Raw genomic sequence first — 50000 nt, 5'->3', positions numbered from 1 at the left:
CCTCATCATCGGCGAGGATGTGACTGTCGGCCACAAGGCGATGCTGCACGGCTGCACGATCGGCAACCGGGTGCTGGTCGGGATGGGCGCCATTTTACTTGATGGGGCCATAGTGGAGGACGATGTCATGATCGGGGCCGGCACCCTGGTGCCGCCAGGCAAACGGCTGCTCTCCGGCCACCTCTATATGGGCAACCCGATGCGTCAGGCGCGCCCGCTGAATGAAAATGAGATCGCTTTTCTCAAGCAGTCAGCCGATAACTATGTCCTGCTCAAGGATGAATACCTGGCCGAGCAGGCTACCCTCTGAATGGACAGAGCCCGGCAACGCCGGGCTCTCTTCATCTCTATATAAGGAGGAGTCGTGATGGTGACGAACCTTAGTGGGCCTGATCCCAGTTGTCACCCGTTCCCGCCTCGACCACCAGCGGAACATGCAGCTCAGCCGCTGCCGACATCATGCTCTTGATGGCCGGTACCAGCGCCGCCACCCGCTCTTCACGGATCTCGAATACCAGTTCATCGTGCACCTGCATCAACATGCGGATGTCATCCCCGCCCTCGGTCTGGATCCAATCGTCCACCGTTATCATGGCTCGCTTGATGATATCCGCCGCCGTCCCCTGCATAGGAGCGTTGATAGCAGCACGCTCGGCGGCCTTACGCAGGCCGGCGTTGCGAGATTTGATCTCCGGCAGATAGAGACGACGGCCAAACAGGGTTTCGACATAGCCCTGAGCCTCGGCCTGCTGGCGGGTGCGCTCCATATACTCGAGCACCCCAGGGTAGCGCTCGAAATAGAGATCCATGTACTTCTGCGCTTCGGCACGGCCGATACCAAGCTGCTTGGCCAGACCAAAGGCGCTCATGCCATAAATCAGGCCGAAGTTGATCGCCTTGGCGCTGCGGCGCATGTCGCTGGTCACAGCGGTCAGCTCAACCCCAAACACTTCGGCGGCCGTGGCGCGGTGGATATCCTTACCTTCGGCAAAGGCGGTCAGCAACCCCTTGTCGCCGGAGAGGTGCGCCATAATGCGCAGCTCAATCTGGGAGTAGTCGGCCGCCACCAGCTTGAAGCCGGGGCTGGGCACAAAGGCCTGACGAATGCGGCGCCCCTGCTCGTTGCGCACCGGGATGTTTTGCAGGTTGGGATCCGATGAAGAGAGGCGCCCGGTCGCCGCCACCGCCTGGTGATAGGAGGTGTGTACCCGGCCGGTCTGCGGCTTGATCATCAGCGGCAGCTTGTCGGTATAGGTCGACTTGAGCTTGGCCAACCCACGGTGCTCCATCAGCAGGCGCGGCAGTTCATAGGTTTCAGCCAGCTCGGCCAGCACCTCCTCGGCGGTGGAGGGGGCCCCCTTGGGCGTTTTCTTGATGACCGGCAGCCCCAGCTTGGTAAAGAGGATCTCACCCAACTGCTTGGGGGAGCCCAGATTGAACTCTTCACCAGCCAGTGCGTGTACCTCCTGCTCCAGTTCACGCAGACGCGTCTCAATCTCCTGGCTCTGCTGGTGCAGCAGCTTGGGCTCGATCGGGGTACCCAGTCGCTCCATCCTTGCAAGCACGCTAAGCAGCGGCATCTCGATGTCTCGGAACACGCCCGCCAGACGCTCCACCGCACTCAACTGTGTCCACAGGGCATGGTGCAGGCGCAGGGTGATGTCGGCATCTTCCGCTGCATAGGGGGCGGCCTGTTCCAACTCAATCTGGTTGAAGGTCAACTGCTTGACCCCTTTACCGGCGATCGACTCAAAAGTGATGGTCTCCACCCCCAGATACTTCTGGGCCAGGGTATCCATATCGTGGCGGCTGCCGGTGGAGTTGAGCACGTAGGATTCGAGCATGGTGTCATAGGCGATGCCACGCAGCTCGATGCCATGATTGAGCAGCACGTTGCGATCGTACTTGAGATTCTGCCCCACCTTGCGCAGAGTCGCGTCTTCCAATAGCGGCTTGAGTTTACCGAGCACCAGCTCTTCGCTCAGTTGAGCCGGCGCCCCTAAGTAGTCGTGGCCGAACGGCACATAGGCCGCTTTGCCCGGTTCGATGGCGAACGATACGCCGACGATGCGCGCCTCCATGTAGTCCAGGCTGGTCGTCTCGGTGTCGAAGGCAAACAGCTCGGCCCCCTTCAGGCGTTCAATCCAGCCATCCAGCTCGGCCTCGTCCAGTACACAGGCGTATTCGGTCTCAATGGCCGGCGCCGCCGGCTCGGCCTCTGCCTCCTCGGCATTGTCGCCCTCTTCCAGCTCCTTGATGAGATTACGGAACTCATATTCTCGATAAACATCGAGCAGACTCTCTTTATCCACCGGTGCCAGCTCGAGCTGCTCAATGGCCACCGCCAGCTCCACGTCGGTCTTGATGGTGGCTAGGGTATAGGAGAGGCGCACCATCGCTTCCTGCTCGCGGAACTTATCGGCAAAGGTCTTGGAGCCGCGAAAACCGAGCGCGGCTACCTTGTCCAGGTTGGCGGCGATCGCATCGATGCCACCGATCCCCTGCAACAGGGCCAGGGCGGTCTTCTCACCCACTCCGGGCATGCCCGGAATGTTGTCCACCTTGTCCCCCATCAGCGCCAGGTAGTCGATGATGAGTTCAGGCGGCACACCGAACTTTTCGACAACACCGTCACGGTCGGTCACCTGATCCTTCATGGTGTCGATCAGGGTCACATGATCCGACACCAGTTGGGCCATATCCTTATCCCCGGTGCTGATGAGTACCGGCAGTTGCTTCTCGGTAGCTTCCCGCGCCAGGGTGCCGATGACGTCGTCCGCCTCAACCCCCTCAATGATGAGCAGCGGCAACCCCATGGCGCGGATAATGCGATGAATCGGTTCAACCTGACTGCGCAGATCGTCCGGCATCGGCGGACGGTGGGCCTTGTAATCGGCATAGAGATCATTGCGGAAGGTCTTGCCCTTGGCATCAAACACCACGGCCACATGGCTCTCCGGATACTGCTTGAGCAGGCTGCGCAGCATGTTGGTCATCACCCGCACGGCGCCGCTAGGCATGCCGGAGGAGGTGCGCAGATCGGCCTGCTGGGAGGCAAAGAAGGCCCGATAGAGATAGGAAGAACCATCAACCAGAATGAGGGGGTGAGCCATGGGGGAGTCCTGAATTCACGAAAACAGCGGGTAGGATGCCACAGGGTGCGGGCATGACCAAGGTGGGGATCCGGCGAAAGGATCACCTAACCCTGTGGATAACTCTGTGGTCAAAAATGGCAATGCCACCACACATCGGTGGCAAAGCTGTGACAAACACACAAAACAAGATTAAAATCATACAGTTGCATAACAAGGATAGCTTGTGAACGCACATTCTATCCTGATGGAGAATGTGGACAAAATATCACAACTGAAACCGGGGGAGATCAAGCGAGTAACGATCCTAGCACAAGGATCCTTGCCCGCCAGACGACCGCCCGAGCCATGCAGGCGAAATTGCCACGATGGCAGCAACCTCACACTTTCGGCAAACAAGGAGTCTGAAATGAAAAAAGTGGCAGTGATTTTGAGTGGTTGCGGCGTGTTTGATGGCGCCGAGATCCACGAAGCCGTCATCAGCCTGCTGGCGCTCTCCCGCCTGGGTGCAGACTACCACTGCTTCGCCCCCGACATCCCCCAGCACCATGTCATCAACCACCTGACCGGGCAAGTCAGCGAAGGAGAGACACGCAACGTGCTGGTCGAGGCGGCCCGCATCAGCCGCGGCCAGATCCGCGACGTGAAGGAACTCGATGCCGCCGACTTTGACGCCCTGCTGCTGCCCGGTGGCTTTGGTGCCGCCAAAAACCTGTGTGACTTCGCCTTCACGGGAGCCAAGACCCATCTACAGCCGGATGTGCTGCGCGCCTGCCAGAGCTTCGCTGTGGCCGGCAAACCCGCGGCCTATCTGTGCATCGCGCCGGTCATGATCCCGCTGATCTATGGTGAAGGCACGCTGGTCACCATCGGGGATGATCAGGAGACGGCCACCACCATCGAGGCCATGGGCGGTGCCCACCTAGCCTGTCCGGTCAATGAATTTGTCGTCGATCAGGAGCGCAAGGTGATCTCCACCCCGGCCTACATGCTGGCCGGCTCTATCGCCGAGGCGGCCGAGGGGATCGAGAAAACGGTCAAGCAGCTACTCGCCATGTGCTGATCCTCACAAATACCTCACAAATACAAAGAGGCCGCATGATGCGGCCTCTTTCGATCGACTCAACAGCGTGTCTTAAACCGACTCACCCATCTGATCCATCTTACCGAGCAGGGCACGCAGACGCTCCTGCCAGGCTTGGTGCTCGTTACGCAGCTGGTGATTCTCTTCCTGCAGCTTGTCGTTCTGCTCTTTGAGCTCGTCCAGCTCCATCTTCAGCAAGGAGATGTTGTCAACGGCGGTCTGGACTTTGGATTCAAGTTGTTCAAGGACTTCAAGAGACATAGTCAATACCCTTCATGTTCAAGTGCGTAGCCCGACGCGGGCCATCCCAAGCGCGTAGGGGGAGCATACCCTGATGGCGCCGGGTCAAACAAGCCGAAGCCAGACAATTTGCGGCACGCCGCCGGCTAGTGCTCAAATCTGCGTCAAATCCCAACGTGCAACCAGGCGTACCCGGCAAGCAACAGGCAGCAGACCAGATAGAGCAGGGCCCCGTAACCGAGGTTCCAGCGCAGTAACTGGCCAGCACCAACTCCGTAACGAGCCGACAGGGCCAGGTTAGACCCCGACAGCGGGCTGGTGCCGGTCGCCAGCCCCCATCCCAGCAGGAACGTCATACCAAGCAGGTTAGGATCCGGGTTAAGCGGCCAGATGAGGGGGGCCAACCCCGAGATGCTGATGATGGGATGCACCCCAGGGATGGCCACCAGCAGCATCACCAGCAGCACCAAACTGGCCTCAATAGCGCCGAAGTGGTTGAAAAGTGGCAGATCCATCCCACCCAGGCTGAGCACCGACACCGCACTGTGAATCCCCGCAGCCAGTAACCCGGCCCCTAGGAACAACACCAGTTGGCCACCAATGGCCGGGAAACGCTCGCGCACCTGGCGTTTCAGTGCCGCTCCCCGCCCCTGCGGCGGCATAAAAAGCAGGGCCAGCAGCGGCGCCATCAGGGCGATGATGGCCAGGATAGAGAGCGAGGGCCAGAGCTGTTTGACCAGCAATACCGCGATGGCCAACGCCACCGGCAGAGCCAGAGAGCGGGCATGCAGGGGAAAACCGTTAAACCCCTCCAGACCGAGCCGCTCCACCTGCCACGCCGTGATCCCCATCGCCGCCAGCGCACCGAGAATACCGAAGGGCAAGATGGCGGAGAGAGTCAGCCCTGGGGCATAGGTGAGTGCCACCGCCATGGCAACGAAGAAGGGGGACCAGAAGGCGGCCACGTTGAAGATGCGGCTCAGCACCATGACCTGGCGCCGCTCCAGAGTTCCCCCCCGCTCCAAACGATCACCAATGATGAAGAGCACCGAGAGATTGATCACGGCGCCGAGCAGGTTGAGGCTGGCCATGGTGCTCCACAGCCCCTTGCGCCCCGACCAAGCCTCGCTACCGGCAGCCAGACCACCGCTCGCTAGGTTGAGCGTGCTGACGGCAGCAAACATGGTGAGCATGTTGATATTGGGCAGCAGCCACTGCGCCGCCTCAAAACTGGCTCCCTGGCTCCAGGCAAACAGACCCAGCAACAGGGCCGCACCATAAAGGGCCAGCGCCTGCCGGCGGGCGGCACCCACCAGATAGGGCCAGGTCAGCAGCGATGCCCCCCAGGCGGCCAGCGCCGCAGGCCACACCGAGGCACCAAGATAGAGGGCCAGCAAATTGAGCAGCCACATCGCCAGGATGAGATACCCTGACCAACGCTTGGCCATGCAGACTCCGAAGGGATCAGATACCCTGGTTCATGTCGAGAGAAGGCTTGTCACAGCCGGGATGGCCAACGATTTTGGCAGGAACACCCGCCACCGTGGTATGCGGTGGGACGGGCCCGATCACCACACTACCGGCGCCGATCTTGGCTCCCTGCCCCACCTCGATGTTGCCGAGCACCTTGGCCCCAGCACCGATCATCACCCCTTCACGGATCTTGGGATGACGGTCGCCCCCCTCCTTGCCAGTGCCTCCTAGCGTCACACTTTGCAGGATCGACACGTCATCCTCGATGACGGCGGTTTCCCCCACCACGATGCCGGTGGCATGGTCGAACATGATTCCCTTGCCGATACGGGCCGCCGGATGCACATCGACACCAAACACCACCGATATCTGGTTTTGCAGGTAGAGCGCCAACGGCTTACGCCCCTGGCGCCACAGCCAGTTGGCCACCCGGTAACCTTGCAGGGCATGGAACCCCTTGAGATAGAGCAGCGGCGTAGAGAACCATTCAACGGCTGGATCCCGCTCCTGCACCGCACAGATATCGGCAGAGACGATGGCAAGCAGCTCAGGCTCACTGGCGAAGGCCTGCTCGATGATCTCGCGCAGGCTGATGGCCGGCATGGTGGCGCTGTCGAGCTTGTTGGCAAGCTGGAAGCTCAGGGCACTGCCCAGGTTACGGTGATTGAGAATGGTGGAGTGAAAAAAACTGGCCAGCATGGGCTCGGCGGCCGCCATCTGGGCGGCCTCCTGCCGGATCTTGTGCCAGGTTTGGGCAACGAGGTCGTCCATGTTCCTGCCTATGATGGTTGTGGACCCGATGAAGCAGCTTCTTTGCTCACGACCGACATGGGGTCCATATGAATAATGACATCGGTGCGCTCGAAGCTGCGAAGTAGTGCTGCCTCCGCCTCGTCTGCGATACGGTGCGCCTCCACCAAGGGCAGGCGGTCATCGAGTTCCAAGTGCAACTGGATGAAGCGGGTCGGGCCGGATTGGCGGGTTCGCAGATCATGCACCCCGTGCACACCCTCGACCTGGCAGCAAAGCTCCATTATTCGCTGTTGCACCTCGACAGGCAACTGGCGATCCAGCAATGCCTGCACCGACTCCCAGCCAATGTGCACCGCTCCCCACAACAGCATCAATCCGATGGCGATGGCAAAGGCGCCGTCGGCCCAGTACCAGCCCTGTCCTGCCAGCACCAGCGCCAGCAACACCCCGCCATTGAGCAACAGATCCGAGCGATAGTGCAGCATGTCGGCCTTGACCGCCACACTGCCGGTGCGGTGGATGACGAAGCTCTGGAAGGTGACCAGCAGCAGGGTCAACACCATGGAGCCGCCACTGACCCAGAGACCGGCCTCAAGGCGAGGCAGTGGGCCCGGTTGCAGCAGGGAGGAGATCCCGTGCATCACCAGCAGGAAGGCGGAGCCAGAGATAAACGCCGCCTGGATGAGCCCAGCCAACGACTCGGCCTTACCATGGCCGAAGCGGTGCTCATCATCTGCGGGTGCAAGGGCATAGCGGATCGCCAGTAGATTGATGACCGACGCGCTGACATCCATGAAAGAATCGGTCAGGGAGGCCAGCAGGCTGGCCGAGTCGGTCATCAGCCAGGCGATCAGCTTACCGATGATGAGCAGGGTCGCGGTCGTGATGGCCGCCACACCGGCCAGGGTCACCAGCCGGGAATAGTTGTCATGGCTCAAAGCCGCTTTCCTCCTGAAAGTAAATGCATATTATACCCGCATGGAAGGCCACTTTAAGCGGCCAAATTGCTCTGGACGCTCTCATGAACAAGATCCTGCTGGTCGATGACGATAGCGACCTTACTACGCTGCTCAACGAAATCCTGACTCTGGAAGGATTTCAGGTGACGGTCGCCTGTGATGGCATCAGCGGCTTGCAGCGGCTTACCGAGTCTCGCTTCGATCTGATCCTGCTCGATGTGATGATGCCAAACATGAACGGCTTCGACATGCTGGCCACCCTGCGCCGGGAGTGGGACACCCCCGTGTTGATGTTGACCGCCAGGGGCGACAGCCAGGACCGGGTGCAGGGGCTCGAGAGTGGCGCCGATGACTACCTGGCCAAGCCGTTTGACGACAGGGAGCTGCTGGCCCGCATCCGCGCCATTTTACGCCGCACCCAGAGCCAGCAGCGCCACGCGACTGGCGAAGAGCTGCGCTTCATGGATCTGCGCCTGCAACCGGGCAGCCAGCTCGCCACCTGCCATGGCCAGCCGCTTGAGCTGACCGCCACCGAATTCGGCCTGCTCGAGTGTCTGCTGCGCCACCCTGGCCAGCTGGTCAGCAAGAACCAGCTCTCGGAACAGGTGCTCGGCAAACCGCTGGAGCCGTTCGATCGGGCCATCGATATGCACCTGAGCAACCTGCGCAAGAAGCTGCCGGAGCGCAGTGACGGCCACCCCCGTTTCAAGACGGTGCGGGGCAAGGGCTACATCTGGTTGGAGGGGGAGTGAGCGGTCTGCACCTGCACAGCCTGACCACCCGGCTGTTTCTCTGGTTCTGGGGCATGCTGCTGCTGATGCTGGCGGCAGTCACCATATTGCCGACCCTGGACCCGCGCAATCTGGCCCCGCTGCCGGAGGCCGAGCAACAGCAGCAGCAGTTCATCATCGACACCCTCAGCCGGCTGGCCGGCCGCAGCCAGGAGCTCGATCTGGCCACCATGTTGCAGCAGTCGGGCCAGCTCAATATCCGTGACATCTATATCCGCCACGGGAATGACGTGGTGCAGAGCACCCGCCATCCAGACAAAAACATCATGCGCTTCATGCTCGATTCGGATGAGCCGGGCAAACCCATGATGCGCCGCCACGAGTCACGCCTGCTGGCTGGCCCCTTTCCACTGCATCACAAGGATCAGACCTACCTGGTCTATCTGAGCCGAGCACTCGAGAGCCAGTCACTGCTGCTCTCCATCCTCGATCACCCGGTGCGGGTACTGACCACCGCCATGCTGGTGAGCACCCCCTTCTGTCTGCTAATGGCCTGGCGCCTGACCCGTCCCACCCTGGCCTTACAAAAAGCGGTCTCGCGCATTGCGGCCGGCGAGCTTAACACCCGTATCCCTCATCTGCGCCGGCGCGATGAAATCGGGGTTCTGGCCGACAGCATAGAGCACATGGTGGAAAACCTAAGGAGCATGATCGAAGAGCAAAAACGGCTGCTCTCCGATATCTCCCACGAGCTGCGCAGCCCACTGACCCGGATGCTGCTGGCCCAGTCGCTGGCGCGGCGCAAGCAGGGAGAGAGCCCGGAGCTAGAGCGCATCGCCAGCGAGATCCACAAACTCGACGCCCTGATAGGCGATCTGCTAACCCTGTCGCGACTGCAACAGCACAGCGAGCCACCGCGCCTGATGCCGCTGGCAGAAGTACTTGAACCCATGCTGGAAGATGCCGGCTTCGAGGCGGGCGAGCGCGGCATCCTGTTGCACTACCCTTCGCTGCCCGACTTGACGCTGAACATCTGGCCCGAGCTGCTGGCACGGGCAATCGAGAACCCGCTGCGCAATGCGCTGCGCTACGCCGAGCGGCAAGTCACGCTGGAGTGGTGGCAGGAGGAGCGGGAGTGGGTACTCGAGATCGTCGATGACGGGCCGGGCGCCCCGCCAGAGCTGCTGGAGCGGCTCTTTCTGCCCTTCTTCCGGGTCGATGGGGCCCGCAACGCCAGCAGCGGAGGCACCGGCCTTGGGTTAGCCATTGCGGCCGAGGCCATCGCCCACCACGGCGGCCGTATCCATGCCGGCAATCACCCTCCCAAGGGATTGCGCATCGAGATCCGTCTACCGCTGGGCGGGCGCTTCTCAAGCCCGGCCTGAGCCGGTATGCTGGCCGCCCCCTGCCCATAGCTGGAGCCAACCATGCTGGACGTCATCCTCTACCAGCCGGAAATTCCCCCCAATACCGGCAATATCATCCGCCTGTGCGCCAATACCGGCTATCGGCTGCACCTGATAGAGCCGCTGGGCTTTGCCTGGGATGACAAGCGCGTCAAGCGGGCGGGGCTGGATTACCACGAGTTTGCCGATGTGAAGCGCTGGCCGGATCTGGCCAGCTGCCTGGCAGCAGTGGCCCCGCAGCGGCTGTTTGCCTGCACCACCAAGGGGCGCGCCTGCCACTCCGACGCCCACTTCGCACTGGGCGATGCCCTGCTGTTTGGCCCGGAGAGCCGAGGTCTTCCGCTGGAGGTCATCGAGAGCCTGCCACTCGAGCAGCGCCTGCGCATCCCGATGCGGCCGGACAGCCGCAGCATCAACCTCTCCAATGCCGTCGCCATCTTCGTCTATGAGAGCTGGCGCCAGCTGGGCTATCCCGGCGCGCTCGACGTGCGCTAGTCGACCAGGGCCCGGCTGTGCCACAGGCGATGCAGCCACCAGCCCAGCCCTAATGCCCGACCGACCATGAGGGCGGCGAGCGCCGCCCACAACGCCAAGTTGCCTGAGTCACGCAGCAGCCACCAAACCGGGAAATAACCGCACAGCACCGCCAGCAGCATGCTGTCGCGCATCTCGCGGGCCCGGGTTGCGCCGATGAAGATGCCATCGAGCAGATAACACCAAACCGCCAGCAGCGGCATGGCGATCAGCCAGGGCAGGTTGCGCTGCGCCTCGGCAATGACGTCAGTCATGGAGGTCATGGCCGCTACCAGCGAAGAGCCAGCCAGGGCAAACAGCAGCGAGGTGAGCAGAGCGACGCCAAACGACCAGCCGACACTCAGCCTGATGGCCTGCGCCAGCTGAGGGCGATGACGGGCACCCACGGCCCTGCCGACCAGCGCCTCGGCCGCGTAGGCAAAACCATCCAGGCCGTAGGAGATCAACATCAGGAAGTTGAGCAGCACCGCATTGGCCGCCACGACCACATCTCCCAGCCGCGCCCCTTGAAAGGTCATGAAGGCAAAACAGAGCTGCAAGCAGAGCGCCCGGATGAAGATGTCGCGGTTGAGCGCCAGCAACCGGCGGTAAGGGGCAAGAGCAAACAACTTGCCACGCCAGCTGCGCCACAACTCGGCAAGAGGGATATGCCGGCCGATCAAGACGATACCCAGCGCCAGCGCAGCATAATCCGCCAGCATGGATGCCAGCGCGACCCCTTCGACGCGCCATCCCAGCCCCCATACCAACGCGAGATCCAGCACTATGTTGAGCAGGTTACTGGCGATGAGCAGCCACATGGGGCTGCGAGCATCATGCCGGCCCAGCAACCAGCCCAGGATCACCAGATTGCACAGCGCCGCTGGCGCCCCCCACAGCCGGATCGTCAAATAGGAGAATGCATATTCCTGCACCTCGCGTGAAGCATCACTCCAACTGAGGGCCAACTCACCGAGCGGATGACGCAGCAGCAGCACCGGCAATGACAACAACACCGCTAGCAGCAGGCCACGCCCCAATAGCAGCGTGAGCGCCTCCTGATCGTTGCCGCCCAGCGCCTGGGCCGTCAGCCCCGTGGTCGACATGCGCAGAAAACCCAGCACCCAGTAAAGCAGGTTAACCAGGGTCGCCCCGACCGCCACCCCGCCGAGCAGAGCCGTCTCCCCCAGATGACCAATCACCCAGGTATCGACCAGACCAAGCAGGGGTACTGTGATGTTCGAAAGCAGCATGGGCAGCGCCAGGGCTAACAACTGCCGCTGCGCCGCCCATGCGGGGGGGAGTGGCCTCATGAGGCCGAATGGTAGAGTGCGACGATGCGCGAGAAGTCAGCCGCCATCTTCTGCATCGAAACCTCAGGAGGCTGCGAGCGACGAGGCTCCGGACGGAATACGGCCTGGATATCACCATCCGGATTGATGAGCACGATAGAAGCCGAGTGATCGATCAGGTAATCCTTACGCTCCGCGTCTTCATCGACGATCGAGTAAACCAAACCGAGGTTGCGCACGAACGAATAGAGCTCCACCTGGGTTCCGGTTACCGCTTTGAACTCCGGACTGAAGAAACGGGTATAGCCACTCAGACGCTGCAGATCATCCCGCTTCGGATCCACCGAGACGAAGACCACTTGACTGCTCGGGTCCGTCTCCTTGAGCGTGGGGTAGATGGCACGAAGATCGGCCAGTGTGGTCGGACAGATATCGGGACAGAAGGTGTACCCAATGAAGACGAACGACCAACGCCCCTTCAGCTCATCCTTGGTAAAACTAGTTCCATCCGACTCTTTCAGGTGAAAGACATTCAGGGCGTGGGGCTTGGTAAAATAGTTGGCAAACTCAGGGAGCGGTTGATGCAAAAGCGTCGGATACAGCAACGCACCAGCCACTATGATGACCGCGGCTGGCAATACATAACGCCATCTGAACATATGCGGCAAACCTTGCTCATGAGACAATAGATTCTATTGTACCCGGAAACTCGCCGTTGCCACCCCCCTTTAGAGACCATGCCGATCTGGATTATTGTCCAGAATGGGGGGTAGAAATTCTGCCGTGGCGTGCGTGCCAGCCGTGCAGCGGGATCACGGTTGCCGGTTTTTCGTAGCGTTGCGGATGGTGTTGTAGCAACCGAATAAGATGCACGATCTTGCTGTGCGGACAGCCTAACCACAGCGACCAACCGTTTTCCCTGCGTTGTAACCAGAGCCCATAGAAACGGGTCAACCAGCTCCCTCCGATGCAACGCGTAATGCGGGTAAGTGGCTGAGCATGAGGGTGAGAACGTATCAACATATCTGTCCTCCTTACCGGGCAGAACCACGATTTCCTGCGGCGCCGGATGACGCCACACCTATTTCCGTGTCAATAAATGTTTATTCTTGCGGAGATTGTTGCCTGGTGGGCCGTGAGATGACCTTCCGCTTCAATACAAAGGATATAGACGATAACCGGTGGGCACAGCGAGGTCGGGACACATGCCCAATGGCAAGTCCCTGATGTATGGCAGAAAGGAGTTAGAGACGAAAACGGGGCCATCGGCCCCGTCGTTTACATCCAGTCGGCGTTGCGAATCACACCGACCGCCAATCCCTCGATAGCCAACTGCTGGCAAGAGAGATCGACCTGAATGGGAGAGAGCTCTTCGTTCTCAGGCAGCAACCACACCTGGTTGCCTTTGCGTTGGAAGCGCTTGACCGTGACATCGTCATCGACCCGCGCGACCACCACCTGGCCATTACGCACCTCCTGGGTCTTGTGCACCGCCAGCAGATCGCCATCCATGATGCCGATGTTCTTCATGCTCATGCCCTGCACCCGCAACAGGAAGTCAGCCCGAGGATGAAACAGTGTGGGATCGACCTGATAGTGGCTCTCGATATGCTCTTGAGCCAGGATCGGCTCCCCTGCCGCCACCTTGCCGATGAGCGGCAACCCACTCTCTTCGTTGGCGGCCTCCTCTTCCTCGATCAACAGACGGATGCCGCGCGAGGTACCCGGCATGATCTCGATGGCGCCCTTCTTGGCCAAGGCCTTGAGATGCTCCTCGGCCGCATTGGCCGACTTGAAACCGAGCTTCTGGGCAATCTCGGCACGGGTGGGCGGCATGCCGGTTTCGCTCATATTACTCTTGATGAGCTCCAGCACTTGGGATTGCCTGGGAGTAAGGGGTTTCATGATCGGCACCTGTCTTTTTATACAGCACACTGGCAGTATATACAGTATCCATGCCAAGGCAAGCCAAAAGGGCGCGCCTGAGTGATCCCGCCCCGCGACCCACACTCATCGTACCTCTATGCGACAAAACGATGGCGATTTGTTATTCTCCTGCGGCCTTTTTACAGGAGAAGCAATACCGATGTCCCTTGGGCAGAGCATTTCCCGCGCCATGTTGCAATGGCCCGTACGCTGGCTGGTCAATCACAAGAGCCTGCCGGAAAACCCCATCGCAGAGCTGAAGCTGGATCCTGAGCGCCCCATCGTTTATGCCCTCAAGACCAGCTCCATCACCGACCTGCTGACCTTGCAGCAGTGCTGCGAAGATCTCTACCTGCCCGGTCCCTTCACTCCGCTCGAGCTAGGTGGACAATCGCTGCCACGCTATGTCTGCCTGGATCGCCCGCCGCCCCTGTTTGGCAAGCGCAGCGAACCACTGCCCTTCTTGCAGGAGTTTCAGCAACTTCTCGACCTGCATAAGCAGGATCCCGCGCTCGACATCCAGCTGGTGCCGGTGACCCTGTTTTGGGGACGGGCCCCTGGGCGCGAAGGTGAGGAGGCATCCAGCCTCAGCATTATCAGCAGCCTGGCCCCCAACATGCTGAAGAAAGGGCTCATCGTCGCCCTCAAAGGACGTGAAAACCTGGTGCGCTTCTCCCCGCCCGTGTCCCTTCGTCACATGGCTGACCGACACGGCACCGACCAAGCCATCGCCCACAAGCTGGCGCGGGTGGCTCGCTTCCACTTCGGTCGCCAGCAGCTGGCCGCCACCGGCCCCAAGCTGCCCAACCGCCACCTGTTGTTCCGGCAGCTGCTCGACTCAAGCATCATTCAAGATGCCATTCGCCACGAGGCGATCCGCGAGGGCATCAGCGAGGAAAAGGCGCACAAGCGGGCCCTCAGCTATATGGATGAGATCGCCTCCGATTTCTCCTATCGCCTGATCCGCCTCGGTGACAGCATCCTCGGCTGGCTCTGGAACAAGCTCTACCGTGGTCTCTCGGTGAACGGGGCCGAACGGGTGCGTCAGTTGGCCCAAGAGGGGCATGAAATCGTCTACGTGCCCTGTCACCGCAGCCACATGGACTACCTGCTGCTCTCCTATGTCATCTATCACCAGGGCATGGTGCCACCCCACATCGCTGCGGGGATCAACCTTAACTTCTGGCCGGCCGGCCCCTTGTTCCGCCGTGGTGGAGCCTTCTTCATCCGTCGCACCTTCAAGGGCAACCCGCTCTATAGCACTGTGTTTCGTGAATACCTGAACCTGTTGTTTGCCAAGGGCTATTCGGTCGAGTTCTTCACCGAAGGGGGACGCTCGCGCACCGGGCGCCTGTTGCCACCCAAGACAGGTATGCTGGCCATGACGCTGCAGGCCATGATGCGCGGGCTGGATCGACCCGTCACCTTCGTCCCCGTCTACCTCGGCTATGAACATGTGATGGAGGTGAACACCTACCATCAGGAGTTGCAGGGGAGTCGCAAGGAGAAAGAGAGTTTCCTGCAGGTGATCGGCATACTGCGCAAACTGCGCAACTATGGCCGGGGCTTCGTCAACTTCGGCGAGCCGCTGACCCTCAACACCTACCTGAGCGAACATGTGCCTGAATGGCGCGACCATGCCAGCGAAGAGGAACGGCCGCAGTGGATGGCCCCCACCGTCAACCACCTCGCCGATATGCTGATGACCCGCATCAACGGAGCGGCTGCGGTTAATGGCCTGACCCTGAGCGCCGTGGCGCTGCTCGCCTCGGAGCGACATGCGCTGACCCGTGACGAGCTGGAAGCACAGATAGAGACCTACCTCACCCTGCTGCGCAAAGCGCCCTATGGCCCCTACAGCACTGTGCCCGACAACAGCGCCAAGGAGCTGCTCGATCAGGCGATTGAACTCAATAAATTTGAGGTCAGCGAAGACAAGCTGGGCCAGATCATCAGCCTGGATCGCTATCAGGCGATTTTGCTTACCTATTACCGCAACAACATCCTTCACCTGCTGGCCCTGCCCTCCCTGGTCGCGGCGCTGATCGATCGCTGTGAAGGGCTCGGAGAGAGTGAAATCATCGGCCGCTGCGTCGATATCTATCCGCTGCTGCAACGGGAGCTGTTCCTCCACTTCCCTGAAGAGGCGATACCGGAACGAGTCAGCGAGCTGCTGGCAGTCTTCGAGCAAGAGCAGCTGATCTTGCGGCAGGAGGAAGGATTCTGGGTCAATCCGAGCAATCAGATGCGGTTACTGCTGCTGGCGGAGAGTATTCAAGAGACGCTGCAACGTTACGCCATTGTGCTGACCCGAGTGCTGGCCCAGCCCGGTGTCGCCGCAGAGCAACTGGAAGCCGACGCTATGATGATGGCCGAACGTCTCGGCACCTTGCACGGCATCAATGCCCCCGAGTTCTTCGATCAGAAGCTCTTCACAACCCTGGTGCATACCTTGCGCAGCGAAGGGTACCTGGATCCTGAGTGCAAACCCGACATGGGCCGTTTCCAGGCGCTGGCCGACAACATACTGCCGCTCCTGAGCAGCAAGATGCAGCGAACCATACGCGCCTGCTGTCCGACCTGTTGAATCAAGCCCCCGCCAGGGGGCTTTTTATTGGCGCTTAGCCAGCCAGTGAGGCGGCCATCAGGAACTGGGCAGCAAAGTAGCTGCTCATCACCCAGGCCGGGGCTTGTGGAATGGGACGAAAGAAACGATCCAGAGCCAGCACCCCATCGGAGAAAAGAAACAACAGCCCCCCCACCAGAGCGGCCGCCGTACCTGCGGTCAGTGAAGCATGCCAAGCGCCGGCGGCTACCCAGACCATGGCAAGAATCGTCAGCATGTAGACCAATACCGGCAGGCGCATCTCAGCCAACCCATGCCACAACAGACCAAATACGGTGGCGGCCAGCGCAAGCAGCAACAAGCCATCGAGCAACTTGAGCACCAGTGGGCCCTGGGCAAAACCGACGATGTAGCACAAGTGCGCCACCAGAAAGGCGATAAGACCGTGCACAAAGCGATCGGAGGGCAGCATCAGCAGGATATCCCCTGCCAACGAAAGAAACAGTCCCAGCAAGATCCAGGCATGGGAACCATCTTGGTCATAACCCCGATAGTTGAACGCCAACGCGATGATCAGCAGCATCGTCAACACCTTGCTGATATAGAGCTGTCGCCGTAATCCCTCTCCGAGGGCCCGCACATGCCACCAGCCGGACGCAATAATCAGGACACTCAAAAACATCTCTCACTCCCCTGCCACACGACCGAGCAGACTTGCGCCAGCAAGACTAACAAAAAGCAGAGGCGGACGGCAGAGGGCGACCCGATTAGCCTAAAGTCTAATTGAGGCACATGGAGCACTGAGGCATAAGAATCGCCAAGGAAACCCAACATGGACGAAAAGATGAAAAACTACCTGCCCGCCATCGACATCATGATGTGCCATCTGGGGATCAGCTTCGAGCAGGCCTGCGAAGAGCTTGGGCTCTCATGTAGCGACCAGCAGGCGCTGATCGAGTTACAGCAGCAAGAACTCCCCGAATAAAACCTCCTCCCAGAAGAAGGCGCGTCATGCGCCTTTCTCTTTTTACTGACCCCGTGCCCCTATCTCAAACAAGTTGGCTCAAACAAGTTGGACAAAAATTCAACATGTTTGGCCCGCGTAACACTTTATTCTGGATAAATAGGCCAACCTAGAGGTTCATCTTTGTGAGACATTCGCCATACCCCATGTGAGAGGAGTGTGTCTCACCACGTGCGCAAACCATTTCCTAACCACTGAGCTTTTCATTACACGCAAATTAACTCATTGATAATAATTAAATTTTTATCATTTTTAAGGTTTTTTAAAAACACGTGGATTTTCTTGAGTAGCACAGTGCCTTGTTCCACCGGCACAACACTTTATGATGAATCTCAGAAGGACGCGGTGATGGACGGAGTGCCATCAACCTGGAAGGTAGGAATCCCATGGTAGGGATGAGTGGTTAGGAATGACCCTCGGCAGGATGCAAGGAACCCCATCGGAGTGATGGGTGGACAGGTTCAGGATGAATCCCATGGCTGGATGGCCATGTATCACGGATGAACAGGGAACCCCGCTGGATGCGGTAAAGGACACCTCCAGGACGGAGTAGAGTGCGGTGACCAGGATGGTTGCTAAGCCAGGAGGCACTGGATACCCCGAAGGATTGGGAAGAGGATATTCCTAAGGAAGGGATGTCGTCAGGGATGTGCAGGGAGCACAGCAGTTCACGGATTGGACACCACGACTCAGGGGGACAGCAATGGCTGTCCCCCTTTCTTATTGCTTCATTTTCCCACTCACCCCCCCTCTTCGTCTGAAAGCGCTTATCGAGTCCGCTCTTGATTATTATCCTTGTGAGACATTTGCCATCGACCTCGTAAGCATTACACCTGCAATGTAGCAGCAAGATACGGATATCGATCCATCCACAAGCCACACAACCAAACATAAGAATTTGATTTTAAATACATTTAATGGTTTTTAATCTCATCGCACACATTTTATCTCAACAAAAATAGCAGGAGCTGATTGAGCGGCAGAGGAAAACCCTTATATTCACTCCTGCACGGACGCAATGAAGTCGACTAGGACGGTCGGCTGCCAGGGTAGGGCAAATGGACGAGCCACAGGATGTGGCAAAGGACACCTCCCAGGATGGAGAAAGTGTGATGGGACAGGATGACTCATCAGGCCATGATGGCCGCAAGGACACCCCAAAGGATTGGGAAGGGGAAACCTAAGGGAAGAGGTATAGTCAGGGATTGCAGGGAGCAACCACGTTCACGGAATTGAACGATACGACTACCGGGGGCGACGAAAGTCGCCCCCATCTTTTTATGGGCCTTTCTCTGACTCGCCTCAATCAGGCCGGCAATGCACCGACCACATAGACATCGAAGCGGTTACTCTTGGTCTCGATGGCCATGCTCGGTTTCTGCTCGTTCAACCAACCGGCATAATCAGGCCGTTTTACCACCACTCTCTTCTGCGCCACCGTAAGTGCGGCTGGCAACAGAACATCGGCATCCAAATCCGCCCCCACCAACGACTGAAAGACCCGCATCTCTTTCTTTACCAACGCCGACTTCTGTTTGTGTGGAAACATGGGGTCGAGATAGACCACATCGGGTCGCCCCGGCAAGTGGCGCAAGGTTTCCACGGCAGGCCCATGCAGCAAGTGCATACGCTCACGCACCCAGGGCCCAATCTCGGGATCCTGCGCCGCTCGCTGTAACCCGTCTTCAAGCAGGGCCGCCACCACAGGGCTGCGCTCGATCAGCGTGACCTGACAACCGAGCGAAGCCAGCACGAAAGCATCGCGGCCAAGACCGGCGGTGGCATCGACCACGCTGGGGTTGGCCCCCGCTTTGAGACCAACCGCCTTGGCGATGGACTGGCCACGCCCGCCACCAAACTTGCGCCGATGGGCCACCGCCCCCTCAACGAAATCCACATAGATGGCCCCCAGTTTGGGTTCATCCAGCTTGCGCAGCTCCAGCCGCTCATGGGTCAGCACCAGAGCAAAATCGGGCAGGGTAACGCCTGCGAGGCGCTCATACAGGCTGGCCGCCTCGGCGGCCCTGGAGGGGTCTTCAATCAGGATTTGCATTCGTCATTGCCGGACTGGGATCACTGCCGCGCAGTGTATCACAGCCCGATTAGGAGAGGCTGGCCAGTGCAGGCGAAGGCTGCTCGAGCGCCCCGTGATTGAGTCGTAGATAGGCGAGCAGATCCTCAAACGGCAGCGGCCTGCTGAGCAAGAACCCCTGGGTATAAGCACACCCCTTGCTGCTCAGGAAGTTGAGCTGCTCACGCGTCTCGACCCCCTCGATCACCACCTGCATGCCCAGGTTGTGCACGATGCTGATGATCCCCTCCAGCAACATGCGGTCCTGCTCATTGAAGGGGATATGGCGTACGAAGGAGCGATCGATCTTGACCAGATCGACCGGGAAGGTGCGCAGGTAGTTGAGGGCCGAATAGCCGGTGCCGAAATCATCGATGGCGATCTGACAGCCAGCACGGCGCAGCGCCTCGATGCGCAGCCGGTGTTGCTCGCCGGCATCCATCAGCAGGGTTTCAGTGATCTCGATGACGATGTCGCGTGGGTCGAGCCCGAAGTGGTGGATCACCTTGAGCCACTCGCTCCCCTCGGTATCGATCGTCTGGAACTCCAGGGTGGAGCGGTTGATCGACATCTGCAGATCGCTAAATCCAGCCCCTTTGAGCCGCGCCAGATCGCGGCAAGATTGCCACAGCACCTGCTCGCCCAGCCCCTGAATGAGACCCGCCTCTTCCGCCATCGGAATGAAGTCGGCCGGCGAGACCTGCCCCCACTGGGGATGGTACCAGCGCACCAGCGCCTCCAGCTTGGCCACCCGCCCCGAGTGGTTGTCCCAGATAGGCTGATAGGCCATAGAAAGGTGGCCTTGTTTGATCGCCTCGGCCAGATCCTGCTGCATCTGGTGGCGGATCTTCACCTCCTCCCGCATCGAGGAGCAATAGACCGCCAGCGGCCGGCTCTTTCGCTTGGCTTCAAACAGCGCCTGCTCGGCGTTGCGCAGCAGCACCTCCCCTTCATTGCCATCGCTCGGGCAGAGGGTGATCCCCAGGGTTGCCGTCACATAGAGGTGCTGGTTAGCCAGCATGAAAGGACGGTTGAAGCCGCCGATCACCTGCTTGGCAAAGACTTCGGCCTGACGGCGACTGACAATCCCCGGCACCAGGAAGGCAAACTCGTCCCCCCCGATGCGGGCCACCAGATCATCGGTGCGAACCCGGCTCACCAGGCGATCCGACACCTCGCGCAGCAGGGCATCACCGGCGTGGTGATCCATGGAGTTGTTGACCGCCTTGAAGTTGTTGAGATCAAGCACCATCAAGGCGAAGCGCTCGCCCCGCTCGCAGAAACGGGTCAAGCAGCGCACAAACAGCCAGCGGTTAGGCAGGCCGGTCAGGCTGTCATAATTGGCCTGATTGGCAATCTTCTGCTCCGCCAGCTTGGTTTGGGAAATATCGCTGAAAATGCCGATGTACTGGGTGATGCGGCCATTGTCACGCAAGCTGCTCACCATCAACTGCTGGGGATAGATGCGGCCGTTCTTGCGTTTATTCCATACCTCGCCACGCCACACACCAACCCTGGCCAGGGCATGATACATGTCGGCGTAGAAGGCTTGGTCGTGCAGCCCCGACTTAAGCATGCTGGGGCGCTGCCCTTTCACCTCGTCCAGCCGATAACCGGTGATCTGCTCGAATGCCGGGTTAACAGAGATGATCCGGCTGTCGGCATCGCACACCAGGATCGCCTCGGAGAGGTTGTCATAAACCCGATGGGAGAGGCGCAACTGCTCGGCATCGCGCTTGCTGCTATCGATATCCTCCATCACCAGTAGCAGGTAGTCACTCTGGCTATCCTGGGTCTGGCTCAGGGTACAGCGGCACCACTTCGGCTCTTCTGCGGCGCCAACATAGCGCAGCTCCATGGTGATGTGACCCGGCTCCCCGCCCAGCAGCGCCGCGTAGCGCTCCCGATAGGGGGCAAAATCACTGGCCAGATAACACGACTCGAGCGGCTGAGCCACTGCCGCCGCCTGGCCCAGCATCTGAGAGAGCGCAGGGCTGCTCCACTGCAACCGCCCCTGCCGATCGAGCCGACCAATCCCCACCCGGGTGTGCGCCAACATGGCCTGCAACAGGTGGTTATGCTCCTCGGCCTCACGCAGGGTCTGTGGGGTGGTGATGTCCTGCACCACCCCATGCAGACAGGTGATCCCCTCTTCATCGCGTTCCCCGAAGACCTGGGAGCGCAGCAGCTTGGGAGTCCCCGCCGGAGTCTGCAAACGGTATTCGAGCTGGTAGTAATCACGCTGACCACTCATCAACTGCCACCACGCATCCTGCAGATACTGGCGATCCTGTGGCTGCACCATCGCCAGCCAGCTTTCCAGCGTCAGCGTCTCGCTCTCAAGCAGTCGACACAGCTCGCTGGAGGCATGAAAGTGCTGACGGCGCGGCTCCCATTGCCAGGCGGCAATGGTGCCCTGGCGACGGGTATGGGAGAGCCAGCGTTGGTAGGGTTGGGGTTGTTGCTCGAGCATCAGCGTCAGTTCACGCCCCAGCAGCGGGCCCAACATACGCAACACACTCATGATCCGAGGCAGTTCAGGTTGGGGGGTGCGATAGAGCAGCAACAGCAGACCGGTCGGCTGACCCGTCGCACTGCGCAGCAGCATGCCGGCACAGGCCCGAGCCCCCCACTGACCGACCAGCGCCGTCGTTGGGAATTGGGAGGCCATGCCATCAACCAGGCAGAGCTCTCCTCGTTCCAGCAGACAAGAGAGAGGTTCCCCCCGGCAGGCCAAGGCGACCGCATCGACGGCTTCGCCCGGCCAATGGGCAATCGGCTGCGGCCGATCGCCACCCAGCTGGCAGATCAGGACGGCATCCGCTTCCACGGATGAGCCAATGTCGGCGACAAACCGCTCGATATACCGAAGGCCAGTCACATCAGCCAGCCCGGTCAGCGCACGGTACACGGAATCAAGCACTCGCCTCATGGCAAGATTGGGAGCCTCTTTGCGCAGCAGGAAAACCGAATCTCTCGGAGGGTTTAGTGGGCTCACCGGCCCACGCATACCACCATACACAAAAAATCAGGGGGCACAGAGCCCCCAGTCAGCAAAAATCACGCCGTGATCCCACTATGGCGCAGCAGCGCATCCACTTGAGGCTCGCGGCCCCGGAAGGCACGGAACAGCGCCATCGGCTCCTGAGAGCCCCCCTGCTCCAGAATGTGCTGCAGGAAGTCGGCGCCGGTGCGTGGGTTGAAGATCCCCTCCTCCTCAAAACGGGAGTAGGCATCCGCCGACAGCACCTCGGCCCACTTATAGCTGTAGTAGCCTGCGGCATAACCGCCGGCGAAGATGTGGGCAAAGCTGTGCTGGAAGCGGTTGAAGGCCGGAGGCGTCAACACCGCGACCTGTTGGCGCACCTGGCAGAGTACCTCGTCAACCACCCCAGCGGCACCCGCACGGGCATCCATATGCAGGCGGAAGTCGAACAGGGCGAATTCGAGCTGGCGCAGCATCTGCATCGCGGCCTGGAAGTTGCGGGCCGCCAGCATGTTGCCAAGCAACTCACCCGGCAACGGCTCACCGGTTTCATAGTGGCCGGAGAGGAAGGCCAAGGCCTCGGATTCCCAGCACCAGTTTTCGAGGAACTGGCTCGGCAGCTCAACCGCATCCCAGGGCACTCCGTTGATGCCCGCGACCCCGGCCACATCGATGGAGGTCAGCATGTGATGCAAGCCGTGACCAAACTCGTGGAACAGGGTCACCACCTCGTTGTGGGTGAACAGGGCCGGCTGGCCATCAACCGGGCCATTGAAGTTGCAGGTCAGGTAAGCCACCGGCCGCTGCATACTGCCATCGCGGCGGTAACGCCGGCCGAGACAGGTATCCATCCAGGCGCCGCCACGCTTGTTGGCGCGGGCGTAGAGGTCGAGGTAGAAGCTGCCACGCAGTTCATCTTCGCTGTCATAGATGTCATAGAAGCGCACGTCCGGGTGCCAGGTCTCGATGCCGAGACGCTCGCGCACTCGCAGGCCGAAGACCCGGCGCACCACCTCGAACAAGCCGGCGACCACCTTGCGGGCCGGGAAGTAGGGGCGCAGTTGCTCATCGGAGACGGAGAACTTGTGCTGCTTGAGCTTCTCGGCGTAATAGGGCAGATCCCAGGCCGCCAGCTCACTCATGGCGTGTTCGGCGGCGGCAAAGTCGCGGATCTCCTGCAACTCGGCCTGCCCCTGCGGCAGCGACTTGCCGGCCAGATCCTCCAGAAAACCGATCACTTGCCCGGTCGACTGGGCCATCTTGGTCGCCAGCGACAGCTCGGCATAGCTGGCAAACCCGAGCAATCGGGCCAGCTCCAGGCGCAGATCGAGGATCTCAGCCATAGCAGCACTGTTGTCCCACTGGCCGGCGCAGGGCCCCTGATCGGAGGCGCGAGTGACGTAGGCGCGGTAGAGCTCCTCACGCAGGGAGCGGTTGTCGGCATACATCATCACCGGCAGATAAGAGGGGATATCGAGCGTGAACAGCCACCCCTCCATGTCACGCGCCTTAGCCTGGGCCGCAGCGGCTGCCAGCGCGCTCGGCGGCAGACCCACCAGCTCACCTTCGTCGGTCACCAGCTTGTGCCAGCCCTGGGTGGCATCGAGCACGTTGTTGCTAAAACGCGAGGCCAGCTCGGAGAGGCGAGCCTGGATCTCGCCGTAGCGCTGTTTCTGCTCGGCCGGCAGATCGATGCCGGAGAGACGGAAATCACGCAGGGTATTTTCGACCTCTTTGCGCTGTGCTGCGCTCAGCAGGCGGTAGTCATCGCTGCTGGCCAGTTCGCGGTAGGCGGCAAACAGCCCCTCGTGCTGGCCGACAAAGGTCTGGTACTCAGCCAGGTGCGGCAGACAAGCGTCGTGCGCCTCGCGCAACGCATCGGAATTCATCACTGCATTGAGGTGGGAGACCGGTGACCAGACGCGCGAGAGGCGATCGTTCACCTCTTCCAGCGGTGCCACCAGGCTATCCCAGGTGTGCGGTTCACTCTGTGCCAGCACCTCTTTGATACGCAGCTTGCAGTCGGCGATCGCCTGCAGCACGGCCGGCTGAGCATGTTCCGGCTGGATCTGAGTGAAAGGGGGCAGGCCGTCCATCGTCAACAAAGGATTGCTCATCTTAATACCTCGAGTAATTCGGCCCCTGCCGTTCAGAAGCGCAGTGTTACGGACTACCTAAGATGGTGGTAATGACTCCAATTATCAAGTATCTGCGGTAGCACATGTGCACAGTCTGCTCAAGTTTTTGCCTCGACTGGCCGCGTGGACTCACTAAGGCCCCATTCACATCCCTGATGCCAAGTTCGCCCCGAAGTGGTTACACTTAGGCCCACGACTCTTGGTTTCCGGACTGCAAGGACGACATGTCAGGACTCTTCTCCAAGGCCATCAAGGCCATGCGTGGCAACACCCTCTCCTACCGGCTCCTCGCCTATATCCTGCTTTGCAGTACGGCTCTAGCCTTCCTCATCACCTTGTTGCAGCTGGCTTGGGACTACCGCAAGGACGTCGATCTGATCGAAAGCAGCATCACCCAGATCGAGGCCTCCTTCCTGCAACCCATCGCCGCCAGCCTGTGGAACCTCGATGAAGAGCAGGTCAAGGTACAGCTTGAGGGGATCATGAACCTGCCCAATATGCAGTTCGTCATGGTCAAGGAGATCCTCGGTCACTCCGAGGTACCCTTGCTCTCGCAAGGGGCCGAGCGCCCTCATTACGACATCTCACGCGAGTTTTCGCTGACCTATCAGGGGGAGGTCGTCGGTAAACTGTTTGTGGCCGCCTCGCTCGATCAGGTCTATCACCGGCTGATGGAGAAATCGGTGCTGATCCTGGTGAGCCAGACCATCAAGACCCTGGTGGTTTCGTTCTGTATCCTGCTCATCATCTATTACATGGTGGTGCGCCACATCAACCGTATCGTTCACTTCGCTGAGCACTTCGAGCTGGATCGGCTGGGTGATCCCCTCGAGCTGGAGGGGCGCCCGCTGCCACGGCCGAAACCGGACGAATTTGACTCTCTGGCGGCGGCTCTCAACCAGATGCGAACCCGCCTCAGCGATGAGTTCAGTGCCCGCCAGCAGGCCCTCGAGCAGTTGCAGCAGGAGCGCGACTTCTCCGCCACCCTGATCAACTCCTCCAACGTGCTCATCTGCTGCCTGGAGCCCGATCTCTCGATCGCCAGCATCAACCCGGCCGCCATCCTCTTGACCGGCTATGTGCAGCACGAAATTCTGGGGCAGCGTTGGGATGACATCTTCGTCAACCGCCAGCAGCGCGACCAACTCGCCGCCAGCCTGCAAGAGCACAGGCCGCACGAAGAGATAGAGGTGCCCATGCTGGATCAGCAGGGCCATGAGCTGGTGCTGCTGTGGAGCTTCGCCCCCTTCTACGAGGGGCCGGATCTCAAGTATCTGATCGGCTTTGGCTACGACATCACCCAGATCAAGCAGGTGGAGCACGAAATCATCCAGCTCAACGAGCAGCTGGAGGCCAAGGTCGATGAGCGCACCCGCAGCCTGAGCGAGAGCAACAGCCAGCTCACCCGCGCCTACGACGAGCTCAAACGCACCCAGCAGACCCTGGTCGAGTCGGAGAAAATGGCCTCGCTCGGCTCATTGGTGGCCGGCGTGGCCCACGAGATCAACACCCCGATCGGCATCAGCGTCACCGCCTCCTCCTACCTGCAAGAGCGGGTGCTCGACTTCAAGCAGCACATCGAGGCCAAGCAGCTGTCGCGCAGCTACCTCAACGATTTCGTCAGCAACCTTGATGAATCCATGTCGCTGCTACAGGGCAACCTGCGCCGCGCCTCCGAACTCATCGCCAGCTTCAAGCAGGTGGCGGTCGATCAATCCTCCGAGGCCCACTACAGCTTCAACGTGGCCGAGAACCTGCACCAGGTGGTGGTATCGTTGGGCCACCGCCTGCGCAAGGCCCAGTGCGAGGTCGACATCCACTGCGACCCCGAGCTGGTGATCCACTCCTATCCCGGCAGTTTTGCCCAGATCTACTCCAACCTGATCCTCAACTCGGTCAATCACGCCTTCGAGAACTGGGATCGCCAGAAGCGCATCACCATCACGGTGCAGGTCAAGGATGGAGAGCTGGAGATCGACTATCGCGACAACGGTCGCGGCATCAGTCCCAAGATCCTGCCGCGCCTGTTCGAGCCTTTCGTCACCTCCAAGCGCGGACAAGGGGGCAGCGGGCTCGGCACCCACATCATCTACAACCTGGTGGTGCAGTTGCTGCGCGGCCGCATCAGCTGCCACAGCGAGCCCGATCAGGGCGCCCAGTTCCTGATCCGCCTGCCCCTCGAGCCGCTCTCGGTATAACCTTCTCTACACACGGACGCCTTGCATCTTCTGCAGGGCGTCCCCATCTCTTGCCCATCACAACCCGAGTGGAGAATTGAGCTTATGGCCCAGCATTTTGACTACATCGCCATTGGTGGCGGCAGCGGGGGCATCGCCTCAGCCAATCGGGCCGCCATGCACGGTAAGAAGGTCGCCCTGATCGAGGCCAAGGCGCTGGGGGGCACCTGCGTCAACGTGGGCTGCGTGCCGAAAAAAGCCATGTGGTTTGCCGGACAGATCGCCGATGCCCTGAAATACGGCCCCGACTACGGCTTTGACACCACCCTCAACCACTTCAGCTGGAGCAAGCTGATCGCGTCGCGCCAGGCCTACATCAGCCGGATTCACCACTCCTACGACAACGTGCTGGCCAAAAATGGCATCACCGTCATCCGCGGCTTTGCCCGCTTCGTGGATGCCCACACCGTCGAGGTGAACGGCGAGCGCTACAGTGCTGACCACATCCTCATCGCCACCGGCGGCCGTCCCGAGATCCCGGCCATTCCCGGCGCCGAATTGGGGATCACCTCCGATGGCTTCTTCGCCCTGACCGAACAGCCCAAGCGAGTGGCGGTGGTGGGCGCCGGTTACATCGCCGTGGAGATCGCCGGCGTGCTGCATGCACTCGGCTCCGAGACCCACCTGCTGGTGCGCAAGCACGGGCCGCTGCGCAGCTTCGACCCCATGGTGCAGGAGACCCTGGTCGAGGTGATGGCGCAGGAAGGGCCCAAGCTGCACACCCATGCGCAGCCCAAGGAGCTCCTTCGCAACGCCGATGGCAGCCTGACCCTGCATCTGGAAGACGGTCGCCACCTGACGGTCGACTGCCTCATCTGGGCCATCGGCCGTGAGCCGGCCACCGACCAGCTCAATCTGGCCGCAACCGGAATTGAACCCGATGAGCGCGGTTACATCCCCACCGACAAGTACCAGAACACCCAGGTCCCTGGCATCTATGCGGTCGGCGACAACACAGGGCGGGTGCAACTGACCCCGGTCGCCGTGGCTGCCGGTCGGCGCCTATCCGAGCGTCTTTTCAACAACAAGCCGGACGAGCACCTCGACTACTCCCTGATCCCGACCGTGGTGTTCAGCCACCCCCCTATCGGCACCATAGGCCTGACCGAGCCCGAAGCGATCGCCGAGTATGGCGAGGCCAACATCAAGGTCTATAAGAGCCAGTTCACCGCCATGTATTCGGCCCTCACCCAGCACCGCCAACCCACCCGCATGAAGCTGGTGTGCGCCGGCCCGGAAGAGAAGGTGGTCGGTCTGCACGGCATCGGCTTTGGCATGGACGAGATCCTGCAAGGCTTCGGCGTGGCCATGAAGATGGGGGCCACCAAGGCCGACTTCGATAACTGCGTCGCCATCCACCCGACCAGTGCCGAGGAGTTCGTTACTATGAGGGGTTAATGTAGAAAACCCACCTACACACGTTCTTACTGTAGAAAAACTGAGAGGCCAGAGCATCGTTCTCTGGCCTTTATTTATCGACTCATCGATACACAGTCTCTTCTAACACGTTTATGCCCCAATGCGGCGATTCAGCAGTGTGATTTCAGGCTAAATCGGGCATGCAAAGATTGACCAAATTTTAGTAATGCGACAGAGTTACTACTTAACCAGTATATAAGCGCTTATTAAGTATGTTGCGCCTTCAAGCAAGCTTGAAGCGTTAGCGTCGCAAGTCAAGCGAGCCTGCTCGCTGCCAGCCAGCTTCAAGTGAGGAACAAACATTCTCAATGTTGGCGGAACACGGAGAGTTCAGATACAAGGAAGTCAAAAAGCCCATCACCGTGCGCACCTCCTACGTAATCTGTCACTCACAAAGCAAGTCTCGGCAACGGACACCGTAAACCGCGCTGTTGCGTTATGATCGTAATGACTAAAGGAGAGGATGTTGAGCGAGTATTTCGAAATTGCATATGCAGCCGCAACAAATAGATTGTGCCTATTTACTGGTACTGGATTTTCTAAAGCTGTTTCCGATAATGAAGCTCCAAGCTGGCAGGGGTTACTGGAAGAACTATGTGGTCTATTGCCGAATCCAGAAGAAATAAAAGAGTCCCTATTCCCTGAAGATAAACCTGCGCAACTTAGTTTAGAAGAGGCTGCCCAGGTCATCTCAATCAAATTTTCTGCTATTGATAAAAATATCCACGAAGAAATAGCTGCACTAATAGAGAAAGTAGACCTTGATGATGAAATAGAAGAAATTGAAGAGTTTTTTTCAAGTAGATCTTTTAGGGTCATCACCACTAACTATGACAAGCTGGCTGAAAAGTTGACCGGTGATAATAGCTGTCAATCGATTACTCCTGGAAGACCTATACCTAGGTCCTCTGCCAATGTGAAGGTATACCATGTACATGGCTCAGTCGACTCGCCAGAGAATATGGTGGTTACATCTGAAGATTATTTTAGGTTTATAAACAGCGATTCTTATTTTTCAAGAAAATTGAGTACGGTCCTACATGAAAACACTGTAGTAATTTTAGGCTATTCACTTGGCGACACTAACTTAAAGGCAATAATTAGTGATTACAAAGGTTTTTCTAAGAGCCATGTGATTGGTTCTAATATTTTTTTAGTTTCTAGATCTGCTGTAGATCAACACGTAAAAGATTACTATTCACACTGCTATGGTATTCGGGTAATTGATAGGCTTAACACTGACATTTTTTTTCGAAAGTTAAATAACAAGATACCCAAAGTGGATAGAATCATAGAGCGTTCACTGAGGAGCATACGAAAAGTTGTACATGAGGGCTTTCACTTTAAAGATGCCTTTTTAAAGTTGGATGACTCATTCTACAGAATTATTTCTTCGCTATCGGCCGAAGGGTTGAGCCTCAATGATGCAAGAGTTGTCGAAATGCTAGGTGAGGTTATTGAGTCAAAGAGAGAGCTAACTTTAGAACATAACGCTTGGGAGCAATACGAGCACCTTGCCGGATGGTTGGTATACCTTGCATCAATAATGGAGATTCAAGGGACTTCAATGGAAGGCCAGTTTTTGAAAGCAACTCTTCGTTCAATGACTACGATGCGAAAAGAGTACTACATTGGGTATTCTTGGCATGCTTACAAGGTTTGGGAAAAGCGTTGGCCAACAGTTGTTGCATCCAATCGCGCATTGATTAAAAGGCACATTGAAAATAAGACCAGTTGGTCGGATGCCCTAGCCATTGTTAACAGCATTTAGTACATAACATGTACATGTTGTTGGACTGTTTTCCGCCGCGCTCAAAAAACAGCCGTAAATGCGGACGTTATATGGAATAGGAGGAAGTGATAAATGTTTGAAGATTTAAGCAAGACCTTAAAAGGATTAACTTCAGTTTCTATTCCTATAGAAAAGGACAAAAAAGGATTTATTGATAAGCAGTGCCCGAATGAGGGCTGTGAATTCTTATTCAAAGTTGAGCATGAAGATTGGTCGAACCTGTTCAAAGACGAAGCCGTTTGGTGTCCTTTATGTAGACATCAAGCTCCGGCAGATCAGTGGTTCACGAAAGCACAAGTTGAGCATTGCCTTGGTGAGGCAAAGAGAGTTCTTGAAAATACCATTCATAATGCATTGGTATCTGGTGCAGAAAAATTTAATAGGAAACAAAGCAAGTACAAGTTTCTGTCAGTGTCTATGAAAGTTTCTGGTGGAAAGAAAAGCACTTATGCGCTGCCAGCAGAGGCAGTTGATGAAATGGAACTTGAAATTGAGTGTGAGAGCTGCGCTGCGCACTTCTCAGTAATTGGAAATGCCTTCTTTTGCCCATGCTGTGGAGAAAACTCTGTCACTCAAAATTACTCTGACGCTATCCGTAAAATAAGAAGCAAGAAAAAAAATATTGAAGTCATAAAAAAAGCATTAACGGATGTTGCCGGATTGGATGAAGCAGAAGTGACATGTCGCTCTATACTAGAAAGCTGTATATTAGATGGCGTCACTGCGTTTCAAAAATATTGTGAGGGTCTTTATTCAAAATATGACAATCCGCCATTTAATGCCTTTCAGCGCTTAGAACAGGGTAGCCAGATTTGGCAAGAGACTATTAATTATGGATATGGTGATTGGCTTAGTCATCAAGAGCTTTCCTCACTTAATATTCTATTTCAGAAGAGGCATTTATTAGCGCACAATGACGGTATTGTGGATTCTCGATATATCGAGAAGTCAAACGATCGATCTTATGTGGTAGGGCAAAGGGTTGTTATTAAAAATATTGATGTAGATACACTGCTAAACTGCCTTGTAAAGCTTGGCGACGGATTAATTGATGCAGTCAAATCCGTATAACAAGCGTATGTGGTTGAATTGGTTCTCCTCAGCGCTGCAAACCAAACCTCAAATGCGGGCATTACCTCATAGAAATTTTTATCCGAAACTGACGAGTTAGAGTTAAGGCTTTAACTCGGAATTCCCAACCTGAGCTACAGCTAGAATGATACTTTAGTACTCAGCTGTGACCGGGCTCAGATAGGATGTCTGCGGCCAGTGTGAACCTATATATCTTTCCTACATATATCCCAAAAACTTTCACATGTGAAAGTGCTAGCAACTTTTACCATTCAATGAAAGCGTTCAAACTGTCCAAATTGGTACATTACAGGCCTTAGGATCTTGATAGCAGTAGCAGATACTGGATGAACCAACAGTTATTACAAAGTTCATCCCGTGGCTTACTTGATCAAATCAGACGACGTACATATAGGTGGTGAAATCATCACTGAAACGGACCCTATAGAGTTTCTGAATGGCCGAAATCTAGGGTCATTGCCTACTATTTATGACCAAAACTGGGGATATGTTGCACCAGTAAACCACTGGTTCATTCATCTTAAAGCGAACAAACGACTTGAAAATCTAAGTTCCTACGCAAGAGCGCTTTTGCATTATTGGAATTTTCTAGAATCAGAAAATTTAATCTGGGATGTCTTCCCATTAGCAAAGGGTTTAAAGCCTACATATCGATATAGGAATGACAAACTTCTCAAGAGCGTTAAAGCTGGTGAGCTGGCATACTCAACTGCAAACACGTATATGACCCATGTCGTCCAGTTTTATTTATGGGCAGCACATGAACGTTATTACCACATCAGCGAGAAACACAAGCCCTTCGAAATCGAATTTGTACGAATACAGAGAAGCGACATGCTGGCTCATATGATGCCTAAATTTCTGGTCCAAACTACAGATTTGCGCATCAGAACGCCGAAGGATTCAACCAGTAAGAATATTCGGGGGCTAAAGCCCTTAGCTCAAATTGCACTCACTCATTTAGCTCTACATTTACGTAATGTGTCTTGCGAATTTAGGCTGATCTGTTTGCTCGCAGCTCAATCCGGCTTACGTATCCAAGAAGCGTCAGGATTGACTTTGGCCGCACTAGAACAATCGGTTCAACGCTCAGGTTCAATAACTCATTTCGAGCTAACAATAGGACCAAGTAATGGTGTACCTACAAAATACAATAAAACTCGAACTATTGAGATAACAAGTCGCCTTTTATCAGATTTGAAAACTTATGCCATTAGTGAGCGGCGAATGTGCCGACTTGACAAACTTCTTAGCAAAATTGAGTTCCACAAAGGCATCAATGACATAAAAAAGTCCCACTCTTTTCATGTCTCAAAGGAAAAGCTCGACGCCCTGACCACAGCCCAGCGATACGAACCCTTATTTATTAGCCAACAAGGTAATCCATATGATCCAAACACAATAGGCTCTCGCTTTGGAGAAGTTCGCCGCTCAATAATTAAGTCAGGAATACAATTTGAGCATAAGTTTCATGATCTTAGATGTAGTTATGCAACCTACCGACTACATAGCCTACTTGAAGCGGGTATTGAGCCTGCGAATGCACTGAGCTTACTGATGGGGTGGATGGGACATAAGAATGAATCCACGACATGGAAGTACTTACAGTACCTCAAAAGAAAAGAAGCGTTAAAAGAGAAAATATCTGTACTAGACAGCATTATGCATCAAGCATTAGAGGAAGCTGATGAGTAAGACATTGAAATTAATAGCCCCCTGGGTTGAACATCTTTGTATTCCCATACGAAACGGGGCAAACGCACACCTCCTCTTGGACTTTAATAGATACAGATATCGCGGGGTTCCTAAAACACATGAAATAAAGCAGGGAAATGTTCAGTTATTAGACCGTGATGATATAGCACAGAGACTGTTTATCACAATTACGAGCAGGGAAGATGCTTCACCAGCAACCAAAGGTAACGCATTCACCGCAGCTAGAAGACATTTTGCGTTTTGTGATGCGCAAACTCCACCGCTTCAACCGCTATCGGAAATGGCATTTGTTAAAGAATTAGAACATAACTCCATCCGTCAGCGGATTGGGGAGATCAAGGATAGTACAGAAAGCAAGCTACGGGGGGATTTATCATCTTTATACCAGTGGCTAGATCTTCCCGTGCGACACATCTATCCACTAGGGGTTCGGTCAGGACGCACGCAAACAGAGCCGACACGCGGCTATAGTGACGCTGACTTAAAGCAATTGCTTCCGTTGCTAAGAGGTATTTTTAAGCAGTTGTATCAGCAATTTATTATCGATCCTGAGTTTCATATTCAAGCAAGTTCTAACGCTCATACAATGGTTTTTTCTTGGAAGGGGAAAGATTATCCAGTAGCCGGTGGTGCATCAAAAATTTTTTATGTCGCAACATTTCTCCTAAGTTATTACACGTGGAGTAACAGTACCGTCTTATATAGCTTAAGACGCCCACAAACTAGCACACATGCTATATCAAGCAATTGGTATCAAATGCCAGCATTTAAACGTAGAGCATTTAAAACTATCACTGTAGAGCTAGGGGATCATAACAAGCTAGAAATTCCTAAGTATGCAACCCGGTTTTTTGACCAATTAATGACTGTCTCAAAACTGGTCGATCCTAAACCTGATGGTTTGCTGTTACCGGCTTACAGCTACCGAAAAAGAAAAGTTCAGATGATGAGTGGATGCCTGCTCAATGACTTCAAAGCAAATTGGTTAACTAAATATTTCCCGATGACTGATGAACGAGGAGACGTATTATGGCCAACACCAAGGAGATTCAGAGCAACGGGTAGTCATTTAACTTTGGCACTAAAAGGCACACTGGAAGCTGCGATTCTTCTGGATAACACACCTAGGACTATCGCCCTAGCATATTCAAGTGGAAACCCTCATGAAAACGATCTGATGAACCGTGATACAAGCCAAACTTTGGAACAGATCGTTCGCGACAGACAAGGTGTGGAGTCAGCAAAACAAAAGGTCAGAGAGGCACAAAAAGTGGAAGTACTTGCCTATGAAGCGTACATCCGACGAGCATCTCCTCCCATTCGTAGTGCTCACGGCAGTTACTGCAAAGATCCTATGGGCGCTATGGCTGAGAAGTTTACATCAAGAGCACGAGCACATGGACTCATAACTGAGAATGAAAATCTAGCATGTGCCGATTTAATCAAATGTTGGAGCTGCGGACATCAAGTGCTTGTCGAATCGGTAACTGATTTATGGTGTGCTCTTAGCTTTCGCGAATGCATTGAAGAATCGGCATGCCTGCATATAGATAATGCTCATTATCAGAAAAATTTTGGCGAAGCCTTAGCAAAGATTGACCTCCGCTTAAAACAATTAAGTCCCAAAATTGTACAGCAAGCTAAAAGAAAATTAGCAGATGAAGGTCGTCATCCTTTGTGGATAGATGTAGATAGTATAAGTATGAGCTGAAGACGAAATGAAACCACTATTACATTTGCCAATTGAAGCACCTAGTTCACTCAGCCTTTACACCCAAGATGTGGAACGATTAGTCAGAGAGCATAACTGGGACAAATTGAACCAAGTACCTGTATGCATAGATCAACATCAAATATTAAGAGCATACTTCGGCCAAAATCGCTGGGATTGTAGCCCATATGCCTCGGATAAAGGCAGTGATAAAAACCAAAGAGAATTTGATTTCTCTTATTTAGTTGACTCGCCTAACTTGCTTCTTGAAGCAAAACTTATAGCCTATGGCTGGCTATACGAACAAGGGCATTGTTTTGGACATAAATGCAAACTATCCACTTTGACATCTAGGTTTAATATTGGTTTAAAAAGAGCGTTAGTCAGCTTAAAAAATAACGGAGCCAATAGTTTTAGTGAATTAAACAACCATGATGTCTGGCAAAAGTTTGAAATAGATTTGCAAAATGAGTCATTAAGCAAACGCACTCTTGAACTCGCTTTCACAGCTATTCAATCAGTTGAAAGGCTGAATCCGTGGCTACCTTTTCAGTTAATATTACCGAGCATCAACTATAGACAGCTGGCAAAAAAGCTTGCAGATCAAGAAAAATTAGAGCATAGACAAGCACTCGCCATACCACAAAATTTAGTGAACCTACTTTACGGCCAAGCTGTCAGTGACGTAGAAAAAGCATGGCCACATAAGACAAAACTCGCCCAACTCGAACGCGATTTACAATCAAACTATGATACTGGCCGTGCAGCAGTAGACTATAAGCTAGCCATCGGTAGATGGAAGTGGCTTTATGATGTGGAAGGCAGGCTTAATAGCAAAAAATACGTTGAGGAAATCAACAAAGCGACTCCTCGTTCGCAATCTGAAATCATCATGGAACATCTTGGTGGAACAGGATTACTACCAGATAATAGTGTTGATGGGAACTGGCTATTTACATGGCGAGCGAATCTTCAAGCCGCTTGTTTTGTATGTTGTGGCGCATTCAGCGGGATGAGAGTTAGCGAACTGTTTGAACTCCATGAGGATAGTTTTCGCACTTACTCTATCAACGGACAAATATTTCACTCTATATCAGCGGCAACGCATAAGCTTGCTGCTGGTAGAAAAAAAGAAGAGTGGCTCACCAGCCCTATCGTAGAAAAAGCCATATCGCTCGCAATTTCATTAAGTGCATGTGCCCGTGAACAATTGGTAAAACTTGCAGCACATAGTAGCGATCCTGGGCAAGTTGATAAATTATTGGAAATATCAAGTAACTTATGGCTTAGCCAAGCACAACGGAAAAACTTGCCAATCCTCATATCTCGCACAAAATGGAACGACAAACTAAAAAACTATGCAAAAAGAGTTGGTGCAATCGTTGATGAAAAAGCATTGTCCGAATGCCGCCAACTCAATCCCAAGAATGGCGGGGCCATAGAAGACAAAGTTAAACTGGGTAAGCCTTGGCCTTTCCTTACACATCAATTTCGACGCACTTTTGCATGTTTTGCCGTCCGCAACGGACTGGGCCACCCTATATCTATTAAGCAACAATTCAAACATATCCATGTTCGCATGAGTGAATGGTATAGCAATGGCGCAATCGAATCCCGCCTACAGGATATAAAGGTAGACAGTGAGCTAATTAACTTGCTCAACGAAGTAAAACTTGAACAAACAACGGCGTACTTTGATAAATGGTTCAATAGTGATGAAAAGCTAACGGGAAGCTTTGGTAAGGCTATTGTCGCCATGCGTGACGACAAACCTGTGATCTATAGCAACTGGGATAGCTTGTATCGATTGATTAAAGAGAAACGATTAACTTTACATGGCACCCTACATAGCTATTGTAAAAATGGCTATGAATGTGACATGGATGGAGTAATAAATGCCGCATTCTGCGTCGATTGTCGTGGCGGTGGTAGCGTCGTGGATGATAAAAAAGCGTCGTGGTGGCAAAAGAAACATCAAGCGTTGAGTAGCTATCTGAAGCAGCAATCCGATGTTAGCCATGCAGAGTATGCTCACTGTATTACACAGATTCGAGCTGCTGAGAAAGTGTTGAATGATTTTGGACTGAAATTTGAAAAATATCAGCACCCATTGCAGGTTATCGATTTATGAAAAAGTCAGAAAATACACTTCTCAAGCTTGAAGCAGCTTTGCTGCGAATCATCGAACGAAAAACCAAACGAATACCCGATCACCGTAAATTATCGGTTCGAGCTGTAGAGGAAGAAGCCGGATTAGGAAATGGCAGTTGCTATTACTACCCAGATTTCAAGCTCAGAGTTCAATCAGAAGTACAAAAGCTAAAGTGCCTTACGCCTGATACAGCAGTTCAGTCCGATGTCGAGATTTTGAGAGAAAAGCGCAACCAAGAAAGAAAGATAAAAATTCAGTATCGTGAAAAAGTTGCTGTATTGACCCAAAGATTAACGTCAATGGCCGCAGAACATCATCAACTAAGTCATGCTCTAAGGAGTGCTCTTTCACGTATTGAAGATCTTGAACTTCAGATAGTTGAGCTCAAACAGAGCCAGATTGTGAGAATCAAGTGATTGTATACCTGAGCTAGTTTTACTGCCCTTTGCTAGCTAAACTAGCCAAACAAATAGAGCCAGGAAAACTTTCACATGTGAAAGTTTTCCTGCTTAACCTCAAAGGCAGAGAAGATGGGTAGAAAACTTGAAGACATCATTGCAGAGCAGCCTCAAGAGGTCGTTTACATCGCTAAAGAGATAGCGTCGAAGCAGTTGATTCAGCTTCGTCTGATGGAGCTACTAAAGCGTATCGGTGCTGATGCAAGTTTCCAAATTGATAGCTGTACGGTCGATAGCCTACAGCGGTTGAAACAAATTGTTGAATCAGGCGGAGGAAAACTCTGTCTTCATGTTGACCTATCTGACGGCTCACATGATGGTTTCAAGTTATGACCCCCAGTTTATTCATTATGGCAGCTGAACAAGACATGCAAGGTCGAGATGCTCACCAGCAGCTGCAAATGCTAATTTCAATGATTTTTGAGCGAGTTCACAAACAAGCTCTTTTGACATACAAGGACTAGTAAATGGCCAGTAGTAAATATCCTCTTGGTTCTGAATGGCGTAAGTGGGATCTACATATTCACACACCAGCATCTTTTCATTGGAACGGCCCAAGGTTTAACTCGAATCCATACGCACCAGAAAATGCATCTTTAGTAGACGAAATGATCCTAGCAATGAATGCAGCTGAGCCCGCGGTATTTGCAATTATGGATTACTGGACTTTTGATGGATGGTTTGCCTTAAAACATCGTCTAAAACAAGCTGATGCCCCCAAACTAGAGAAAACCGTATTTCCTGGTATTGAGTTACGTTTAATGGCTCCCATGAGGGGAAGACTAAATGCACACGTTCTTTTTTCTGACAAAATACCTGACCAGGAACTAATTGATTTTAAAAGCAAATTACAGCTTGCTCTTATAGATAGACCGTTGTCCGATACCGCCTTGATACAAATTGCGAGAAGTGCTCCACAAGATAAGTTACGCCATCATGGGTTTGATCAACAGAGTGTTACTCAATCTGAGAGTAAGGCTCTCGAGGCCGGATCAAAAATTGCTGAGGTCACATGCGAAAGCTACCAAAAAGCTATTAGTAGCGTGAGTGAAAACCAAGCTATCGGTTACATGCCCTTTAATACTAACGATGGTCTTACTGAAATCGAACGTAACGAACACTACGCGTATTCTTTAACCCTTTTTAAGTCCTCCCCAATATTTGAAACAAGAGACTACGCAACATGGGCTGCGTTCGCAGGTGTCAGAGTCACTGAAAATCAGCGTTGGTTTGATGCTTTTCAAACAGCACTAAATAATTCCCCCCGGCTTGCAGTTTCAGGTAGTGACGCTCATAGATTCAGAGGAGAACCTGGAAATAATGACCGTAGAGGATATGGTGACTACCCATCAGAAAAAGCAACGTGGATAAAAGCAAATCCTACATTTGAAGGATTAAAGCAAGCGATAAAAGAACCAGCAAAGCGATCCTTTATTGGTAGTATGCCCCCAAAACGAAAACTAGTGAGTGAAAATAAAAGCCGTTTCATTGAAAGAATAGAAGTAAACAAATCACCTAAATCATCACTTAACGACTCTTGGCTCGACCAAACACAATTATTTATAAACCATGATTTAGTGGCAATTATAGGTAATAAAGGTAGTGGCAAAAGCGCATTGGCTGATATTGCAGCTTTACTTGGGAACTCAAAACAAAGCCACCACTTCTCTTTTTTAAAAGAGAATCGATTCAGAGGGAAGACTGGCGAGCCAGCAAGTAATTTCAATGCAAAAGTAATATGGGGTGATGGAAAAGTACTGGAAAAAAATCTAAATGAAAATCCAGCAACTGAAAACGTTGAACTCGTAAAGTATATTCCCCAAGGCCATTTTGAAGAACTATGTAATGCGCATGTGTCTGGCCAGTCAGATGCATTCGAAAAGGAGCTGAGAACTGTTATTTTCTCACATGCTGATGACTCTATTCGCTTAGGTGCTCATGACTTTGACCAGCTTATTGAAAAGCAAGAAAGTTCACTTCGAAGTAAGCTTGAAAGCTATCGCAGTACATTGCACAAGGTTAATGAACAGATATCTTACCTTGAAAGTCAAATGACAGATGAAGCACGGAAAATTCTCGAAGAACTATTGGCTCAAAAGCAGAGGCTACTGCAAGAACTCACTAAAGTTAAGCCCGAAGCGGTTCCTGAGCCAAAGAATGAGCTTACTGCGGAACAACAAAAAGTAGCGGATCAGCTTGCATCGATTAGCCAAGAACTAGAAGAGTTACAGCGCCAGCATGAAGCAAATCGAGAAGAGTTAACAAAGCTAGCTGCTAAGAAAAAAGCATGTAAGAACATCGAAGCGGGTTTTGAAATTGTCAAACGTGCATTAAGTCAATTTACATCTGAATTTAGCTCTGACGCCCAACTTCTAGGCCTGGATGTAGAAAAGCTAGTTACGCTAAAAATTGATGAAAAAGTCATTTCAGATTTAGGACAAGCTTGTACTAAGCGGGACAGCGAACTAAAAGAAAGTCAATTAGATATTGATGCTAAGAAGCAATCCCTTACTGATAATAAAATCCCACTAAACGCGCAACTAAATGCACCTCAACTAGCATTTCAGCAATATAAAGAACAAGTTAAAGCTTGGGAAGAAAAGAAAAATTCATTGTTGGGAACTAAAGATGAGCCCGACTCATTAGAGGGTGTAAAGTATAGAAAAGCCCAATTAGATCTTCTTCCAATTCAAAGACAAGAGTTACTTGAACAACGAGTGCAACTAACCCGTCAAATATTCAGAGCTCTTGATGAGCAAAAGGCGAATCGCGAAGCACTTTTTGAGCCAGTTGAATCTCTTATCCAAAGCAACGCCCTGATCCGTGATGAATATAAGTTGCAATTTAGGGCAGAGCTAAGTAGTACAACAGATCAAATTTCAAACAAACTATTCTCTATAGTAAAACAAGCATCAGGAGAATTTAGAGGAGAGACAGAAAGCCTGTTAGTAATCAAAGAGCTAATGGATAGACACGATCTTGATAATGAAGACTCGCTTATTAGCTTTATTCTGGAGTTATATAAAAAACTAGAAGATGCGTCTAAGAATCCCGCTGGAATAGCATCTCTTTTGCGTAAAGATCGTTCATCAAATGAAGTTTATGACCTCATATTTGGCCTGAGTTATCTAGAGCCAAGGTACACATTGATGTTTCAAGGTGCACATATTGGACAGCTTTCTCCAGGCCAAAGAGGCGCATTGCTATTAATCTTCTATCTACTAGTAGATAAAGGCAATACACCTATTATCTTGGATCAACCGGAAGAAAACTTAGATAATGAAACAATTGTTAGCCTACTTGTACCTGTCTTAACTGAAGCAAAACAAAAGCGACAGATCATTATGGTTACACATAATCCAAACCTCGCCGTTGTGTGCGATGCAGAGCAGATAATTCATTGCGAATTTGACAGAACAAATGGTCATAAAATCACATACACACCTGGGGCTATTGAGTGCAACATAATCAATAACAAGGTAGTTGATGTACTTGAAGGAACGATGCCAGCTTTCAATAATCGTAGAATGAAGTACATGTAAGCTCGCTTGCTTAGAGATCTGGAAAAAGTTATTAAAAATACTCACTGATGAGGACCATTTAACACAAACTCTGGAAACCCAAGATTCCGATATCAACACCAAGCATTGTAAGGGTTTCCAGATTTTCTGTGCCGTTGTAATGTGGGAGTAAGCCAGCACCATGCGCTGACCACTTGCCGCCATGAGAAAGGGGAGCCGATGGCTCCCCTTTTTGTTGGACTGCGTCCCTTAGCGGCGCTCTTCCTGCAACCACTGCGCCACCCGCTTGGCGAAGTAGGTGAGGATGCCGTCGGCACCGGCGCGCTTGAAGCAGACCAGCGACTCCATGATGCACTCCCGCTCTTTCAGCCAGCCGTTCTGAATGGCAGCCATGTGCATGGCGTACTCGCCGCTCACCTGATAGGCGTAGGTCGGCACGCCGAACTGATCCTTGACCCGGCGGATCACGTCGAGATATGGCATGCCCGGTTTCACCATGACGCTGTCGGCCCCCTCACTGATATCAAGCGCCACCTCGTGCAGCGCCTCATCGCTGTTGGCCGGGTCCATCTGGTAAGTCGCCTTGTTGCTCTTGCCCAGGTTGCCAGCCGAGCCGACCGCATCGCGGAACGGGCCGTAGTAGTGGGAGGCGTACTTGGCCGAGTAGGCCATGATCTGGGTGTTGACGAAGCCGTTGGCCTCCAGCGCAGCCCGGATCGCCCCGATACGCCCATCCATCATGTCGGAGGGGGCCACCATGTCGGCCCCGGCGGCGGCATGGGAGAGCGCCTGCTTGACCAGGATCTGGGTGGTGATGTCATTCATCACGTAACCCTGCTCGTCGATGATGCCATCCTGGCCGTGGGTGGTGAACGGGTCCAGCGCCACGTCGGTGATGACCCCCAGCTCGGGAAAATGGGCCTTGAGGGCGCGGGTCGCGCGCTGGGCCAGCCCCTCCGGGTTATAGGCCTCTTCCGCCAGCAGGCTTTTCTGCTCCAGCGGGGTGACCGGGAACAGGGCCACGGCCGGCACGCCGAGGGCGACCAGCTCGGCCGCCTCTTTGAGCAGCAGATCGATGGAAACCCGCTCCACTCCCGGCATGGAAGCCACCCCCTCGCGGCGATTCTCCCCCTCCAGCACAAACATGGGATAGATGAGGTCATCGACCGTCAGCAGGTTCTCGCGCATCAGGCGACGGCTGAAATCGGTGGCGCGGGCACGGCGCAGACGGCGGCCCGGGAAGGTGCCCGGCAGGGTAATGGCCATAAGCTGGTCTCCTAGAGTGGAAGTTGGAACAAGGCCACCGAGGCGGCCCGGCTATGGGCCAGCAGGGCCTCGGGCGTCTCGTTGCGGCAAGCCGCCACCACGCGGGCGATGTGCGGCAAGAAAGCGGGTTCGTTGCGTTTGGGGCGCGGACGGATATCCCGTGGCACCAGATAGGGGGCGTCGGTCTCGATCAGCAAGCGGCCGGCGGGAATGCGCGCCACCTGGCGCCGCAGGTCATCGCCGCGCCGCTCGTCGCAGATCCAGCCGGTGACCCCGATGTGCAACCCGAGGGCCAGACACTCGTCCAGCTCAGCATCCGAGCCGGTAAAGCAGTGCAGCACGGCGCCCGGCAAACGGGATAGCCAGGGGCGCAGGATCTCGACAAAGCGGTGGTGCGCATCACGGCAGTGGAGAAACACCGGCATCCCCAGCTCGGCGGCAAGCGCCAGCTGGGCATCGAAGACGGCGTCCTGCACCGGCCGGGGCGAGAAGTCGCGATTGTAGTCGAGACCACACTCACCGATGGCCACCACCTGGGGCTGGGCCGCCAGCGTGCGCAGGGCAGGCCAGGTCGCGGCATCTACGCTCTTGGCGTCATGGGGGTGAACCCCTGCGGTGGCAAAGGCGAACCCCGGCCAGCGAGCCGCCAGGGCGGCGCTGTCGCGGCTGCCAGCCAGATCGGTGCCGGTCAGGATCAGGGCCTCGACCCCGGCCTCGCGGGCGCGGGAGACCACCTCCTCCTGCTCATTGGCAAACTGGCTGCTGGTGAGGTTCACCCCTATGTCGATCATGGTCGGCTCGTGCTCCCGAATACCCTCAAACGGTATCTATCTTTTTGGTCGGGCCTTACCATACGCCTCATGATCGGCCCTGAAAAGAGGAAGGGGGCCTCAGCCCCCCTCCTGTGATGCGTCTTCCTGACGCTCCTCTTTACGCACGTAGAAGCGAGCGAAGAAGAGGCCGAGCTCCCACAGCGCCCACATGGGGATCGCCAGCAGGGTCTGGGAGAAGACATCGGGCGGCGTCAACAGCATGCCGACCACGAACACCCCGACGATGACGTAGGGGCGCTTCTCCTTCAGGCTCTTCGGGGTGGTCACCCCGGTCCAGCACAGCAGTATGGTGGCCACCGGGATCTCGAACGCCACCCCGAATGCAAAGAACAGGGTCAGCACAAAATCGAGGTAGCTGGCGATGTCGGTGGCCACGGTCACCCCGGTGGGCGCCGTGCTGGTGAAGAAACCGAACACCAGCGGGAACACCACGTAGTAGGCAAACGCCATGCCGGTGTAGAACAGCACCGCACTGGAGGCCACCAGGGGCATGATGAGGCGCCGTTCATGCTGGTACAGGCCGGGGGCGATGAAGGCCCATGCCTGATAGAGCAGGTAGGGGATGGCGGCAAAGAAGGCAACCACCAGGGTCAGCTTGATGGGCGTCAAAAACGGCGTCGCCACGTCGGTGGCGATCATGCTGGTGCCCTCCGGCAGCTGGCTGAGCAGCGGCTGGGCGACAAAGTCGTAGATGGCGTTGGAGAAGTAGACCAGCGCCAGGAACACCAGCACGATGGCCGCCAATGAGCGCAGCAAACGGGTGCGCAGCTCGATCAGGTGGGTGATGAGAGGCTGTTCGCCCTGCGGATGACTCATGGCTTGGCCTCCTGCTTATCCTGATCCTCTGGCTTCGCCGTGACGGGCTCGGCAGCAGGAGCAGGATTGAGCGTGGTGAGCGACTCCGCCTGCGCCGCTTCCGGTGTGGCCTCCGGCTGGGCGTAGGGGCGGTTGACCGACGCCGCCGCAGAGCGCAGTTCATCGAGCGACGCTTGCAGATCCGGGCTTAAGTTCTGCATGTTGAGCTGCTCGGCCTTCTTCAGGTCGTTGTGTAGCTCCTGGATGCGCAGCTCCTCGGTCAGCTCCGCCTTCACCGCGTTGGCGGTGCTACGGATGAGCTTGATCCAGTGAGCCAGCGTCCGCACTGCCACCGGCAGCCGCTCGGGGCCGAGCACCAACAGGGCGACCACACCGACCAGGATCAGCTCCCAGAAACCGATGTCGAACATGGTTTAGGCCTGATCTTTGTCTTTCTGCTGCTGGGCATCCTGCGGGGTCTGGCCCTGCTCGGCGATCTTCTTCTGCTCGAAGTCGGCATCGCGGGAAGGGGCCGCCGGCTCATCGTCGGACATCGCCTTCTTGAAGCCCTTCACGGCCGCACCCAGATCACCGCCGATACCGCGCAGCTTCTTGGTGCCGAACAGCAGCACCACGATCAGACCGATGATGAGAAGTTGCCAAATACTGATACCACCCATGTGTGTCTCCTTGTGCGCTCGTCGGGGCGCGCCGTTGTTGTGTTAGTGGGAACGAGCCTTGAGCCAGCCGGCCAGCCAGCAGGCCGCCGCGGCAACCAGGCTCGTGCTCCCCCAATCGGGCTGATGCACCGAGTGGAGAATGATGCCGCCCAGCAACAGGGTTGCCCCCATGCCGAGCAGATAGCGTGCCTGTCCCTGGCGGCGGCTGTGACGGCGAAACTCGTCGAACAGCCGATCAAAATGGTGTTGCTGACTGCGGGTCTGGCGCAGGGTCTCATAGACCAGTTCCGGTAGCTCCGGCAATTTCTCTGCCCAATAGGGTGCCTTTTCCCGAATGGCATTCAATACCGCTTTAGGGCCAACTTGCTCGCGCATCCAGCGCTCGAGGAAGGGTTTGGCGGTCTGCCACAGATCCAACTGAGGATAGAGCTGACGCCCCAGCCCTTCGACATAGAGCAGGGTCTTTTGCAGCAGCACCAGCTGCGGCTGCACCGTCATGTGGAAACGACGGGCGGTGTTGAACAGGTTAAGCAGCACATGGCCAAACGAGATCTGGTCGAGTGGCTTCTCGAAGATGGGCTCCAGCACGGTGCGGATGGCGAACTCAAACTCCTCGACCTTGGTGTCGGCGGGCACCCAGCCCGACTCCACGTGCAGCTGCGCCACCCGCTGGTAGTCGCGGTTGAAGAAGGCAAGAAAGTTCTCGGCCAGGTAGCGCTTGTCTTCCCGGTTGAGCGTGCCGACGATGCCGCAGTCGATGCCGATCCAGAGCGGGTTCTCCGGGTGCTCATACGAGACGAAGATGTTGCCCGGGTGCATGTCGGCGTGGAAGAAGCTGTCACGAAACACCTGGGTGAAGAAGACCTCGACCCCGCGCTCGGCCAGCAGCTTCATGTTGGTGCCATTGGCTTCGAGTGCGGCGAGGTCGGAGACCGGGATGCCGTAGATGCGCTCCATCACCAGCACCTGCTGGCGACAGTAGTCGGTGAACACCTCGGGCACGTAGAGGGCGTCGGAGCCGGTGAAGTTGCGGCGCAGTTGGATGGCGTTGGCCGCCTCGCGCATCAGGTTGAGCTCGCCCTCTATGGTCTTGCGGTACTCTTCCACCACCTCGACCGGACGCAGGCGCGAGCTCTGGGGCACGAAGCGGGCCACCAGACGGGCCATCGCCATCATCAGCCGCAGATCCGCCTCTATGGTGGTCTCGATATCGGGGCGGATCACCTTGATGACGATCTCGCGGCCATTCTCCTTCAACCGCGCCGTGTGCACCTGGGCGATCGAGGCTGACGCCAGCGGCGTCTCATCGAAATCGTCGAACAGGCTCTCGATGGGAGCCCCCAGAGCCGCCTCAATCTGGCGCCGCGCCTCCTGGCCGCAAAAGGGCGGCACCCGATCTTGCAGCAGCGCCAGCTCCTCGGCGATGTCCGGCGGCAACAGGTCGCGCCGGGTCGAGAGCATCTGACCAAATTTGATGAAGATGGGGCCGAGGGCCTCGAAGGCGAGGCGGATCCGCGCGCCACGGCTGTGCTCACCGCTGCGGTTTTTCAACCAGAACAGGCTGCGGCGTGCCAACCGGCCCGGCCAGGGCTGATAGCGCGCCGGCACCAGTTCATCGATGCCGTGCTCGAGCAGGATGCGGGTGATCTGGTAGAGGCGGGAAAACTCCTTCGGGGTCATCAGGCCACCTTAGCTTCGAGGCGGGCCAGCCGCAGCTCGGTTGCCTTGAGCCGGCTCGCCAGTGCCTCCACGTCATCGCCGAAACTCGCCACCTCGAGGGGGCCAGGGGCCAGACGCAACTCCTCGGTGAGATACTCTGCCAGCTGGGTGCGGCTGCGCCGCAACTCGAGCCCAAGCAGGGAGCGGGCCTTGCGGGCACCGGCAAACAGGGTGTGAGCCAGCACATCGCCGGTATAGCGCGACAACTGCTCCTCCCAATCGATGGCCAGCTCGCCGAACAGGCTGCCAAAGGCTTGCACCAACTGGGGATCGCCTTCGATATCGAGGCGCTCCTCACGGATATAGCGGGTCAGGGCCGAGGGGTCTCGCAACAGACCGAGGGCCGAGAGCGACAGGGAGAGCCCGGCGTCGGCCTCTCCCTCATAGCGGGCCAGCACGTCGACCCGGCCGGAGGAGAAGATAAACCAGAGCGGCTTGAGCTCGCGCACATCGAGGCGCAGGGTCTTGCCAATCAGTTTCTTCTGGCGCTCGGCGGCGCTGGTATCGCGGGCCAGCAACTGGTTGCAGGCGGTCTCGACCGCCGCGGTGATGAGGGCATCCATCGGCATGGGGGCGACCTAGAACTTGTAACCGCGGTGCAGAGCAACGATGCCCTGCGTCAGGTTGTAGTACTCCACCTCCTCGAACCCCACCTTCGCCATCATCCCCTTGAGGGTCTCCTGGTCAGGGTGCATGCGGATCGACTCGGCCAGGTATTGATAGCTTTCGCTGTCATTGGCCACGATCTCGCCCATCTTGGGCAGCAACTTGAAGGAGTAGAGGTCATACAGCTTGGCCATCACCTCGCTCTCGGGCTTGGAGAACTCCAGCACCAGCAGGCGTCCGCCCGGCTTGAGCACCCGGAACATGGAGGCCAGGGCTTTATCCTTGTCGGTGACGTTGCGCAGGCCAAAGCCGATGGTGATGAGATCGAAGTGGTTATCGGGGAACGGCAGTGCCTCGGCGTTGGCCTGTACATAGGAGACATTGCCCGCGATACCGAGGTTACGCAGCTTGTCGCGGCCCACCTTGAGCATGGAGTCGTTGATGTCGGCCAGCACCACCTGACCGCTCTCGCCGACGATGCGGGAGAACTTGGCGGTCAGGTCACCGGTTCCGCCGGCCAGATCCAGCACCCTCTGCCCCTTGCGGACGCCGGAGCAGTCGATGGTGAATCGCTTCCACAGACGATGAATGCCGAACGACATCAGATCGTTCATCAGATCGTACTTGGCAGCGACCGAGTGGAACACACTGGCAACCAGCGTTTCCTTCTCCTCGGCGGCGACGGTTTTGAAGCCAAAATGGGTGGTGGCAGCCTGCTCAGACATCCTGATGTACCTGTAGACCAAAGATAGGGCGCCAGTTTATCAGAGCTCGCCGCATCCGGACACCTCAACCCCGGGCGGGGACCAGCTGCATGGCGACGTAAACCATCAGCAGGCAAAGCGCCACGTTGAGCAGAATGTTGAGACCGGCTTTGAACCAGTCACCATGCTGCATCAGCACCATGGTATCGAGGGCGAACGATGAGAAGGTGGTCAGCGCCCCGAGGATACCCACCATCAGCAGCGGCTTGAGCGGGTGCTCCAGCACGTGGCCGTGGCTGATCAGGGCATAGGCCAGCCCCATGATGAAAGAGCCGACGAGGTTGACGGTCAGGGTGCCATAGGGGAAGTGGCGGCCCAGCAGCCAGGCCATCAACTCTCCGATCCCAAAACGCAGGCAGGCTCCCACGGCCCCGCCGGCGGCGATCAGCAGCCAGGTTTGCATCAGTCACTCCTCATGAAAATTGGGCCCATTATGCCCCCTCGACAGCCACCGCGACAGGGGCGGCAATTAATCGCGAGGCTCAGCGGCGAAAGTCGACCACCTCAGTGGTGCCGAGCTGCAAGGTGGTCGTGGCGGGGCAAGTCTGCGCGATCACCTTGCCGTGGCGAATCGAGTAACGCACCGGCACTTGGCGGCGCACCGCGTCGAAACCGCTGTCGGCCGGCAGGATCAATAAGTTGGCCGGCTTGCCCTCCTCCAGACCGTAGCGATCCTGAATGTGCAGGGTGCGGGCACTGTGGTGGGTGATGAGATCGAGCCCCTTGTCGATCTGCTCGTAGCCCATCAGTTGGCAGACATGCAGCCCCATGTGCAGCACCTGTAGCAGGTTGCCGGTGCCCAGGGGATACCAGGGGTCATACACGTCGTCATGACCGAAGCAGACGTTGATACCGCTCTCCAGCATCTCCTTGACCCGGGTGATACCGCGCCGCTTGGGGTAGCTATCAAAGCGCCCCTGCAAGTGGATGTTCACCAAGGGATTGGCCACGAAGTTGATGCCCGATAGGCGCAGCAGACGGAACAGGCGCGAGGTGTAGGCCCCGTTGTAGGAGTGCATGGCGGTGGTGTGGCTGGCCGTGACCCGCTCGCCCCAGCCACGCTCCAGCGCCAGGGTGGCCAATGTCTCGACGAAACGCGACTGCTCATCGTCAATCTCGTCACAGTGCACATCGATCAGGGTATCGTAGCGCTCGGCCAGCTCGAACATACGGTGCAGACTCTCAACCCCGTACTCGCGGGTAAATTCGAAATGAGGAATTGCCCCCACCACATCGGCACCGAGGCGCAGCGCCTCCTCCAACAGACTCAGCCCATTCGGGTAGGAGCGGATCCCCTCCTGGGGAAAAGCGACGATCTGCAGCTCCACCCACTCCTTCATCTCTTCTCGCACCTCCAGCATCGCCTTGAGGGCAACCAGATGGGGATCGGAGACATCGACATGGGTGCGTACAAACTGGATGCCGTTGGCGATCTGCCACTTGAGGGTCTGGGTTGCACGGCGCTTGACGTCGTCATGGGTCAACAGCGCCTTACGCTCGGCCCAGCGTTCGATCCCTTCAAACAGTGTGCCCGAGCGGTTCCAGCTTGGCTCACCGGCGGTCTGGGTTGTATCGAGATGGATATGGGGTTCGATGAAAGGCGGAATCGCCAGCCCCCCCTCCGCATCCAACACGGTGGCTGCCGGTAGCGCCTGCCCCATGGGCATGATGGCGCGTAAGACACCCTGCTCACACAAGATTTGCCATAGGCCTTCCTGGCCCGACAGGCGGAGATTCTGAATCAGCATGACATTGTCCTTGCAATGAGTAGGCAGGAGTAGGAACGAGCTGTTAGCAACCTTAACGGGAACGTCGCCATCCTGTCATCTCATAGTGCCAATCTGAAAACGCTACCAAAAAATGAGTATGTTCAGCTTTTATACAGCGGGTCGGAATTATCCTTCTTGGCAGCAAACGAGGAGACATAACATGAACGGACGTCTTACTGAAATCGGCAACGCAAGCCAATTCCACGAATACCTGAGCACCATGGGGATCCACAGCAACCCGCCGCTCGACATGATCAAAGAGAGCTGGGAATACCGACGCGACGATGAAATCGTGGCTCTGGTAAAGCGCGAGCGTAGCGGCCAAACACGCTACTACCTCAACGCTCACCGACTGTGTCGCCACTAAGAGAGCATCGGTTCGCGGTTCTCCTCTAGATGAACCAAGATGCTTTCCATGCAAGAGCCCTTCCTTCAGGTGGGGCTCTTTCATTTTGGATGATGTCTGAAAACAGAAAGCCCTGAGGACTCCTCAGGGCTTCTCTGGATGGGCCCCGTCCAGCGGTGAAAGCCCCCTCTGCAATCTCATCGCCTGCCTTTAAGAAGGTGCACAGGCCCATGATATGGATGCTTGCGCTAGAACCAATGCAAAAAGGCCTTCCCGTTTGGGAAGGCCTTCTTTATATGGTGCTGATACCCAGAATCGAACTGGGGACCTCATCCTTACCAAGGATGCGCTCTACCGACTGAGCCATATCAGCACAAAACCGGTCGAAACAACGCGCCGCGTCATCTCTAAATTGGGTGCCTGGCAGTGTCCTACTCTCGCATGGCATCTGCCACACTACCATCGGCGCTACAGCGTTTCACTTCTGTGTTCGGCATGGGAACAGGTGGGTCCACCGCGCTATGGCCGCCAGGCAAAATCGTAATCCGAAAAGCTGAGTGCACTCACGATACCCATCGCAAGCACTAAAGTCGTTCTCGCTTGTCACAAGCGCTCAAAACACTTCTTGGGTGTTGTATGGTTAAGCCTCACGGGTAATTAGTACGGGTTAGCTCAACGCATCGCTGCGCTTACACACCCCGCCTATCAACGTTGTGGTCTCCAACGGCCCTTTAGGACCCTCAAGGGGTCAGGGATGACTCATCTCAGGGCTCGCTTCCCGCTTAGATGCTTTCAGCGGTTATCGATTCCGAACTTAGCTACCGGGCAGTGCCACTGGCGTGACAACCCGAACACCAGAGGTTCGTTCAC

General features: G+C 55.8%; 40 protein-coding genes, 1 tRNA gene and 2 rRNA genes (2 of these 43 running past the window's edge). 18 read left to right on the top strand and 25 right to left on the bottom strand.

Annotated features, from left to right (window positions below):
• Positions 1 to 310, top strand: the 3' portion of a protein-coding gene (locus FE240_RS18875; RefSeq protein ID WP_193002877.1) for a gamma carbonic anhydrase family protein. 239 nt of this gene lie to the left of the window's left edge; only the last 310 of its 549 coding nucleotides appear in the window; the start codon falls outside the window, past its left edge; it ends in the stop codon at positions 308 to 310.
• Positions 311 to 380: 70 nt separating this feature from the next.
• On the opposite strand, the gene polA is transcribed toward FE240_RS18875, so the two are convergent.
• A complete protein-coding gene (gene polA / locus FE240_RS18870) occupies positions 381 to 3113 on the bottom strand; it encodes a DNA polymerase I (protein WP_193002876.1) in 2733 nt (910 codons plus the stop codon).
• A gap of 388 nt (positions 3114 to 3501) precedes the next feature.
• On the opposite strand from polA, the gene elbB reads away from it, so the two are divergent.
• Positions 3502 to 4155 (top strand): isoprenoid biosynthesis glyoxalase ElbB, encoded by a 654-nt coding sequence (gene elbB, locus FE240_RS18865; RefSeq protein WP_193002875.1) that lies wholly within the window; start codon positions 3502 to 3504, stop codon positions 4153 to 4155.
• Between the two features lie 72 nt (positions 4156 to 4227).
• On the opposite strand, the gene FE240_RS18860 is transcribed toward elbB, so the two are convergent.
• From FE240_RS18860 to fieF, 4 genes are all read right to left on the bottom strand, one after another.
• Complete coding sequence (locus tag FE240_RS18860; protein WP_042044587.1) at positions 4228 to 4437, bottom strand: cell division protein ZapB; 210 nt, start codon at positions 4435 to 4437, stop codon at positions 4228 to 4230.
• Positions 4438 to 4580: 143 nt separating this feature from the next.
• Positions 4581 to 5864 (bottom strand): hypothetical protein, encoded by a 1284-nt coding sequence (locus FE240_RS18855; RefSeq protein ID WP_193002874.1) that lies wholly within the window; start codon positions 5862 to 5864, stop codon positions 4581 to 4583.
• A gap of 16 nt (positions 5865 to 5880) precedes the next feature.
• On the bottom strand, positions 5881 to 6660 hold the full coding sequence (cysE, locus tag FE240_RS18850) for a serine O-acetyltransferase (RefSeq protein WP_193002873.1): 780 nt from the start codon (positions 6658 to 6660) through the stop codon (positions 5881 to 5883).
• Between the two features lie 8 nt (positions 6661 to 6668).
• A complete protein-coding gene (gene fieF / locus FE240_RS18845) occupies positions 6669 to 7580 on the bottom strand; it encodes a cation efflux pump FieF (protein ID WP_042044590.1) in 912 nt (303 codons plus the stop codon).
• Between the two features lie 83 nt (positions 7581 to 7663).
• On the opposite strand from fieF, the gene FE240_RS18840 reads away from it, so the two are divergent.
• From FE240_RS18840 to trmL, 3 genes are read left to right on the top strand one after another with little or no spacing between them, the layout of a single operon-like run.
• Positions 7664 to 8353 (top strand): response regulator, encoded by a 690-nt coding sequence (locus tag FE240_RS18840; protein ID WP_042044591.1) that lies wholly within the window; start codon positions 7664 to 7666, stop codon positions 8351 to 8353.
• 53 nt (positions 8354 to 8406) lie between these two features.
• The gene (locus FE240_RS18835; protein WP_193004602.1) at positions 8407 to 9717 is read left to right on the top strand and encodes an ATP-binding protein; all 1311 of its coding nucleotides are present in this window, start codon (positions 8407 to 8409) and stop codon (positions 9715 to 9717) included.
• Positions 9718 to 9759: 42 nt separating this feature from the next.
• Positions 9760 to 10233 carry a tRNA (uridine(34)/cytosine(34)/5-carboxymethylaminomethyluridine(34)-2'-O)-methyltransferase TrmL gene (gene trmL / locus FE240_RS18830; protein ID WP_042044592.1) on the top strand — a complete coding sequence of 158 codons (474 nt, stop codon included), beginning with the start codon at positions 9760 to 9762 and terminating at the stop codon, positions 10231 to 10233.
• Here trmL and dinF read toward each other — a convergent pair.
• The 3 genes from dinF to lexA form a co-directional block, all read right to left on the bottom strand.
• Positions 10230 to 11564, bottom strand: a complete 1335-nt coding sequence (gene dinF, locus FE240_RS18825; protein ID WP_042044593.1) for an MATE family efflux transporter DinF — start codon at positions 11562 to 11564, stop codon at positions 10230 to 10232. The genes trmL and dinF overlap by 4 nt on opposite strands.
• Entirely contained in the window at positions 11561 to 12202 is a 642-nt protein-coding gene (locus FE240_RS18820) for an SCO family protein (protein WP_042044594.1), read from the bottom strand. Before FE240_RS18820 ends, dinF begins: the two co-directional genes overlap by 4 nt.
• A 619-nt stretch (positions 12203 to 12821) precedes the next feature.
• Entirely contained in the window at positions 12822 to 13448 is a 627-nt protein-coding gene (lexA, locus tag FE240_RS18815; RefSeq protein WP_042044595.1) for a transcriptional repressor LexA, read from the bottom strand.
• A 181-nt stretch (positions 13449 to 13629) separates the two neighbouring features.
• On the opposite strand from lexA, the gene plsB reads away from it, so the two are divergent.
• Positions 13630 to 16056 carry a glycerol-3-phosphate 1-O-acyltransferase PlsB gene (plsB, locus tag FE240_RS18810; protein ID WP_042044597.1) on the top strand — a complete coding sequence of 809 codons (2427 nt, stop codon included), beginning with the start codon at positions 13630 to 13632 and terminating at the stop codon, positions 16054 to 16056.
• A gap of 34 nt (positions 16057 to 16090) precedes the next feature.
• Here plsB and FE240_RS18805 read toward each other — a convergent pair whose 3' ends face one another.
• Entirely contained in the window at positions 16091 to 16717 is a 627-nt protein-coding gene (locus tag FE240_RS18805) for a lysoplasmalogenase (RefSeq protein WP_042044598.1), read from the bottom strand.
• Positions 16718 to 16867: 150 nt separating this feature from the next.
• On the opposite strand from FE240_RS18805, the gene FE240_RS18800 reads away from it, so the two are divergent.
• Positions 16868 to 17020 (top strand): hypothetical protein, encoded by a 153-nt coding sequence (locus FE240_RS18800; RefSeq protein WP_193002872.1) that lies wholly within the window; start codon positions 16868 to 16870, stop codon positions 17018 to 17020.
• A 1345-nt stretch (positions 17021 to 18365) separates the two neighbouring features.
• Here FE240_RS18800 and FE240_RS18795 read toward each other — a convergent pair.
• From FE240_RS18795 to prlC, 3 genes are all read right to left on the bottom strand, one after another.
• Positions 18366 to 19112 carry a class I SAM-dependent methyltransferase gene (locus FE240_RS18795; RefSeq protein ID WP_042044600.1) on the bottom strand — a complete coding sequence of 249 codons (747 nt, stop codon included), beginning with the start codon at positions 19110 to 19112 and terminating at the stop codon, positions 18366 to 18368.
• A gap of 49 nt (positions 19113 to 19161) precedes the next feature.
• Positions 19162 to 22053 carry a sensor domain-containing protein gene (locus tag FE240_RS18790; protein WP_193002871.1) on the bottom strand — a complete coding sequence of 964 codons (2892 nt, stop codon included), beginning with the start codon at positions 22051 to 22053 and terminating at the stop codon, positions 19162 to 19164.
• Positions 22054 to 22190: 137 nt separating this feature from the next.
• Positions 22191 to 24233 carry an oligopeptidase A gene (gene prlC / locus FE240_RS18785; protein ID WP_042044601.1) on the bottom strand — a complete coding sequence of 681 codons (2043 nt, stop codon included), beginning with the start codon at positions 24231 to 24233 and terminating at the stop codon, positions 22191 to 22193.
• A gap of 245 nt (positions 24234 to 24478) precedes the next feature.
• Between prlC and FE240_RS18780 the strand changes: the two genes are divergently transcribed.
• The 10 genes from FE240_RS18780 to FE240_RS18735 all read left to right on the top strand — a co-directional run bounded on the left by FE240_RS18780 (position 24479) and on the right by FE240_RS18735 (position 40373).
• Complete coding sequence (locus FE240_RS18780) at positions 24479 to 26452, top strand: PAS domain-containing sensor histidine kinase (RefSeq protein WP_042044602.1); 1974 nt, start codon at positions 24479 to 24481, stop codon at positions 26450 to 26452.
• 84 nt (positions 26453 to 26536) lie between these two features.
• Complete coding sequence (gene gorA / locus FE240_RS18775; RefSeq protein WP_193002870.1) at positions 26537 to 27889, top strand: glutathione-disulfide reductase; 1353 nt, start codon at positions 26537 to 26539, stop codon at positions 27887 to 27889.
• Positions 27890 to 28373: 484 nt separating this feature from the next.
• Positions 28374 to 29681: an SIR2 family NAD-dependent protein deacylase gene (locus FE240_RS18770; RefSeq protein WP_226798906.1), complete on the top strand. Its 1308-nt coding sequence runs from the start codon at positions 28374 to 28376 to the stop codon at positions 29679 to 29681.
• 93 nt (positions 29682 to 29774) lie between these two features.
• Positions 29775 to 30773 carry a hypothetical protein gene (locus tag FE240_RS18765; RefSeq protein WP_193002869.1) on the top strand — a complete coding sequence of 333 codons (999 nt, stop codon included), beginning with the start codon at positions 29775 to 29777 and terminating at the stop codon, positions 30771 to 30773.
• A 378-nt stretch (positions 30774 to 31151) separates the two neighbouring features.
• A complete protein-coding gene (locus tag FE240_RS18760; protein ID WP_193002868.1) occupies positions 31152 to 32489 on the top strand; it encodes a site-specific integrase in 1338 nt (445 codons plus the stop codon).
• Positions 32482 to 34221, top strand: a complete 1740-nt coding sequence (locus tag FE240_RS18755) for a hypothetical protein (RefSeq protein ID WP_193002867.1) — start codon at positions 32482 to 32484, stop codon at positions 34219 to 34221. The genes FE240_RS18760 and FE240_RS18755 overlap by 8 nt, the downstream gene beginning before the upstream one ends.
• Positions 34222 to 34228: 7 nt before the next feature.
• Positions 34229 to 36352, top strand: coding sequence for a hypothetical protein (locus FE240_RS18750; protein WP_193002866.1), 2124 nt, complete (start codon positions 34229 to 34231; stop codon positions 36350 to 36352).
• The gene (locus tag FE240_RS18745; protein ID WP_014611808.1) at positions 36349 to 36789 is read left to right on the top strand and encodes a hypothetical protein; all 441 of its coding nucleotides are present in this window, start codon (positions 36349 to 36351) and stop codon (positions 36787 to 36789) included. The genes FE240_RS18750 and FE240_RS18745 overlap by 4 nt, the downstream gene beginning before the upstream one ends.
• 114 nt (positions 36790 to 36903) lie before the next feature.
• On the top strand, positions 36904 to 37164 hold the full coding sequence (locus tag FE240_RS18740) for a hypothetical protein (RefSeq protein ID WP_193002865.1): 261 nt from the start codon (positions 36904 to 36906) through the stop codon (positions 37162 to 37164).
• 134 nt (positions 37165 to 37298) lie between these two features.
• Positions 37299 to 40373 (top strand): TrlF family AAA-like ATPase, encoded by a 3075-nt coding sequence (locus FE240_RS18735; RefSeq protein ID WP_193002864.1) that lies wholly within the window; start codon positions 37299 to 37301, stop codon positions 40371 to 40373.
• A 228-nt stretch (positions 40374 to 40601) separates the two neighbouring features.
• Here the strand turns inward: FE240_RS18735 and hemB are convergent, their stop codons facing one another.
• The 10 genes from hemB to FE240_RS18685 form a co-directional block, all read right to left on the bottom strand.
• Positions 40602 to 41618: a porphobilinogen synthase gene (gene hemB / locus FE240_RS18730; RefSeq protein WP_193002863.1), complete on the bottom strand. Its 1017-nt coding sequence runs from the start codon at positions 41616 to 41618 to the stop codon at positions 40602 to 40604.
• Positions 41619 to 41629: 11 nt separating this feature from the next.
• Positions 41630 to 42409 carry a TatD family hydrolase gene (locus tag FE240_RS18725; protein WP_042044607.1) on the bottom strand — a complete coding sequence of 260 codons (780 nt, stop codon included), beginning with the start codon at positions 42407 to 42409 and terminating at the stop codon, positions 41630 to 41632.
• A 99-nt stretch (positions 42410 to 42508) separates the two neighbouring features.
• Positions 42509 to 43267 (bottom strand): twin-arginine translocase subunit TatC, encoded by a 759-nt coding sequence (gene tatC, locus FE240_RS18720; protein ID WP_042044608.1) that lies wholly within the window; start codon positions 43265 to 43267, stop codon positions 42509 to 42511.
• Entirely contained in the window at positions 43264 to 43677 is a 414-nt protein-coding gene (tatB, locus tag FE240_RS18715; protein WP_042044609.1) for a Sec-independent protein translocase protein TatB, read from the bottom strand. The genes tatC and tatB overlap by 4 nt, the downstream gene beginning before the upstream one ends.
• A gap of 3 nt (positions 43678 to 43680) precedes the next feature.
• Positions 43681 to 43926 (bottom strand): Sec-independent protein translocase subunit TatA, encoded by a 246-nt coding sequence (gene tatA / locus FE240_RS18710; RefSeq protein ID WP_042044610.1) that lies wholly within the window; start codon positions 43924 to 43926, stop codon positions 43681 to 43683.
• A 42-nt stretch (positions 43927 to 43968) separates the two neighbouring features.
• The gene (gene ubiB, locus FE240_RS18705) at positions 43969 to 45606 is read right to left on the bottom strand and encodes a ubiquinone biosynthesis regulatory protein kinase UbiB (RefSeq protein WP_042044612.1); all 1638 of its coding nucleotides are present in this window, start codon (positions 45604 to 45606) and stop codon (positions 43969 to 43971) included.
• Positions 45606 to 46214 (bottom strand): ubiquinone biosynthesis accessory factor UbiJ, encoded by a 609-nt coding sequence (locus FE240_RS18700; RefSeq protein ID WP_042044614.1) that lies wholly within the window; start codon positions 46212 to 46214, stop codon positions 45606 to 45608. Before FE240_RS18700 ends, ubiB begins: the two co-directional genes overlap by 1 nt.
• A 9-nt stretch (positions 46215 to 46223) precedes the next feature.
• Positions 46224 to 46976 (bottom strand): bifunctional demethylmenaquinone methyltransferase/2-methoxy-6-polyprenyl-1,4-benzoquinol methylase UbiE, encoded by a 753-nt coding sequence (gene ubiE / locus FE240_RS18695; protein ID WP_042044616.1) that lies wholly within the window; start codon positions 46974 to 46976, stop codon positions 46224 to 46226.
• Between the two features lie 64 nt (positions 46977 to 47040).
• Positions 47041 to 47418, bottom strand: a complete 378-nt coding sequence (gene crcB, locus FE240_RS18690; protein WP_042044617.1) for a fluoride efflux transporter CrcB — start codon at positions 47416 to 47418, stop codon at positions 47041 to 47043.
• A 79-nt stretch (positions 47419 to 47497) separates the two neighbouring features.
• The gene (locus FE240_RS18685) at positions 47498 to 48763 is read right to left on the bottom strand and encodes a cytosine deaminase (protein ID WP_042044618.1); all 1266 of its coding nucleotides are present in this window, start codon (positions 48761 to 48763) and stop codon (positions 47498 to 47500) included.
• A 181-nt stretch (positions 48764 to 48944) separates the two neighbouring features.
• On the opposite strand from FE240_RS18685, the gene FE240_RS18680 reads away from it, so the two are divergent.
• The gene (locus FE240_RS18680; protein WP_042044619.1) at positions 48945 to 49151 is read left to right on the top strand and encodes a hypothetical protein; all 207 of its coding nucleotides are present in this window, start codon (positions 48945 to 48947) and stop codon (positions 49149 to 49151) included.
• Between the two features lie 276 nt (positions 49152 to 49427).
• Here the strand turns inward: FE240_RS18680 and FE240_RS18675 are convergent.
• From FE240_RS18675 to FE240_RS18665, 3 genes are all read right to left on the bottom strand, one after another.
• A tRNA-Thr gene (locus FE240_RS18675) sits at positions 49428 to 49503 on the bottom strand.
• A gap of 45 nt (positions 49504 to 49548) precedes the next feature.
• Positions 49549 to 49663: ribosomal RNA gene (gene rrf / locus FE240_RS18670) — 5S ribosomal RNA — on the bottom strand.
• A gap of 103 nt (positions 49664 to 49766) precedes the next feature.
• A 23S ribosomal RNA gene (locus FE240_RS18665) occupies positions 49767 to 50000 on the bottom strand; it runs 2656 nt beyond the window's last position.

It is taken from the genome of Aeromonas simiae (assembly GCF_014892695.1).
Classification (GTDB): Bacteria; Pseudomonadota; Gammaproteobacteria; order Enterobacterales; family Aeromonadaceae; genus Aeromonas; species Aeromonas simiae.
This window is presented reverse-complemented; position numbering and strand designations above follow the sequence as displayed.

What these genes read in the sequence shown, in the direction of transcription:
- FE240_RS18680 (WP_042044619.1), top strand. Translation starts at nt 48,945, where the DNA reads ATGAACGGACGTCTTACTGAAATCGGCAACGCAAGCCAATTCCACGAA.
- elbB (WP_193002875.1), top strand. Translation starts at nt 3,502, where the DNA reads ATGAAAAAAGTGGCAGTGATTTTGAGTGGTTGCGGCGTGTTTGATGGC.
- ubiB (WP_042044612.1), bottom strand. Translation starts at nt 45,606, where the DNA reads ATGACCCCGAAGGAGTTTTCCCGCCTCTACCAGATCACCCGCATCCTG.
- FE240_RS18805 (WP_042044598.1), bottom strand. Translation starts at nt 16,717, where the DNA reads ATGTTTTTGAGTGTCCTGATTATTGCGTCCGGCTGGTGGCATGTGCGG.
- tatA (WP_042044610.1), bottom strand. Translation starts at nt 43,926, where the DNA reads ATGGGTGGTATCAGTATTTGGCAACTTCTCATCATCGGTCTGATCGTG.
- FE240_RS18860 (WP_042044587.1), bottom strand. Translation starts at nt 4,437, where the DNA reads ATGTCTCTTGAAGTCCTTGAACAACTTGAATCCAAAGTCCAGACCGCC.
- FE240_RS18800 (WP_193002872.1), top strand. Translation starts at nt 16,868, where the DNA reads ATGGACGAAAAGATGAAAAACTACCTGCCCGCCATCGACATCATGATG.
- polA (WP_193002876.1), bottom strand. Translation starts at nt 3,113, where the DNA reads ATGGCTCACCCCCTCATTCTGGTTGATGGTTCTTCCTATCTCTATCGG.
- FE240_RS18740 (WP_193002865.1), top strand. Translation starts at nt 36,904, where the DNA reads ATGGGTAGAAAACTTGAAGACATCATTGCAGAGCAGCCTCAAGAGGTC.
- FE240_RS18820 (WP_042044594.1), bottom strand. Translation starts at nt 12,202, where the DNA reads ATGTTCAGATGGCGTTATGTATTGCCAGCCGCGGTCATCATAGTGGCT.
- tatB (WP_042044609.1), bottom strand. Translation starts at nt 43,677, where the DNA reads ATGTTCGACATCGGTTTCTGGGAGCTGATCCTGGTCGGTGTGGTCGCC.
- FE240_RS18855 (WP_193002874.1), bottom strand. Translation starts at nt 5,864, where the DNA reads ATGGCCAAGCGTTGGTCAGGGTATCTCATCCTGGCGATGTGGCTGCTC.
- dinF (WP_042044593.1), bottom strand. Translation starts at nt 11,564, where the DNA reads ATGAGGCCACTCCCCCCCGCATGGGCGGCGCAGCGGCAGTTGTTAGCC.
- FE240_RS18735 (WP_193002864.1), top strand. Translation starts at nt 37,299, where the DNA reads ATGGCCAGTAGTAAATATCCTCTTGGTTCTGAATGGCGTAAGTGGGAT.
- gorA (WP_193002870.1), top strand. Translation starts at nt 26,537, where the DNA reads ATGGCCCAGCATTTTGACTACATCGCCATTGGTGGCGGCAGCGGGGGC.
- cysE (WP_193002873.1), bottom strand. Translation starts at nt 6,660, where the DNA reads ATGGACGACCTCGTTGCCCAAACCTGGCACAAGATCCGGCAGGAGGCC.
- tatC (WP_042044608.1), bottom strand. Translation starts at nt 43,267, where the DNA reads ATGAGTCATCCGCAGGGCGAACAGCCTCTCATCACCCACCTGATCGAG.
- FE240_RS18700 (WP_042044614.1), bottom strand. Translation starts at nt 46,214, where the DNA reads ATGCCGATGGATGCCCTCATCACCGCGGCGGTCGAGACCGCCTGCAAC.
- ubiE (WP_042044616.1), bottom strand. Translation starts at nt 46,976, where the DNA reads ATGTCTGAGCAGGCTGCCACCACCCATTTTGGCTTCAAAACCGTCGCC.
- FE240_RS18780 (WP_042044602.1), top strand. Translation starts at nt 24,479, where the DNA reads ATGTCAGGACTCTTCTCCAAGGCCATCAAGGCCATGCGTGGCAACACC.
- prlC (WP_042044601.1), bottom strand. Translation starts at nt 24,233, where the DNA reads ATGAGCAATCCTTTGTTGACGATGGACGGCCTGCCCCCTTTCACTCAG.
- FE240_RS18745 (WP_014611808.1), top strand. Translation starts at nt 36,349, where the DNA reads ATGAAAAAGTCAGAAAATACACTTCTCAAGCTTGAAGCAGCTTTGCTG.
- trmL (WP_042044592.1), top strand. Translation starts at nt 9,760, where the DNA reads ATGCTGGACGTCATCCTCTACCAGCCGGAAATTCCCCCCAATACCGGC.
- FE240_RS18725 (WP_042044607.1), bottom strand. Translation starts at nt 42,409, where the DNA reads ATGATCGACATAGGGGTGAACCTCACCAGCAGCCAGTTTGCCAATGAG.
- FE240_RS18685 (WP_042044618.1), bottom strand. Translation starts at nt 48,763, where the DNA reads ATGCTGATTCAGAATCTCCGCCTGTCGGGCCAGGAAGGCCTATGGCAA.
- hemB (WP_193002863.1), bottom strand. Translation starts at nt 41,618, where the DNA reads ATGGCCATTACCCTGCCGGGCACCTTCCCGGGCCGCCGTCTGCGCCGT.
- FE240_RS18755 (WP_193002867.1), top strand. Translation starts at nt 32,482, where the DNA reads ATGAGTAAGACATTGAAATTAATAGCCCCCTGGGTTGAACATCTTTGT.
- lexA (WP_042044595.1), bottom strand. Translation starts at nt 13,448, where the DNA reads ATGAAACCCCTTACTCCCAGGCAATCCCAAGTGCTGGAGCTCATCAAG.
- FE240_RS18795 (WP_042044600.1), bottom strand. Translation starts at nt 19,112, where the DNA reads ATGCAAATCCTGATTGAAGACCCCTCCAGGGCCGCCGAGGCGGCCAGC.
- FE240_RS18750 (WP_193002866.1), top strand. Translation starts at nt 34,229, where the DNA reads ATGAAACCACTATTACATTTGCCAATTGAAGCACCTAGTTCACTCAGC.
- FE240_RS18835 (WP_193004602.1), top strand. Translation starts at nt 8,407, where the DNA reads ATGCTGCTGCTGATGCTGGCGGCAGTCACCATATTGCCGACCCTGGAC.
- plsB (WP_042044597.1), top strand. Translation starts at nt 13,630, where the DNA reads ATGTCCCTTGGGCAGAGCATTTCCCGCGCCATGTTGCAATGGCCCGTA.
- FE240_RS18770 (WP_226798906.1), top strand. Translation starts at nt 28,374, where the DNA reads ATGTTGAGCGAGTATTTCGAAATTGCATATGCAGCCGCAACAAATAGA.
- FE240_RS18765 (WP_193002869.1), top strand. Translation starts at nt 29,775, where the DNA reads ATGTTTGAAGATTTAAGCAAGACCTTAAAAGGATTAACTTCAGTTTCT.
- FE240_RS18840 (WP_042044591.1), top strand. Translation starts at nt 7,664, where the DNA reads ATGAACAAGATCCTGCTGGTCGATGACGATAGCGACCTTACTACGCTG.
- crcB (WP_042044617.1), bottom strand. Translation starts at nt 47,418, where the DNA reads ATGCAAACCTGGCTGCTGATCGCCGCCGGCGGGGCCGTGGGAGCCTGC.